Below are 57,671 nucleotides of genomic sequence, written 5' to 3' on the forward strand. Positions count from 1 at the left end.
GCGCGGCTTCGACGAACCGGCGGCCCAGGCCGCGCGACGAACCGGTGACGAACCAAACCTTGCTCATTGCGATTTCCTTCCGGTGAGCGGCGCCGAGTCAGGCGCCGCAGGACTTTGGTTGCGGGCGACGGCCTGAGTCAGGCCATGACTGCCACGGGCGGTTGCGCCGCTGGGCTTTGCTGGTTGGTGTGACGAGTGCGAAGGCCTCCGGCCACGCACAGGACGACGCCGAACGCGAGCCACGAGATCAGGACGACGGTTGCGTGCGTGGCGCCGTGGCCGTCGAAGAAGGCAGTGGACCGCAGCAGCTGACCGCCCGCGCCGGGTGGCAGCAGCTGGCCGAGCGAGCCGGACCAGCCGGGCAGCATCTGTGGTGCGGTGGCGGTGCCGGACAGCGGATTGCCGACGAGCATCATGATCGCCGTGCCGAGCCCGAATCCGGCGAATCCCAGCAGTGACTCGAGTCCGAGGATGCTCAGCGACGTGGCCGCGATGGTGAGGGCGACCGCGCCGCTGTTGGCCCAGTAGGAACCGTCGATCGACCCGAGCCAGAACTGCAGGATGGCCGTGACCGCCAGGCCACCGGTGACGGCGAACGCCAACGCGCCCGCGACGCGGCGGACGATGCCTCGGACCAGCCGGGTCAACAGCACGGCGGCGGCCAGGCCGCCCATGACCAGCGGCAACGCGCCCGCGGAGAGACCTGCGCCACGCGGATCGTCGCTCGGCAGCGGAACGAGGTCGCGGGCCGGGACAGCCACGGCTGCGGGTTGCTGGTTCAGGCCGCCCGCGATGCTGTTCAGCGCTTGGGCGACCGCGACGCTCGCGGCGGAGGCGGTGATGACCTGGGCGGCCCCGGAGCTGAGGTCGATCGCGCCGTATACCTCGCGATCGTGGATCAACTTTTCGGCCGCCGCCGTGTCGCCCACGGCGGTGATCTCGAAGGCTCCGGGAAGCCGCTGATCGAGGGTGGTGGTGACCTGCTGGACCGCGGGCGGCGGTCCCGCGACCGCGATCGGCACGTCGTGCAGCGACGACCGGGTCGACGGCCAGGCGAAGGCGGTGAGCAAGAGGCTGATGCTCATGGTGAGCAGGCCGACCGCCCCGGCGACGATCGTCCACGGGGACGGCGGGGGACTGGTCGTGGTCTGCGAGGACATGTCGTCTCCTTGGTGAGATGGCTTCATCGCCGGGTGAGCCGGGTGGCGGACTCGATCCGGGTCAGCTTGTGGGGATTGCGGACGTAATAGATGCCGCGGATGCGGGCGTTGGAGACGCTGACCGTCAGCACACCGTCGAGGTCGCCGTCCAGGCGCAAGAGCAGCGCGGGGTTGCCGTTGACGGTGGTGGGCTCGCCGGTGAGGACCGCGCCGACGCGGGACAGCCCGGCCATGAACATGCGGGCGATCTTCTCGGCCCCGGCGACCGGCTTCGGCACCGCCTGCTTGACACCGCCGCCGTCGCTCACGAGGACGACCTCCGGCGCCAGCACGTCGAGCAGACGCTGCGTGTCGCCCGTCTCCAGCGCGTGCTGCAGCGAGTCCAGGGCCGCTCTGGTCTCGCCTTCGGACACGACCTGGCGTGGGCGGCGGGCGTCGACGTGCTGGCGGGCGCGATGGGCGATCTGGCGTACGGCTGCCGTGTTCTTGCCGATCGCCGTCGCGATCTCGTCGTAGCCGAGGTCGAACACCTCGCGCAGGACGAAGACCGCCCGCTCGGTCGGCGTCAGCGTCTCCAGCACGAGCATGACCGCCATGGACATGCTCTCGGCGAGTTCGACGTCCTCGGCCACGTCCGGCGCGGTGAGCAACGGCTCGGGCAACCACGACCCGACGTACGCCTCCTTGCGCCGCTTCATGGTCCGCAGCCGGTTGAGCGACAGCCGGGTCGTGATCCGCACCAGGTACGCGCGATCGTCGCTCACCTGCGCCAGATCCACCTTGACCCAGCGCAGCCAGGTCTCCTGCAGCACGTCCTCGGCGTCGGCCGCCGACCCCAGCAGTTCGTAGGCGACGGTGAACAGCAGATTGCGGTGCGCGACGAAGGTTTCCGTCGCCGGATCGAGTGCGTGCACAGCAGGGGCCTTCCGGGTAGGTGCTCGGCCAGCGTTGTTCGCTTCGGCCTCTAGACACCACAGCCGCCCAGCGTGTGACAGGGCGTGAACGGGGTCACTAAAACGCGGACGCGGGCCACCGGGCGCCGAGCGCACGCGAGCAATTGCCTACATCTGGATGTCCCGATGTTCGGACGGTGACGCCCGCGCGGGAGGACTCTGAAGGGTGGATCGGCGGTGCCCAGTCGGGACACCGCCTGGAGGTATGGGAGTCGAAGTGTACGCACGTTCAACAACGGTGATCGCCGATCCATCGTCGATCGATCGGGCCGTCACGCTGGTACGCGATGAGATCATGCCCGCGCTCATGGCAATCGACGGCTGCATCGGGGTGTCGTGCCTGATCGAGCGGGATTCGGGCCGGTGCATCGCCACGTCGGCCTGGGAGTCCATGGAGACCATGACGGCCAGCGAAAGTCAGGTCGCTCCGCTGCGCAGTCGGCTGACGGCGTCGGTGGGGGCCGCGGGGCCGCTTGTCCAGGAATGGGAGATTCCGCTGATGCATCGGGCCCAACCGGCTCCGACCGGCGCGTACGCCCGTCTGTCGTGGCTGCAGGGCGACCCGGCGAACGCGGACGACTCGATCGAGTCGTTCCGGATGGTGCTGCCCATGCTGGACGAACTGCCCGGATTCTGCAGCGCGAGCCTGCTGGTCGACCGCGACAGCGGGCAGGCGGTGTCGACGGTGGTGTACGAGAGCTCGGCGGCGGTGGCCCGGACCCGGGAGGTCGGCCAGTCCCTGCGGAACAGGATCGCCCAGCAGGCGGGGCTCGACATCATCGAGGTGGCCGAGTTCGAACTCGCGCTGGCTCATCTGCGGGTCCCCGAATTGGTCTGACGCCATAGCGCGTCATCGGTCCGCGGCCCGGACGCAATCCTGCCGGACTGTGGCACCCAGGATTGCGTCCGGGCCACCGATTCCGGAGCGGATTTTCCAATGCGCTTTACCGGCGCGCGCTGGGACACTGCTGCGGTGGAGATCTTTCGCTGCGCGACGTGCGGGAACGAGCTCAGCGTGCCGGTTCGGCAGGTCGAGCTGCACGCAGGTCCGCACTGGTTGCTACTGGACTGCCACCACGTGAATCCTCCGCGGCTCGATCCCGGCACTTATGCGATAGATCAGGCGGCGTACGGCCGGGATCAGGTCGCCGGCACCTTCGTCCTCTCGCCCGGCGACGTACGGGGCACCCGATTCGTCCACGAACTGGTTCTCACCGGCTGCTGGTCTCTGGTGGGCTGGAGTCCGTGCGTAGCCTGCGACGAATGCGGCGCACTGGTCGCATCCCGAACCGATGATTGTGATTCCGCGCAGGAGACCCGTTTCTACCCTTCGACCGTCGTCGTGGAGCGCTGCGACGATCCATCCGGCGACGATCGAGATCCCTTCGGGCTGATGGCCGACTGGGACGAGGAGGCGCCCGACACCAGACGGGCCGGCTGGGTGCCCAAGCCGACGCGCCCACGGCCCGAGCTCGTTGCGACTCGGTGGGGCGGCCGTGGTCTGAAAGAGAGCCTCTACCGAGACGACCCGCCGGCCTGATCTTCAGAGGAGTCCGGATTCGTGGGCGAGCACGGTCGCCTCAGTTCGGCTGGCCGCCCCGAGCTTGGTGAGGATCCGGGCGATGTGGGTGGCCACCGTGTTGGGCGTGATGAACAGCTCCGACGCGATCTGCGCATTCGTCCGGCCGCGTGCGAGCACGCGTAGCACGTCCAGTTCGCGTGCGGTCAACCCGAAGTCGTTGGGGGCTTTCGGCGTACCGGAGTCGAGCCGTCCGCGTACCACTAGGTCTTCGATGCGGGCCAGGAGTGGCGCGGCCTGGAGCTGTTCGGCCAGAGCCCGCGCTTCGCGGAGCCGGGACCGTGCGCCTGGCTTGTTGTTCGTGGCCAAGGCCGCACCGGCCGCGTCGAGCAGCGCAGTCGCAGTCTCGTATGGGTTGTGCAGCTCGCGCCAGGCGGTCGCCGCCTGGTCGTAGTCGCCGAGTTTGCCGCTGCGACACGCTGCGAGCGCCAGCCGGTAGGCGGTCAGCGCGGGCGACTCGCCGGTGATCGTGTCGAGCAGGTCGGCGAGCATGACCAGCCGTGCCTCGGTCTGTTGCGCGACGACCTTGTTGCGGGGTGCCGCGGCCCGGCGCGCCCGCTGAACCTCGGCCCCGATGTGCACCATGCGGCGCAGGTCGGACTGGAACCACGCCCGTGAGCGCGTCGCCAGCGCCTCGTCCAGTACACGGTCGGCCTCGTCGGGGTCGCCGCGGTCGAGCGCCCAGCCGATGCGCAGCACGAAGATGTCCGTCTTGATCTCCGTGCCCCAGGTGATCTGGCGGCTCCACGTGGTGAGCTGCCGCAGCAGCACCTCGAAGCGGTCGAACTCGCCGCGCCACCGGGCGATGCGGGCGGCGACGATGCGCAGCGTCGCCGTGTAGAGCGGCGGTGGCTCGTCGGCCAAGGCGTCGTCCACCACTGCCAGGGCCTCGTCCCATCGGCCGAGCAGGGTCAGGAACGACGCCCGGGCCGCCGCGAGCATGCTGCCGCGCGACCGCACGTGCCCGAGCTGCTCGGCGAGCCGCTGCCCGGTCGCGGCGAGGCTCACGGCTCGCTCGTAGTCACCGGCCTGACCTGCCAGCAGCGCTTCCCACTGGAAGGTGGTCAGGAAGACATGTTCCGCGCCGACCCGCTCCGCCGCGGCTCGGGATCGCGCGAATTCCGCATGCCCACGCTCGCGGTGCCCATCCTGTCCGTCGACGGCGGCGAGCACCAGCAGCGCCGGCGCGCGAAGCGCGTCGTCGTCGAGACGCTCGGCGATGTCCCAGGCCTCGCGAGCCGCGCGCCGCGTCGAGTCCAGCTGGTACGCCCCGGCGCCGACGAAGGCCAGCGTCGACAGCAGACGGCTGCGCAGCGCGTCGGCCGTGCCCGGCGGCACCAGGTCGACGGCGCGTCGGAGGTCTTCGCTGCCGGTGCTGTCGATGCGGGCTTGAGCCTGCCCGCGGAGCCCGAGGAGGCGGGCCGTCCGTAGCGGGTCGGCAGCTTGATCGATCTCAGCGAGCGCGGCGGTGCAGTGCGCGACACCCGCGATCGACTGGCCCGCCGCGAAAGCCGCTGCGGCTGCGGTCTCCAGCACGGTCGCCCGTTCGACGTCCAGCAGGTCGGGATGCCAATGGGCCAGCACCAGCTCCAGCAGGTGCAACTGTTCGTCGTACGCGTGTTGCCGCCCAGCGCGGTCGGCTGCGTGCCACGCGACGGGTACGGCTTGGTCGGGTTCACCGGCGGCCAGCCAATGTGCCGCGAGGGTGAGATCGTCTCCGTTCCGGGCGGCCAGCGCGGTCGCGTACCGCTCGTGCCGTCGCCTGCGCTCGGCGGGCAGCATCGTCGCATACACGGTTTCCCGGATGAGGTCGTGGCGGATGGCGTACGCCGTGTCGGTGGCGGCCACCAGCCCGGCATCGACGAGATAGCCGAGGGCGGTCCGCAGGTCGGGCTCGGTCAGGCCGGACAGGCCGGTCAGGAGGCGGTCGTCGACCTCGTCCCCGGCAACGGCCAGCAGGTCCAGGACGTTTCGTGCCGGGGCGGGCAGCGTGCTGATCCGGTCGGACAACAGGGCGTGCAGATCGTCGGCGGGCACCTCGCCGGAGTTGCTCAGGGCCTCGATGAACAGCGGGTTGCCGCCGCTGCGGCGGTGGATGCGGCGTGCGCGGGCGGCGTCGGCCGGGGTGCCGTCGATCGCCTCGAGCATCGAACCGACCGCTCGTTCGTCCAGCGGTTCGAGGGCGACGCGGACGACTTCGGCCCGCCGGCCGATCTCGGCGAACAGCACCCGGCTCGGCCCGGCCGACTCCGCCCCGGTACGCATCGTGCCGATCAGGAGCACCGGGGTGTCGGCGAGGTTGCGGGCCAGGTAGGCGAACAGCTCGCGGCTGGCGGCGTCGGCCCAGTGGAGGTCTTCGACCACCAGCACGACGGGTCGCTGCCGTGCGCAGCCGACGACGACGGTGAGGACTTCTTCGAGCAGGCGGGCTGGGGCGTACCGGTCGGGGGCGGGGCCGAGTTCAGCGAGCCAGTCGCTCAGCGCCGGCGAACCGCTGGGCAGCAGTCTCCGCACTTCTGGGACGCCGAGCCGGCGCAGCAGCTGGCGTATAATCGCTACAAAGGGCACATATGGCGCGCCATCCGAGCCCAGCTCCAGGCAATGGCCGGTCAGCACCAGCGGATCGCTCGGCAATTCGGACACCGCCGCCGCGACCAGGCGTGACTTGCCGATGCCCGCCTCGCCCGAGACCAGGACCGTCACCGGCCGGGCCGCGCAGACCAGCTCGTACGCGGCACGAATCGCCGTCGCCTGGTCTGTCCGGCCAACCAGGACCGGACTGACCACGGACGCAACCATTCCCCGCCGCCCCCAAATCCGGACTCGATCTCACCAACTCTGACGACGACGCGCCCACCCCTCCCGGCGAAGACTTCACCAGGAACAACGTCGACCTTAGGAGACAATCGTGGACACCGGCAAAAGCCGCACCGTCGTCGCCAACATCTCGCTGTCGCTGGACGGACGCATCTGCGGACCGGGCGGCGAATACGACATGGGCTGGATCGTGCCGCATGCGATCAGCGACGAGGCCCGCGCCCACATGACCCGCGTGACCAGCGCGGCCACGACAGCACTGCTCGGGCGCAAGAACTTCCAGGGCTTCTCCGGATTCTGGCCCGCCGTCGCCGAGGACGCGACCGCGCACCCCGACGACCGTGCCTTCTCCCGCTGGCTCGACGCCGTGGAGAAGGTCGTCTTCTCGACCACGCTGACCGAGGTGACGTGGAACAACGCCCGGCTCGCCGACGCCGACCCGGCGACCGTCGTCAAGCGACTGCGCCAGCAAGACGGCGGCGACATCATCGTGCTGGCCAGCACCAGCGTCATCCAGCAGCTGCTCGGCGCGGGGGAGGTCGACCAGCTCAGCATCACGCTTTGCCCGGAGATCGCCGGCGGTGGCGTGCGGTTGTTCGACGACGGCCTGCCCGGCAGCTCCTGGGAGCTCATCGACACCACCGGCACCAGCAGCTCGGCGATCTGCCTGCGCTATCAGCGGAAGGCCTGAGCCATGCGCAAACTCGTCGTCTGCACGCTCATGTCGCTCGACGGATACTTCGAGGGCGAGGGCAAGAACTTCATGGTCATGCCGGCCGACCACAGCTTCGACGCGTACTGCGCCGAACGGCTGCGTACGGCCGACACGCTGCTGCTGGGCCGGGCCACCTTCGAACTGTTCCACGGCTTCTGGCCTGCGGTCGCCGACAATCCGGGGGCCAGCGCCGATCAGCGCGAGATCTCCAAACGCGACAACGAGCTCCAGAAGGTGGTCGTCTCCGACACGCTCACACTGCAGCCCGGTACGCCGTGGGTCAGCAGCACCCGCGTGGTCAGCCAGGCCCAGGCAGTCGACACCGTGCGCGACCTGAAGGCGGAGCCGGGCGGCGACATCCTCACCTTCGGCAGTAAGCACCTGTGGAACGGCCTGCTCGCTGCGGGACTCGTCGACGAACTGCACCTGATGGTCGGGCCGGCCGTGCTCGGCGGCGGTACGCCGGTCTTCGGCTCCGCGCCCGTCGCCGGGTTGCGCCGGATCGGGGTGCAGACTTTCGACGGCTCCGACAACGTCGTCCTGCGGTACGCGGTGGACGCTGAGAAGTCGTGACCCGGGGGAGCAGCTCGGGCGGCGGCCCGGTCCGCAGCCCGAGCTGCTGAGCTGTGCGTCATCGTATGCAGACGGCGACGGCCGGGTTCAGTCCGTTGCATCATGAAGGCCAGGCCTACGCGGCACGGCTCGTGGCGGCCGAGCTCGCGTGCGCGAGACGTTCGTGACACCGATCCGCGAAAGGTGCGTCACACCGTGACTGAGCTGACAGCTGCGACCATCGACCGACTCGACCCACGCGTGGCGACCCCGGCCTACGACCGCTCAGCGCTCCAGGTCGGCATCGTCCACTTCGGCGTCGGCGGGTTCCACCGCGCCCACCAGCAGGTCTACCTCGACGCGATCGCCGCCACCGGCGAAACCGGCTGGGGCGTCTGCGGCGTGGGTCTGCTGCCGCAGGACGCCGCCGCCCGCGACGCGGCCGCCGCCCAGGACGGTCTCTACACCCTCACGACCAACGCCCCCGACGGGAGCCAGGAGTCCCGCGTGATCGGCACGCTGATCCGCTACCTGTACGCCCCCGACGACCCGGCCGCTGTGCTGCACGTCCTCACCGCCGAGTCCACCCGGATCGTCACGCTGACCATCACCGAAGGCGGCTACGGCGTCGACGACGCGACCGGCGAGTTCGACCCGCACGACGAACTGACCCTCCGCGACCTGGCCGGGGCCAACCCGCCGCACAGCGCTTTCGGATACCTCACCGAGGCGTTGCGGCTGCGCCGAGACCGAGGCATCCCCCCGTTCACGGTGGTGACCTGCGACAACATTCAAGGCAACGGACACGTCGCGAAGAAGGCCGTCGTCGCGTTCGCCCGATCCCGAGACTCTCAGCTCGCCGAGTGGATCGACGCCGCAGTCAGTTTCCCCTGCTCCATGGTCGACCGGATCACCCCGGCGCCGACGGCACAGACGAGCCAGGCGGTGCACGACGCGTACGGCATCGACGACCGGTGGGCTCTGCAGTCGGAAAGCTTCATCCAGTGGGTCGTCGAGGACGACTTCCCGACCGGCCGGCCCGACCTGGCGTCGGTGGGCGTCCAGGTCGTTCCGGACGTGGAGCCGTACGAGCTGATGAAGCTGCGCCTCCTCAACGCCTCGCACCAGGCGATGTGCTACCTCGGGCTGCTCGACGGGCAGACGTGGGTCCACGACGTGAGCCAGGACCCGGTCTACGTCGCCTTCCTGCGCCGCTACATGGACGCCGAAGCGATGCCGACGCTGCAGCCGGTGCCCGGCGTCGACCTGCCGGCGTACTGCGACCAGCTGATCGAACGGTTCGCCGGTGAGGCGGTACGCGACACCCTCGAGCGCCTGGCGGTGGACGGGTCCGACCGGCTGCCCAAGTTCGTGCTTCCCGTGCTTCGCCACCAGCTCGCCGTCGGCGGGCCGATCGACTGCTCTGTCCTGGTCCTCGCCGCGTGGAGCAGGTTCCTCGAAGGCGGCCTGGGCGAGAACGCCCGCACCATCAACGACCGGCGAGCAAGCCAGCTGCTACCACTGGCGGCCCAGGAACGCACCCGTCCCGGCGCGCTGCTGGAGTTCACCCCGGTCTTCGCCGACCTGGACGGCGACCAACGGTTCGTCACCAGCTACCTCGCGGCCCGGGCGGAGCTGGCCAGTCATGGGCCGCGCGCCACGATGCAGGCCGTCCTCCAGAACCTGGCACCATGACCAAGGTCAACGCCGCTTCTACGATGGCGTGATCGCGTCAACTCCTGAAGGCAATCCCGTGGCCCCGCGGCCGCGCTGGGCTCAGCCGTCGACCACGCCTCGGTCCGGGACGCGGCGATCGCGGCCACGGCCCACGACGCCGACCGACGAGGTTGATGTCGATGACCTTGCGAAAGTGGTCGGCGGGTTCGGTGATTACGAGTCGTAATCTCCCTGATCGGCGGAATCAGGGAATTCGTCGGCGGACCTCGGCCGCGATCGCCGCGTCGGACGCGCCGTCGCCGATACTCGCGAGGCAGGCTTCGACGGCCTCGCAGATGGTGCGTGGATCCCGATGGCGAACCTCGACGACGATCTCGCCGCTGAAGTCCGGCCGGGCCACGACCAGTCCGTAGGCCCCGTCAGGGTCGCCCTCCGGATACCAGCCCAGATCGACGAGGTAGCCCTCCGGGTCGGCCTGCCAAGTGCCGTCGACGAGCGTGCAGCTGCTCAGCTGGAGCAAGTCCTCGGTGTGGTGCCAACGCTGGTCCTCGGTGAACGTGTTGTATCGCACCAGCCATCCCGCCGGTATGCGCAACGGCAGCAAAGCCGGCATGTGACTGTCCGTCCCTCCACTTTCGCGGCTGATCCTTCGACAGCCGGATGCCGGCCAGCGTAAAGCCTGGTGTCGCGGTGGGTGTACGCCCGATGTACACCGACGCATTGCCATGCGTGATCGCCGTCCCTAGGGTGCGGGCACAGATCCGTCCCTGGGGAGGCTCCCGTGTCTCGACTTCTTCGCACGTTCGCCGCCGCGCTTGTCACGATGGTGGCCGCCGCTGGTGTCATGCTGGGATTCGTTCCCAGCCCGGCGTACGCCGCGACCACGCTGTGCACCTCGACGCTTCGCTACGGCGACAGCGGAAGCTGTGTCAGCAAGCTGCAGACCCGGCTCAACGAACTCGGCCTGGACTGCGGCAACAAGCTCACGGTCGACGGCAGTTTCGGCCGGTTGACCCGCATGCGCGTGTACGCCTTCCAGGGCCGGTTCCGGCTGGCGGTCGACGGTGTCGTCGGGCCGGACACCCGGTCGGCTCTCGCGTCTGCCACCGGTGGCATGGGCGTGATCTGCGCTTCGACGGTCGCCGACCACATCCGGGCCATCTGGCCGGACGGGGTGCAGGACAAGGCGATCCGGGTGGCGCGCTGCGAGTCGGGGTTGAATCCGATCGCCGTGGGCGGGCCGAACACGAACGGGACGCTCGACTTCGGGGTCTTCCAGTTCAACGACGGCGGGACCTTGCAGGAGTACCTGCCCGGCGACACCCGGGCGGCGAAGGTCGACAGCGCATTGACCGCCGACGACAACATTCGGGCGGCGCTGCGTCTCTATCAGGCGCGAGGCTGGCAACCGTGGTCGTGCCGTGACGCCTGACGCCACGCTCACCGAGTCGCGTCGCCTGCCGCACGGTGCGTGTGCGACAGCTGACGCAGCGACGTGGTCTGGGCGTGGTAGAACCGTTGGCCATGCGGTTCCTGATGCTGGGGGCGCTGGACGTCCTGGTCAGCGGTGTGCCGATGCCGTTGGGTTCGGTGAAACAGCGGTTGCTGTTGACGGCTTTGCTGCTGTCGCCCAACGAGGTTCACCGCACCGGCGAACTGGCCGACCTTCTCTGGGGCGAGGACAAGCCCGCCTCGGCGGCGGCCAACCTGCGCACCTATGCCCACCGGCTCCGGCAGACGCTGCGGGACGAGCCGGGCGGGCCGAGCCGGTTGCACAGCCAGGGCGGCGGTTACCTGTTACGCGTCGAGCCGGGCGAACGCGACCTGGACGAGTTCGACCGTGCCGCGCAGCAGGGACGGCAGGCGCTGATCGCCGGGGATCTGCCCACGGCCGAACACTGGCTGGGGCGTGCGCTCGACCTTTGGCAGAACGGCCTGCTCGACGGGCTGGAGCTGCCTGCGGAACTGGCCCGGCGGGTGGCGTACTTGGAGGAGCAGCGGTTGCTGGTCGAGGAGGACTTCATCCAGATCCACCTCGACCGGGGGGCCGCGACGGAGATGATCGGCCGCCTCCGGCAACGGGTGGAACGGCATCCGCTGCGCGAGGGCGCGTGGCGGCAGCTCATGACTGCGCTCTACCAGTCCGGCGACGCGGTCGGAGCGGTCTCCGCGTACCTCGCGGCCCGGCGCACGCTGGCCGATCGGATGGGGCTCGATCCTCATCCGCGGCTCCAGGCGCTGTATCAGGACATCCTGCATCACAATCCGCAGCTGGCCGCGGGCGATCAGCCGTCGGTGGCCGAGCCCGGACTGGTCCTGGAACCGGCGCAGCTCCCGGCCGACGTCGCCGCCTTCACCGGCCGTGCCGGAGAGCTGCGGCAGTTGGACGATCTGCGGATTCCGTCCGGGCCGGCGGTGTACGTGATCACCGGCATGTCCGGAGTCGGGAAGACCGCGCTGGCGATTCGCTGGGCGCACCACGTCAAGGATCAGTTTCCCGACGGTCAGCTCTACATCGACCTGCGCGGGTATGCGGCCGAGCCGCCGCGGACACCGCTGGACGCGCTCACCCAGTTCCTGCGGGCGCTCGGCGTACCGTCGGTGCGCGTGCCGATGGACGCCGACGAGGCAGCCGCTCTGTTCCGGACGATGTCGGCGCACCGGCGAATGCTGATCGTGCTCGACAACGCGCGGACCGCCGATCAGGTGCGACCGTTGCTGCCGGGTGGACCCGGATGCCGGGCGGTGGTCACCAGCCGGGACCGGCTCACCGGCCTGGTCGCCCGGGAGAACGCGCGGCGGGTCAGCCTGCGACCGTTCAGCCCGGGGGAGGCGGTCGGCCTGCTGGAGTCGGTGCTGCACGGTCCGCGCCGGCATCGGCAGGACGACTTGTCCCGGCTGGCGGAGGCCTGCGGTCACCTGCCTCTGGCGTTGCGGATCGCCGCGGCGAAACTGACCGAGCATCCCGACGAGGACCTCGTCGGCTACGTGGACCAGTTGACCGCGCAGGGGCGGTTGCGTCAGCTCGCGGTGGACGACGACGGTCAGTCGTCGATGGCGGCGGCCTTCGAGGCCTCCTACCGGTCACTGCCCGTCGCCGCCCAGCGGGTTTTCCGGCTGCTGGGCGCGGCGCCAGGCGGCGACGTCACGGCGTACTCGATGGCCGCCATGGCCGGGCTCGGCCTGGCCGAGGCGGCGGGCCTGCTCGACGTGCTGGTCAACGCGCATCTGGCCGAGCCGCGGGGCCGAGATCGCTACGGCCTGCACGATCTGCTGCGCGAGTACGCGCGAGGTCTCGCGGAGACCGGGCGCGAGGTGCCCGGAGCCGTCGCCCGCCTGTGCTCCTTCTATCTGGCGACCATCAACAACGCGGCCGCCACCTTGTACGCGCACACGATCCGGCTGCCGGAGGGAGCCGGCCACACCAGTGCGGCCGCGCAGAACCTGGCCGACGCCGGGGCTGCCCGGCGTTGGCTCGACGACGAGCTGCCCAGCATCGTCGCGGTGATCGGATTCTGCGCCCAGTCCGGGCCGACCCAGATGACGTGGCTGCTCACCGATGCCTTGCGCGGATATCTGTGGATCCGGCGGCCGGTCGCCGAGTGGCTGCACGCCGCCTCGCTCGGTCTGGCGGCGGCCGAAGCGCAAGGGCAGCACGCGGCCACGGCGGCGATGCATCTGAGCCTCGGGCAGGGGTGCCGGGTGGCCGGCCGGATCGCCGACGCCGACGAGCATCTGCGCCGCGCCATTGTCGCGGCGGGGGACAGTGGCTGGGATGACGTGCAGGCGTCGGCGTCGACGCAGCTGGCCGTCGCGTACGCGGGCCGTGGCGCGAGCCGGGAGGCCGAGGATCTGCTCGAGCGGGCGTTGACGATCTACGGTCGGACCGGGCGGCGATCCAGTGAGGCCGTCGTCCTGACCAATCTCGGCACCTTGCACTTCCTGCTGGGCGATCTCAGGAAGTCGGTCGCGTTCGGACGCCGGGCGCTGGATCTGTATCGGCAGACCGGCAATCCGAGCGGGGAGGCCACGGTCTTGTGCAACCTGGGGATCGATCTGGCGTTGCTCGGCGAGACGGCGACGGCCCGCGAGCACCTCGCGGCGGGGATGCGGATCGCCGACGACCTGCAAGACCCGCTCAGCCAGGCGCTCGGCGAGCAGGGCCTTTCACTGGTCGCCGCGGAGGACGGCGACCACGAGGAAGCTTTGCGCCATGCCGACGCGGCGATCGACTTCGCGCGTCTTGCCGGAGACCCCGGTCATGCCGTGCGTTGCGCGGTCGAAGCGGCCTTGCTGCGGATGGATCTCGGCGACGCGTCTGCCGATGCCGCCGCCGAGTTGAATCGGTTGCACCACGAGGCGACCGCGGTCGGCAATTCACACGCCGCAGCCGTGGCGCTGATCGGACTCGGGCGTGCCTATCTGCGCGACGGCCGGTTCGCCGACGCCACGCGGAAGCTGCGGCAGGCCCAGGAACTGGCCCGGCAATGGCAATTCGAGCTGGTCGAGGCTGAGGCGCTCGGTGCGCTGGCGGCGGTCGCGCGGGCGGAGGGAGACCCCGGGCGAGCGCGTGAACTCACCGAGCTGGCCGCTGGACGGCTGGTGGTCTGTGGTCTGCCGCCGGATCGGCATCGCCGATTCCTCGTCGGCAGACCGTGAGGCGTCCGCGAGGCTGAGCAGCCCGCGGCAGTCGCTGCGCGCCAGGCGCCCCGGTGCGGGACGCCTGGCGCGTTCGCGTTGCGAGCCGGGTGCCGGACAGTTCAGCCAGGAACGGGACGCGGTTGAACTCACCGCCGCCGATAACAATTCGATGAAGACGAATTTTCTACGCGCGCGCCGAGATATCTACATGGGTGCATCGCATGTGGGCGATGTGATCCAGACGAGGTGTGCGCGGAGGTCCGTGATGCGTGGCGGCTACCCCGAACTGCTCAGGCGATCCCGGACGACTCGGTCGCGGCGCATACGGCTCCTTGCTCTGTCGCTGTCCGGGCTGCTGCTGTTCACCACAGCGGCCAGTGGGGTGTCGGGCATGCCCTGGCTGTCCCGGCCCGGCGCCACCGGCGTATCGCAGGACGCCGCCGCGTCGCCGCAGCAGCAATGGGCCGGCGTGAAGGGATCCGGTGACGCGTCCGGCGGCAGCGGTGGGCAGAAGAAGGTCAACCGCGTCATCCCCGCCTCGCAGCGGTCCCGCTACCCGCAGCACGAGCTGACCCGGGACCCGGTCGCCCCGGCCAACGTAGCGTCGGTCGCGACGGCTCCGGCGGTCAAAGCCCAGGGCTATCAGGCGGCCACCAGCCAGGAGCTGTCCGACCGGCGCGACGCGTACCAGCAGGTGTATGCGAATGCCGACGGGACGCAGACGACGGTCTTCTCCACCGCGCCGGTCAACTACCGCACCGCCAGCGGTGCGTGGGCGCCGATCGACTCCCGGCTCTCCGGCGACGCCGTCTCGGGCTGGCGCAACAACGCCGACGAGGTACGCATCGGATTCGCCGGCCGGGCCGACGCGCAAGCGCTGGCCGCCTTCACCGTCCCGGGTGGGCAGTCGGTCGCGTACGGGCTGTCGGGAGCGGCCGCCGTCAGCGGTGCGGCGGACGGGTCCCAGGTGACCTACCGGAACGTGTTGCCCGGCATCGACCTGGAACTCCAGTCGCTTCCGGGCGAGCTGAAGGAGACGCTGGTCCTGCGTACGCCGAACGCCGCGGGCAGTTACGACTTCCCGCTGCGGCTCGACGGGCTGTCCGCGTCGGTGCGCGACGGCGCGGTGGTGCTGGCCGACTCCGGTGGCGCCGTCCGGGCCGTGATCCCGCCGGGCTATGTCGTCGACGCGGCCGGACGTGCCGCACCGTCGGCCGCGGTTCGCTACGAGCTGCTGACGCTCGCCGGTTCGCCGGTGTTGCGGCTCGGCGTCGCCGATTCCTGGCTGCGCGATCGCGCCCGGGTCTTCCCGGTACGCGTCGACCCGACCGTCAAACTGCCGGTCGCCAGCGACCGCGCGGACTCGGCGATGTACGTCAGCGGCTCCACTTCCGCCTCCGGCTCCAGCGAACTGAGGGTCGGCACCGTCAACGGGGTCAACACCGCTTCCTACCTCAAGTTCGACGGGCTGGTGGACCGGCTGCGGTATCACACGATCTTCGGCGCACAGCTGCTGGTGGTCAACTACGACTCCGACTCGTGCTCGGCCCGCCCGGTGACGGTTCATCCCGTGACGGCGTCCTGGAGTCCGGGCACGGGCTACTCGTATCCCGGTCCGTCGGTGGGTGGTGCGCTGGCGCGTAAGTCGTTCGCGCACGGCTACGTCGCGTTCGGCGAGAACTCGTCGAAGTGCCCGGCGGCGGGGGAGGTGTTCGACCTCGGCGGCTCCGGCGCGGACCTCGTGCAACGGTGGGTCAACGGCGAGCAGGCCAACTACGGCCTTTCCCTGCGGGCGCTCACGGGGGCGTTGAGCGGCAAGCGGTTCGCCGGGCCGTCGACGGCCAACCCGCCGCGGCTGTACGTGACGCACAGTCCGTACAACGCCTCCTACAAGATCGCCAACCCGGTGCCCAACCCGCCGGTGTTGCAGAACCAGGACGGCCGGGTCAGCGTGACGGTCACCAACCGCAGCGCCGAAGCCTGGTCCGCGGGCAGCTACTACCTCGCCTATCGCGCGTACAACGCGAGGACGGGTGCGGCGGTGGGCCAGCAGCGCGCCGCGGACCTGACCGGGACGGTCGCTCGCGGGGCGAAGGTGACGCTCAGCGCGACCATCAAGCGGCTGCCGCCGGGCCGGTATTTCCTCGACTTCACCATGGTCCGCACCGGTGGGGTGGTCTTCACCGACCATCAGGTGCCGCCGGCGCGCATGGTGCTGGAAGTGATCGACATCCCGCCGGTGGTGCAGGAGCTGTATCCGCCCAACGGGTACTCGGCGCAGACGCTGTCGCCGCAGCTGTGGGCGCGGGCGGTCGACATCGACGCGCCGCCCGGCACGACGCTGAGCTACAAGTTCGAGGTCTGCCAGCAGACCTCGACCGGTGGCACGACCGGCTGCTTCGACTCGGGCTTCCAGGCCAAGACGGCCTGGACCGTGCCCGCCGGCAAGCTGTCGTGGAGCAAGACCTTCGTCTGGCGGGTCATCGTCAAGGACGGCACCAACGAGACGCCGTCGCCGCGGACGACGGTGCTCACCGCCGTCCCGCAGCCCGAGATCACCTCCCGGATCGCCGGATCGGGGGCCGCGGAGCAGGACCGCGAGTTCGACGCGCAGACCGGCAACGTCTCGACCGTCGCGATGGACGCCACGGTCAGCACGGTGGGTCCCGAGCTCAACCTGGTACGCACCTACAACAGCCTGGATCCCCGGCGCGACAGCCTGTTCGGAGCGGGTTGGTGGACCCGATACGACATGCGGGTCGTGGCCGACGGCGACGGGTCGGGCAACGTCACCGTCACCTATCCGGACGGTCAGCAGGTGCGGTTCGGCAAGAACCCCGACGGCACCTTCGCCGCCCCCACCGGCCGGACCGCGTCGCTGACCTGGAACGGCACCCTGTGGGTGCTGACCGACAAGGCGAAGATGGTCTACCAGTTCTCCGCCGCCGGTCGCCTGATGAAGATCACCGACGCGGCCCTGCGCTCGGTCGTGCTGACCTACAACACCGCCGACGGCAAGCTGGCCCGCGCCCGCGTCTCCAACAGCCAGACCAACACCCTCGGCCGGTCGATGCTGTTCACCTGGTCCGGCAACCACATCGCCACCGTCGCCACCGACCCGGTCGGCGGCATCGCACCGACGTGGACCTACACCTACAGCGGCGACCAACTCACCTCCGTGTGCGCGCCCGGCAACGCCTGCACCCGGTACGCGTACATGGCCGGGTCGCACTATCGGAGTGGGGTGCTGGACGCCAAACCGGAGTCCTACTGGCGGCTGGGTGAGGCGCAGGGGGTGGCCGCCGCCAGTGAGGTCGCGGTCAACCTGGGCAAGGACTCCGCCACCTATGCCAACGTCACGCTGGCCACGGCGGGCGCGTTGACGGGTACGCAGGAGACCGCGGCCGGCTTCAACGGAACCTCGTCCACCGTCACGCTGCCGAAGGGCGCGCTGAAGAAGTCCCGTGACGGCGCGGTCGAACTGTGGTTCAAACCGGCCGCCACCGGTGGCGGCGGGCCGCTGCTGGGCTATCAGGACAAGGACTTGAGCGCCACGTCCACCACCGGTGTGCCGCTGCTCTATGTGGGCACCGACGGCAAGCTGTACGGGCAGTTCGGCGGCCCGGCGATCGCACCGCTCGTGTCCACCGCGACCGTCAACGACGGACGCTGGCACCACGCCGTGCTGTCGGTGATGGGCGGGACCCAGACGCTGTGGCTGGACGGCGCGAAGGCCGCCGAGCGTACCGGCGCCTCGGTCGAGCATTCGCTGCTCACCTTCAACCAGGTCGGGGCGGCGTACGCCACCACGCCCACGTCCTGGCCCGGCTGGGGTTCGGCGTCGCGGCGCTACTTCGCCGGTGCGATCGACGAGGTGGCCGTCTACTCGCATCCGCTCGGTCAGGCGGCGGTCGCCGCGCACTACAGCTACGCCGCGGGCGCCAGCCAGCTGTCGTCGATCACGCTGCCCAGTGGCAAGATCGCCGCCGAGTTCGCCTACGACACGGCCGACGACCGGGTCGTCAAGCACACCGATCGGCACGGCGGCACCTGGCAGATCGGCACGCCGCTGGTCTTCGGCGGCAGCGACGACCTGCGCCGCAGTGTGCAGATCCTGGACCCGGCGAACCGTCCCTACCTGTTCGAGTACGACGGTCTGACCGGGCAGCTGCTTCGTTCGGGTTCGCCGCTGGGCTTGGAGACGCGCGAGGAGGACCTGTCCCTGCCGGTCGACCAGCCGGAGGAGCCGCCGACCGAGGTCTGCACCGCGCCCGACCCGAACGATCCGTCGTTCTGCACCGTCATCCCCGGCGACGCCGGCGGGCCGGTGTTCGTCCGGCACCCGCTGGACGGCATGGCGATCCGCACGTTCGAGTACGACGACGACGGCAACCAGACGGTGGTGACCAACGAGAACGGCGACGCCGTCCGGATGACCTACGACGGGCGGGGCAACGTCACCTCGACGCGGACCTGCCGCACGTCGACCGCCTGCTTCACCAGCTACTCGACGTATCCGGCGACGGTGACCGACCCGTTCGACCCGCGTAACGACCTGCCGACCGAGACCCGCGACGGCCGCTCCGCCAGCGGGTCCGACACCACCTACCGCACGACGTACGCGTACACGTCGTTCGGGGAGCTCGCCACCCAGGTGAACCCGGACGGCAGCACCGTGAGCCACACCTACACGACCGGTGGCGAGGCGGCGTACGGCGGTGGCACGGTGCCGGCCGGGCTGCCGCTGACCACCACCGACGCCCGGGGCAAGATCACCCGGTACGCCTACTACCAGAACGGCGACCTCTACCGCGTCACGCAGCCGTCCGGGCTGCAGACCATCTACGCCTACGACGCGCTCGGCCGGCTGGCCACCGAGACCGAGATCTCCGACACCTACCCGGCCGGCCTGGTCACCACCTACACCTACGACGCGTTGTCGCGTCCGGTGTCGACGACCGAACCGGCGACGACCGACACGGTGACCGGCCAGGCGCACCAGAAGAAGTCGACCACGACCTACGACGCCGACGGCAACGTCACCCGGGTCGAGGTCGACGACGTCGCCGGACCAGACGCGACCCGGGTGAGCACCTGGGAGTACGACGACTTCAACCACCCGGTCCGCATCGTCGACGCGGCGGGCAACGAGACCGTGAAGAACTACGACCGGTTCGGCAACGAGACGACGGTCGTCGACGCCAACGGCAACCGTTACGACTACGCGTACACCGCCCGCAACGCGCTGTCGGAGGTGCGGCTGCGCGACTACAAGGGCGACGGCGGCCCGAGCGTCGGCGACTACCTGGTGCTGCACACGTACGCCTACGACTACGCCGGGCGGCTGGCCAGCGACACCGACGCGATGGGCCGGCGGCTGGAGTACCAGTACTACGGCGACGACCTGCTGTACCGCATCGTCCTGAAGAACCTGCGCAACCCGGACGGGACGACCCGCGACTACGTGGTGGAGGAGGACGCCTACGACGGCGCCGGGAACATGACCCGGCAGACCGCCGCGAACGGCACCCAGGTCACCCAGCGGACCTTCACGAAGGTCAGCAACCTCGCCAGCGTCGTCACCGACCCCGCCGGCCAGGCGCTGACCGTCAACTACACCTATGACGCGATGGGCAACGTCACCCGCACTACCAGCACCGGCCGCCCATCCAACGTGCCGTGGATCGTGTCCACCACGACCGAGCAGACCGACTACGTCTACGACGACACGGGCAACGCCATCCGGCAGACCATCACCGCCGGGTCGGCCACCCGTGTGAGCACCAGCACCTACGACCAGCGCGGACTGCTCACCTCCACCACCGACCCGCTCGGCCGCACCACGACCTACACAAATGACGAACTGGGCCGGCGGATCAGGGCGGTCTCCCCGGCGGTGGCCGTCGAACAGGACGGCGGCACGGCCACCACGGTCACGCCGACGATCCTCACCGGGTTCAACACCTTCGACGAAGCGGTCAGCTACGCCGACGAGCGCAGCAACGTCACCCGCAACGACTACGACCAGCTCGGCCGGGTCGTCAGCAGCAGCGCGCCGTCCTACCGGGCGCCTGGTTCGCTCACGCCGGTCCAGCCGACCGTCACCGCCCGCTACGATGCGGCCGGCAACATCGTCGAGAAGACCGACGGGCTGGGGCACTCCACTCGCTACACCTACGACCAGCTGGGCCGGCTGACGGTCGTCGACGAACCGGGCGCCACCGACACCGAGCGGGCCATCACCCGGCGCACCTATACGCGTACCGGTGAACTGCTGTCGGCGACCGGGCCGACCGGTGCGCGGACCGAGGCGACCTACGACGACCTCGACCGCCAGATCACCTCGACCGTGATCGAGCGCTACCCGACGGCCCGCACGCTGACCACCCGGTACGCGTTCGACGACGCCGGCAACGTCACCTCGGTCACCTCGCCCGGCGGCAACGTCACTGTCAACGCGTACGACGCGCAGGGCCAGTTGATCCAGGTCACCGATCCGAGTGGGACCCGGATCTCCTACGGCTACGACAGCGACGGGCGCCAGGTCCGGGTCAGCGACGGGCTCGGGCGCACCGAGCGGGTGGACTTCGACCCGCTCGGCCAGGTGACCGCCGAGTCGGACGTCGCACCGGACGGCACGGTGCTGCGCAGCCAGACCTACACCTACGACGCCGTCGGCAACCAACTGTCGTCGACCAGTCCCGGCGGAATCACCACCACCTACGCGTACGACGCGCTCGACCGGCTGATCCGGCAGGTGGAACCGGTGTCCGACACGGTTTCCCTCACGACCGGCTTCGGCTACGACGCGGCCGGCAACCAGACCCGGTACACCGACGGGCGAGGCAACCACACCTTCTTCACCTACAACAGCCTGGGCCTGCTCGAGTCGCAGGTCGAGCCGGCGACCACCGCGCATCCCACCGCCGCCGACCGGACATGGACGCTGACCTACGACGTCAACGGGCAGCCTGTGCGGCTGGCGGCCCCGGGCGGGATCACCACCACGCAGATGTACGACGCCGCCGGGCGGGTCGTCGCCGAGGCCGGCACCGGGGCGGGCACGCCGCAGCAGACGTTCGGCTACGACATCGGCGGCCGGATGACCCAGGCGACGTCGGCGGCGGGCACCGACACGTTCAGCTACGACGACCGCGGCAACCTGCTCACCTCCGCCGGACGCGGGGGCACGGCCGCTTTCGGTTACGACGCCGACGGGCAGCTGATCAGCCGCACCGACGCGGCGGGGACGAGCAATTACGCGTACACGAGGGGCCGGCTGTCGTCGACCCGCGACGGCATCACAGGCGTGACGCAGAAGTACACCTACGACGCCGCCGGCTTCCTGACGAGCATCGACTACGGATCCGGCCGCGTCCGGTCGGTCACCTACGACAACCTTTCGCGGGTCGCCACCGACACCACCCGCAACGGCGCCGGCACGGCGGTCGCGTCGATCAGTTACGGCTACGACGTCGACGACCACCTGATGCGCAAGACCACCACCGGCACGGCCGGGGCGGGCGTCAACACGTACGCGTACGACAAGGCCGGCCGGCTGACGTCGTGGACCGGGCCGCAGGGCACCGTCGCCTACGCGTGGGACGCCTCCGGCAACCGCACCCGCGCCGGATCCAAGACCGCCAGCTACGACCAGCGCAACCGGCTGCTGTCGGACACCGACTACACCTACACCTACACGGCGCGTGGCACGCTCGCGTCGCGTACCAGCTCGGGCTTGACCGAGACCTACACCTTCGACGCGTTCGACCGGCTCACGACCGCCGGGAGCCAGACCTACACCTACGACGCCCTCGACCGGGTGGCCACCCGCAATGGCATCACCTTCTTGTACGCGGGCATGGGCGACGACGTCGTGGCCGACGGCTCCGAGCAGTACGCCCGAGGCCCGTCCGGCGAGGTGGTGGGCGTCGCGAAGGCCGGTGAGGAGTTGCTGGCGATCCGCGACGGCCACGGCGATGTGGTCGCCGGCATCGACCCGGACGACACAGCCCTGTCCCGGGTCGCGGACTCCAAGGCCTATGACCCGTTCGGTCAGGTGACCGCCACCGAGGGCGACACCGGGCAGCTGGGCTTCCAAGGGGACTGGACCGATCCCGATACCGGCCAGGTCGACATGGGAGCCCGCTGGTACGAGCCGGGCACCGGCGCGTTCACCTCGCGTGACACCGTCGACTACGACTCCGGCGACGCGATCCTGGCCAACCGCTACACCTACGGCGCGGGCGACCCGCTGGCCAACGCCGACCCGGACGGGAACTGGCCGTCCTGCGGCTGGTGCAAGTCGGTCGTCAACCGGGTGAAGAAGACCGCCTCCAGCGTCTGGTCGGGGGTGAAGCGCGTCGCCTCGTCCGCCTGGTCGGGCATCCGCCGCGCGGCGAGCTACGTGTGGTCCGGCGTCCGGTCGGTGGCCAGCTGGGTCGGCTCGGCGGTCCGGCGGGCGGCCAGCGCCGTCTCCTCGGCCGCCAAATGGGTCTACCACAAGGCGAAGAGTGCGGTCCGATGGGTCGGCAGCAAGGTCAGCAGTGCATACCACTGGGTGAGCCACAAGGTCTCGTACGCGTACCACCGGGTGTCCTCGACGGTCCGCAGCGTGGCGTCGTCGACGGCGGCGTGGGCTCGGCAGAAGGCCGAGCAGGCGCGCCGGGCGGTGTACGAGGCGAAGAAGCGGATCACCGAGAAGGCCCGCAACGTCATCGAGTACGCCGTCAAGCACAACCCGATCAAGGTCGTCGCGGCGGTGCTCAAACCGGTCGTGAACACCGTCAAGAAGGTGGTGTCGGCGGCAGCGCACATACCCGCCGCTGTCGTGGCCACGGTGCGTGATGTCGTGGTCGACACGGTGAAAGCCGCCAAAGCCGTCTACCAGACGGCGGTGACCGCGGCCGGTGCAGTCGTGCAGACGGTGTCCAAAGCCGCCGAGGCGGTGGCGGACTTCGCTCAGGCCGCCGCACCGTACGTCAAGACGGCGTTGAGCGTCGCCGCCGACGCGGTGGGCGTCACGGATCTCGTCGACTGCGTGACCAAGGGCGACCTGGAGGCGTGTGCCTGGACCGCCGCCACGATCGCCGGGTATGCCCTCGGCGGTGCCGGCGGCGGGGCGGTACGCGCCGCCCGCGCGGCGAGCCTGGTCGTGCGGCACGGCGACGACGTCGCCGACGTGGTCAAGACCGGCTCGAAGCTCGTCGACGACCTGACGAAGGCCGGCGACGACGTCGCGGACCTGGGTTCCTGCGCGGTCGGCAACAGCTTCGACGGCGCGACGCTGGTGCGGATGGCCGACGGCTCCACCAAGCGGATCGACGAGGTCACCGTCGGCGACAAGGTGCTGGCCACCGATCCGACGACCGGCCGCACCGGCGACTTCCCGGTCACCCACGTCATCGTCGGCGAGGGCGACAAAGACCTCGTCGAGGTCACCGTCGGCACAGGTACGGGCACCCGGCCTGACGGTGCGACCGCCGCCGTCACGGCCACCCGCGGACATCCGTTCTGGGATGCCGAGGCCCAGCGGTGGGTCGAAGCCGGCGACCTGCGACCCGACGAGGCGCTGCAAACCTCCAGCGGCGGCGTGGCCAAGACGATCACGACCCGGGAGTGGACCGAGCGCACGCGGGTCTACAACCTGACCGTCGACACCCTGCACACCTACTATGTGGTCCTCGCCGGGCTGAACCTGCTGGTGCACAACGACGGGGCCGGGGCATGCCCGATCCACCAGGCGGCGTCGTTGTCGGCCGCGCTGAAGGCCAAGAAGCCCGGCGGTAAGTGCACCTGCTTCGACGGGCCGCCGCAGGTGCTCAAACGCGAGCCGGTGCAGATGGCGACCAACAGCACGCGCAAGTCCGCGATGGACGCCGCCGAGCACATCGCCGACGAGTTCGCCCAGGACGCCACTGAGTTCTCCGCTCACGTCGGACATGGCGGCAATGCGATAGACGACCTCGTCGGCGGCCAGATCCCGATCGGGCATTCCGGCTTCGAAGTCGCCATCGTCGCCGGGATGGTCAGCGCCCGGGTGGGCATCCGAAAAGTCGGCCGCCTGATCTCCCGAGCCAGATAGCGACCAATCAGCCAAAGCGATGACCGAAGCGAGTTCAGGAGAGAAAGACTTGGCAATCGACGGACGAAGACGAGAGCTCCGCCTTCCGCGGCTGCTGACGGTGCTGGCATTGCTGCTGACCACTGTGGTCACGGTCCGACCCGGTGTGGCGGCCGCCGACGCGGCCGGCCTCGGCGGCGACTACGTGGCCATCCCCAAGGGTGTCGATGTGCTCGACACTCGCGACGGGACCGGCGGGCATACCGGCGTGGTGGGCGCCGGCGGGGTGGTGAGCTTCCCGGTGCTCGGGGTGGGCGGCATCCCCGCCTCCGGAGTGAGCGCAGTGCTGGTCCGGCTGGTCACCACCAGCGGCACCGGAAACACCACCTTCCTTCAGGTGTATCCGGACGGCACCACGCCCAATGGCGTGTCGCACTTGAACGTCAGCGGCACCGAGCAGGTTTCGAACACAGCGGTCGTGCGTCCCGGTGCCAGCGGCCGGATAGCCGTCCGCAATCAGTCCGGCAGCATGCACATCGTCATCACCGCGCAGGCGTATTTCCTTTCCACGCCAGGTGGCGGGGGCGGGTTCGTCCCCGTGTCACAGAACAAGATCGTCGACACCCGGGACGGTCTCGGCACCACCAAGGCCAAGATCGCCGCGAAGGGCACTCGCACGATCACGCTCAGCGGCGGGGTGATCCCCGCCGGGGCGAAGGCCGTGCTGGCCGATGTCGTCGCGGTCAACGTGACCGCCGCCGGATGGCTTGGCGTGGTGCCGACCGGCACGGCAGGACCGAACGTGTCGGCGCTCAACTTCGTGCCGACGGGGCATCACTCGCATGCCCTCTCGCTGCCGCTGTCCGCTTCCGGCCAAGTGACCTTCCTCAACCAAAGCTCGGCCGCGATCGACCTGGTCATCGCGCCGTACGGCTATATCACCGCGACTACCGGCGAGGGCGCCGGCTACCGCTACGTCCCGGCGACGCGGCTGTATGACAGCGGCAGCGCGCTGGCCGCCGGTGCGACGGTGGATGTGCAGGTGGTCGGCAAGCTGGGCATGCCGACTCGGGGTGTGGCCGCGGCGATCGTCAACGTCACCGTCGCGAGCCCCAGTGCTGCCGGCGCTGTCAAGGTATGGCCTTCCGGTACCACGGAACCCAACATCAGTCAGGTGCACAACCGCGCCGGCAAGACGGTGGCCTCCCTCGCGATCGTCAAGCCAGGGGCCAACGGATCGATCCGCATCAAGAACAACGCCGGCACGGCCCGGATCGTCGTCGACATCCAGGGGTACTTCGGCGATCCGATTCCATCGGCTCCGACAGAGCCGTACGCCGCGACCGTCGGCCTGCAAGCAGGTCCGGTGGCCGGCGCCGCGCTCGGCATGGTGGAGTACGCCTACACCGACAACATCGGCCGGGTCCTGATCGGCCAGCAAACCGATGTGGACAACTTTGGTTCCGTCCAGTGGACTGTCGTGTCGGGCAGCGAGGCGTTTGCCGGCCGGCCCTCCCTCGGACTGCTCTCGGACGGCAGAGCCCAAGTCGCGGTGCAGTACTCCGACTCGGACGTCTGGTCGCGAACGCAGTCGGCTTTGGGCTCGGCTACCTGGAACGCGTGGGCGGACTTCGGCGGGTCCATGGCCGCCGCGCCCGCGCTGACCCGCCTGCCGAACAACGTCATGGCGGTGTTCGCGGTGGACACCGACGGAGCGCTGTGGGTGTATCAGCAGACCGGCACCATTCCCGCTTGGAAGGCGCTGGGCAAGCAGAGTCTGGTCGGCACGCCGACGGTCGTCGCCACCCGAACCGGGGTCCGGCTGTTCGTCCGGACCGCCACCGGCACGGTGAAGACCGCCGAGTACTCCGGCAGTGTTCTGTCAGCGTGGGTGGACCTCGGCGGGACCGGTGCGACCAAACCGGCGGCGGTCGTCTACCCCGGGTACCGGATCCGGCTGTTCGCGCAGCAGGCCGACGGCACGATCGCGACCAAGTATCAGGACACGGCCGGGGTGTTCCCCGAGGCGTGGACGACGGTGGGCGGTTCTTCAGTAGCCGGTCCGCCGTCGGCCATCCTGGACCCGGTCCTCGGCCGCACCGCGGTGGTCGCCCGGGACTCCGCCGGCACCGTGCTGGTGTCGTGGGAGACGCTGCAGGGCTCGGGCGAGTTCGCCGCCTGGTCGGCGGCGATCCCCGACCTGTTCGAGCAGGCCGCGACGGATCCGACGATCGTGCCGCTGACCAACACCACCGGCCAGACCTGGGCGATCCTGTTCCGCAACATCAACAACGCCACGCGTGTCTACCAGCGGGCCAGTGCCTCCGGGCTGTCGTCGCCGGCCGCCCGGTCTGCCGGCAGCGTGGAGTTCACCGTCCACACCCTTCCCGCGCCGCCGGCCTAGGCGGATCCACCCTTTGAGCGCCCCGCCGTGCCCTACGGCGGGGCGCTCCCATCGGTAAGGAGGAAGATTGAAGGTCCAAAATGTGTTGGCCGCTGTCGGGCTGGCTCTGGTGATGGGCGTCGTCGCCGTAGGCCAACCGGGGCCGGCCGCCGCCGACGCCGCCGGCATCGGCGGCGACTTTGTTCCGTTCAGCGCCCCGGTCGTCGTCCTGGACACCCGCGACGGCACCGGTGGCTTCACCGGCAAGGTGGCCGCCGACACCACGCGCGCCTTTCCGGTGCTCGGCGTCGGTTCGATCCCGGCCAGCGGCGTCAGCGCGGTGCTGTTGAAAGTGGCCACGGTCGATCCGACCGCCGGCACGTATCTGCGGCTGTGGCCCGACGGCCAGACCGACCCCGGCATCACCATGCTGACCGTGGCCACCGGGCAGGACATGTCCAACGCCCTCACCGTGGCGCCCGGACCCTCCGGCAAGGTCGTCGTCAGCAACTCCAACGGCAGCACCCACATCGTCATCGTCGCGCAGGGCTACTTCCGCACGGCCGTCGCCGGCACCGGCGGCGGATTCATCCCGGTCACCCAGACCAGGGTGGTCGACACGCGTACCGGGGTCGGTACCTCCGACGCCAAGATCCCGGCCGGGGGATCCAGAACCATCACCCTCACCGGCAGCCTGGTCCCGGCCGGCGCCGCCGCGGTCGCCATCGGACTCTGCGTCCCCAGCGCGACCGCAGCCGGCTACCTGACGGTGCTCCCGGCCGGAGTGTCGTCCAGCCGCTCCACCCTCAACTTCGAGAAGGGCACGTCGTCGTCGTTCGCGGCGGTCAAACTCTCCTCCTCCGGTCAGGTCACCGTGACCAACCGCAGCAGTGCCGCCGTCGACCTGGTGATCACCATGGAGGGCTACTTCACCGCCTCGCCGACGACCGGCGCCGGATTCCGGCTCGCCACCGGGCGCGTCCTCGACACCCGTCAGACCGCGGCGATCCCCGCCAACGGCACCGTCGACTTCCAGGTGTCCGGCCGGCTCGGCATGCCGACCCGGGGCGTCGCGGGAGTCGTGGTCAATCTGACCGCCGTCGGGCCGACCGGCAACGGCTGGCTGCGGATGTGGCCGGTGGGCAGCTCCGAAGGCCCGGCGACGGGCCAGGCGCATTTCAACGCCGACAGCAACAGCGGCAGCCTGGTGATCGTCAAGCCCGGCACCGACGGCAAGGTACGCCTGCGTAACGGCGGCAGCACCGCCATCGACGTCGTCGCCGACGTGCAGGGCTACTTCGCCGACCCGATCCCGGTCGCGCCGGTGGAGGCGTACGCGCCGACGGTCGGCGTCCAGGCCGCCCCGGTTGCGGGAGCCTCGCTCGGAACGGTGGACTACGCCTTCACCGACAACATCGGCCGAGTCCTGATCGGACACCAGACCGACGTCGACAACTTCGGCTCCGTCCAATGGACCGTCGTGTCCGGCAACGAGGCGTTCACCGGACGGCCGGCGCTGACCAAGGCCGGCAGCGGCAAGCTCGAACTGGCCGTGCGCTACTCCGACTCCGACGTCTGGTCGCGAGGCCAGACCGCGGTGGGCGCGGCGACCTGGACCGCCTGGGCCGACCTCGGCGGCTCGATGGCAGGCCCCCCGACACTGGCCATCACCGACGGACTGACCTCGGCGCTGGCCGTCGACGCCGACGGCAAACTGTGGATGCGTACGCCGTCGGGCCTGGCGCCGGCCTGGCGCAACCTCGGCGACAAGAACCTGACCGGTACGCCGGTCGTGGCCGCCACCCGCGACGGCATCCGCATCTTCGCCGTCGACACCGACGGAGCGGTCCAGACCGCCACCTACACCGCCGGCGTCCTGTCGGCGTGGACCAGCCTCGGCGACGTCGACGCCACCGGCACTCCCACCGTCGTGGTGTCCCCGGGCTACCGGATGCGGGTCTTCGTGCGTACCGCCACCGGGGTCATCGTCACCAAGCAGCAGGACACCACCGGCGCCTTCCCGGCCGAGTGGACCACCCTGGGCGCGTACGTGTCGGCGGGCTCGCCGTCTGCGATTCTCGACCCGATCCTGGGCCGCATCGCGGTCGTCACCCGCGGCCCGGACGGCCAGATCATGCTGTCCTGGGAGACGGCGCAAGGCTCCGGGATCTTCGGCGACTGGTCGCCGGCCATCCCGGATCTGTTCGAGTCGGCGGCCACCGACCCCACCCTGGTGCCGATCACCAACACCACCGGGCAGACCTGGCTGATCCTGTTCCGCAACGCCAACAACGCCAACCGCATCTACGAACGCCAGCCGGTCAGCGGGCTGGCGGGGTTGACCAGCCGGATCGCTGGCGGCAGCGGGTTCACCGCGCACACGCTGCCCACGCCGCCGGTACGGGACCAGGTACGGGAAGCGCGATGAAGGTCTCCTTCCATCACCGGCCGCTAGCGTGCCCGGCATGGGCTACGCAACCGGCAAATGGGACCTCCTGGCGTCGAAGATTGTGAATCCACAGGGATGAAGACGCCTCTCCGGCGACCGGGGCTGACCGTCGCACTCGTCATGGCACTCGCCACGACGGTGCTCACGGCGGTCGGCCCCGCCCCCGCCCAAGCCGCCGACACGATCACCTGCGCACCGCAGGCGACGGTCTTCGCCGCCGACACCGCCGGCAGACTATGGCGGTATCCGCTCACCAATCCGGGCAATGTCAGCGCGAGCTGGTCCGCCCGCAGCCAGATCGGCAACGGCTGGCAGACCTACGGCCGCGTCCTCGGCGGACCCGGCGGACGCGTCTACGCAATCAAGTCCACCGGCCTGTTCCGCTACCGGTGGACCGGCAGCACCTGGGAGGTCGTCAACGGCAGCCCCGCGGTGAACATCAGCACCAGCTTCACGCAGTACGCCACCGCAAGCTTCCGCGACAAGATCACCGTCGACGAGCGCGGCGACTTCTTCGTCGTCGACGGCAACGGCAAGCTGCGAACCTACCGCTACAACGAAGCCACGAGCACCTGGACCTTCACCGGCCGGCTGCTGGACAGCGACTGGGGCAAGTACAACCTCATCGTCGCCGCCGGAGCCGGGGTGCTCTACGCCCGCAACGCCACCACCGGAAGCTTCTACCGGTTCCGGTACGAGGCCGACAGTCAGCGCTGGATCGAGTACAACGTCCTCGTCGGCACCGGCTGGCAGATCTTCACCAAGGGCATCTTCTCCGTCGGCGGCGACACGCTGTTCGGCATCAAGGCCGACGGGACGCTGTCCCAGTACCGGTTCCGCGAAGACACCCACACCTGGGTCATCTCCGGTCACCAGGCCGGCAGCGGCTGGCAGGGGTTCGCCAACGTCCTCGCCGTGACCGACACCTGCCGGCTCGCCGTCTCCCATGTGCCGGACCGGCCCGTCGTGTCCGTCACACGCGACGCACCGACCACGATCACGCAGGCCGCCTCGACCTCCATCGAGTTGGCCTACACCGACAACATCGGCCATCTGATGCACGGGCGGATGAGCCCGGACAACTTCAGTTCGCTCCAGCTCACTCCGATTTCGGGCAACGAGGGATTCAGCGGGCGACCGGCCCTGTCCGAGACCACCGCGAACCTCGTCCGCGTCACCGCCCGCAACCTCAGCAGCGACATCTGGACGCTGACCCAGTCCGCCGCCGGCAGTCCGGGCTGGAGCGCATGGACCGACCTCGGCGGCCGGATGGCGTCGGCACCAGCGGTGGTACGCCTGTCCAACCAGCGTGAAGTGGTCTTCGCCGTCGACGCCGGCGGCGCTCTGTGGGCGCGCTGGCAAGACCCGGTGCAGGCCGATCTGCTGGCCTGGCGCAAACTCGGCGGCACCGCACTGGCGGGCACCCCCGTGGTCGTCCCGCTGGCCGACGCCGCCGCCATGGTCTTCGTCTCCGACACCACCGGCGCGCTCCAGGCCGCTCGCTACTCGGGCGGGACGCTGCAACCGTGGACCAACCTCGGCGGCGGTTCCACCGAGCCACCGTCGGTCGTCCTGCTGCCCGGCTACCACCTGCGGCTGTTCTCCCGCGACGCCACCGGCCAGGTGGTGACGACCGCAGCCGACTCGACCGGCACGTTCAGCGGCGAATGGACTCCGGTCGGCGGCACGGCGACGACCCCGGCCGGAGCACCGAGCGCGCTGCTGAGCCCGGTCACCGGACGGATCGGCGTGTTCGTCCGCGGCACCGACGGCTACATCCACTTCGCGCCCGAGACGGCACAGGGCTCCGGCGTCTGGGGCGACTGGATTCCCGCGCAGGACATGTTCGAGACGTACGCCACCGACCCGACCGCCTTCGGATTCCGCAACGCCAACGGCGCCAACGCGGCGTACGTGGTGCGTACCGCCGCTCAGACGGTGCGGCTCTACACCGTCCAGGAACCGATGAGCCTCACGGCGTTCGGCAAGATGCACCCGTCCGCGAGCGCGGAACAGCCGTAGGCCGCTATCACGGCGAATTCTTCGGCCTCTGACGCCGGCTCAGAGGCCGAAGAACTCGGCGTACATGGGGGAGCGGAAACCGGTGAGGCGCTTCAGCTCCGTGTACGCCTCGGCCGCCAGCCGGCGCGCCTGCGAATCGACACCGGACGCGACCGCCATCGCATGAGTGGCGACCGCCCGCAGATACCGGTCGCCGATCCGCCCGGCCAGGCCGTGGGCGGCGGCGGCATCGTCGAACGCGTCGCCCCGGCCCACGCCCAGCCGAACCGCGCAGCGGGCCAGCGTCGCCTCACACTGCGTCGGCAGATCCCCGGTCGTCGCGGTCAGCTCGATCGTCTCGGCCAGCGTCCGCTGGGCCGAGACCGCGTCGCCGAGCCGGAACTCCAGCTGACCCAGCATGGCCAGCGCGGCGCCCTCCACCCCGGTCGCGTTGATCCGCCGGGCGATCTCCAGCGCCTCCCGGACCCCGGCCAGCGCCTGCCGCCGGTGGCCGGCGTCGAACCGCGCGTCCGCCATGTTGCTCAGACTGGCCGCCACATGCAGCGGTGTGCCGTGCGTACGCCGCAGCCGCAGCGCCTGGTCATGACACCGCAGCGCCTGCCGCGGGTCACCCCGCAGGTAGAACAGATTCCCCAACGCGTCCAAGCAACCCGACTGCCGCAGCTGATCGCCGAGCCGCCCGGCCAACTGCGCACCCGACCGCAGATCAGCCTCGGCGCCGACGGCGTCCCCACCCGCCTGCCGCAGCTTGGCCCGGTAGTACAAGGTCACTGCGTGCTCGGTGGTCAGGTCCAGCGCCGCCGTCATGGCCAGACTGCGCTCGATGAGCCGATGCGCCTCGGCCGGTGCGCCTCCGCGCCAGAACAACGCGTAGCTGAGCCACGCCAGGCGTACCGCGGGGCGGGTGGCCGCGCCACCGATCTCGCTGGCCCTGGTCACGGCGGCGGCGATGTTCGGCTGCTCGGCGTCCAGCCAGCCGGGCACCTCGGCGGCGTTGCCGGGCAACGGCGACCACGGCGGCGACCACGGGCCGTCCGGTGCCGGCCGGGCCGGATCCGGTGGGGAACTCGCCGGTGTCCAGCCACCGTTGAGCAGCGCCGTCGCGTGCTCCACCGCGAACGCGTACGACTCGATCAGCCGCACCAGCGCCTCCGCCCGCTCCGGCGCGCTCTCCCGCGCCCGCGCGGCCTCCCCGGCCAGGATCCGCAACAAGTCGTGCAACTCGTACCGGCCGGGCAGCCGCGGCTCCAGCAGCCGCTGATCGGCCAGCGTCTCCAGCACCTCATGCGCCTGCCGGGGCGCGACGCCGAGCAGCGCCGCGGCCGCCGCCACCGTCACCACCGCCAGCGGCACCTCGCCGATCAGGCGGAACGCGCGAGCGCACAACTGCTCATGCGGGCCGCCCTCCGACAATGGCTCATACCCCAGCCGCAAGGTCCGCCGGATCCCGACGTCGTCATAGGACAACTCGTCCAGCCGCCGGGCCGGATCGTCGAGCCGCTCCACGAACGCCTGCAACGGCCACCCCGGCCGGCTCGCCAACCGGGCCGCCGCGATCCGCAAGGCCAGCGGCAGATTTCCGCACAGCTCGGCCACCCGCCGAGCCCCGCCGGGATCGGCCGCGACCCGCTGCCCGGCCCCGGCCTGCCCGAGTAACTCGACCGCGTCCCCCGTGGCCAGCACCTCCACCGCCAGATGCCGGCCCCGGGCGAGGGTGGCCAGGTGGCGGCGGCTGGTGATCACGGCCGCCGCCGGACCGGCCGGCAACAGGTCCGCGACCTGTGCAGCGCTGTCGGCGTTGTCCAGGACCAGCAACAGCCTGCGGTGCGCGGTGTGCCGGCGGAACGCCGCGGCCGCCTCGGCCTCCTCACTGGGCACAGCAGCAGCTGGTACGCCGAGCGCCCGCAACAGCCGGGCGATCGCGTCGACCGGGCGTACGGGGATCGCGCCCGTCTTCGCCCCCCGCAAATCGAGGTAGAGCACGCCGTCCGGGAAGCGGGGCGCCAGCTGATGGGCGACGTGTACCGCCAGCGCCGACTTACCGACCCCGCCAGGCCCGTGCAGGGCGACGACCGATCCGGCGTCGCCGTGCAGATCCCGCAGAATCGCCGCAGTCTCCGCCGCCCGCCCCACGAACGGCTCCACCGTCGGGGGCAGATCGTGCACGGCCGGTCGGCTGGACACCGCCGCGACCGGATCGCGATGGTGCAGGATGTCGTCGTGCAGCCGCTGCAACCGCGGCCCCGGATCCAGCCCGGTCTGCTCGACCAGGACACGCCGCGCCGTCCGGTAGGCCTCCAGCGCACCGGGCACGTCGCCCAGCCGATACAGCCCGACCATCAGCTGCTCCCAGGCCCGTTGCCGCAGCGGGTCGTCGGCGAGCAGCGCGCGGGACAGGCGTACCGCCTCGGCGATGGCGCCGTCGCGCAGCGTCGCCTCGGCCAGATCCTCCGCCACGAGCATCCGCCGTTCCCGCAGCAAGCCGATCCGCCGGGTCAGCAGCGGCGACGGCGGTACGTCGGCCAGCGGTTCGCCGCGCCACAAGCGCGCGGCCTCGCTCAGCTCCGCCCGGGCCTGGGTCGGGTCGCCGGACGACAGGAACGCCCGGCCGCGTTCGGCGGCGGCGTCGAACCGCTCCACATCCCGTTCGTCCGGTCGCACCCGCACCAGATATCCGCCGCCCCGGGCGGCGATGCGTGGCGGCGTCCCCGGCTCCTCCAGCAGCCGCCGCAGCCGCAGCACATAGGTACGCACATTGGCGGCGGCCGACGCGGGCGGTTCCTCGCCCCACAACGCCGTCATCAGGTCAGCGGCGGTCAACGCCTCGTTGGGCCACAGCAACAGCGCGGACAGGACCGTGCGCTGCTTGGCGGACGGCAGCGGCACCGGCTGTCCGGCGGTGTTCTCGACCGTCAACGGACCGAGGAGGTTGAACCGCATCGAACCCAAAGCCTTTCGCCTGCGCCTTGTAGCATCAGCGGGTGCCGAGAGCTACCTGGGGAAGCTCGCCGGAGCCGTTGGCCGTGCTACTGCGGCGGTTACGCGAACAGCTCAACCTCACCCAGCAGCAGCTGGCCACAGCCGCTGTGGTCAGTGTGGCCGCGATCCGGGATCTGGAACAGGGGCGTACGCATACTCCACGTACAAAGACCGTCCAAGTGCTGGCAGAGTACTTCCGCCAGGCCGGGGTCGACGGGGACGCCTTGCTGGACCGGGCCACGCCGGCGATCCCCGCCGCACGCCGATCAGCCGCCGAACCGGCCGACACCGGACCGCTGACGGTGGCGGTGCTCGGCCCGCTGCGGATCACCCGGGGATCGGCCGAGGTGAAGCTCGGTTCGGACAAGCTGCGCTGCCTGCTGGCCCGGCTGGCGTTGGCCGGCGGGACGACGGTCGGCCGCGAAGAACTGATGGATCTGCTGTGGGGGCCCACCCGTCCGCCGTCGGCGACCAACCTGCTGCACGGCTACCTCGGCCGGCTACGGCGACTGTGGACCGGCGACGAAGGGGCCCCGGTCCTCGCCGCCGCCGGTCGCGGATACCGGCTCGACCTGACCGCCGACACCCTGGACCTGCTGCGATTTCGTCAGCTCGCCGAGGCCGGCGCGGCCACCGCCGCTGTCGATCCCGCCCAAGCGCTTGGGCAACTGCTCGCAGCCGCCCGGTTGTGGCGCGGCGAGACCGACGTCGAGCAGCTGCGCGACAGTCCGCTGATCGCCGCCCTGACCGAGCAGTACGCCACTGTGCTGTGCCAGGCCGCCGCGCTCGGCCGGCGCCTCGGCGACACCGACCAGGTGTTGCCGCTGCTGCGGGACCTCGCCGGCCGGCTGGAACTACACGAACCGCTGTACGCCGAACTCGTGGCGACGGCGGCGGCAGCCGGCCGGCAGGCCGAGGCGCTGGCGGCGTACGACCGCATCCGGCGGGCATTGTCCACACAGCTCGGCGTCGACCCCGGCGTCCACCTGCGACAGGCGCACGAGGACGCGCTGCGGCAGCGGACTGCGGCAGCCGCAGCCGCCGACCAGCCCGGCCCGCCGATCCGCCAAGTCCCCGCCGGTCCGACCGACCTCGTCGGCCGCGACACCGAGCTGGACCGCATCGACACGGTGCTCGCCCCGACCGGCGATCCTACGGTGCGGCTGGTCCTGATCAGCGGCCCGGCCGGGGTCGGCAAGACCGCCCTGGCGCTGACCGCGGCGCAGCGGCTGAGCTCGCGCTACCCCGACGGCCAGCTCTACGCCGACCTGCGCAGCGGCAGCAGCGAGCCGGTCGCGCCGATGGACGTGCTCGGCCGGTTCCTGCGTGCGCTCGGCGTACCGGCCCGGCGGGTGGGCGCGGACGAGGCCGAGGCGTCGGCCCTGCTGCGCAGCGTGCTCGCCGATCGCCGGATGCTGCTGGTCCTGGACAACGTCCGCGACGCGGCGGCGGTACGCATCCTGGCACCCGGTCCGGGCGGCTGCGACGTGCTCGTCACGAGCCGCCAACGGCTGCCCGACCTGCCCGCGACCACGGTCGTCGACCTGTCGACGCTGTCGGTGGCCGACTCCATCCAGCTCATGGACGCGACCGTGGGTGCAGGCCGCATGTCGGCCGACCCGGCGTCGGCCGACGAACTGGCCGTCGCCTGTGGACAATGGCCGCTGGCGCTGCGCATCGCCGCCGGCCGGCTGGCCAGCCGGCCCGCCTGGACCACTGCGGAGCTGGCCCGGCGGCTGCGGGACGCCAACCAGCGGCTGACGCAGCTGAGCGCCGGCGACTCCAGCGTCCTTGCCAGCTTCCAGCTCAGCTACCAGGATCTGAGCGAACCGGCCCGGCAGGCGTTCCGGCTGTGCGCGCTGCACCCAGGCGACGACTTCGGCGCCGCCGCAGCCGCCGAACTGCTCGGCGTCGACCCCGCCACCGCCGACGACGTGCTCGGCGAACTCCTCGACGCGAACATGCTCCTGCAATACACCGCCGAACGGTTCCGCTTCCACGACCTGCTCGGCCTCTACGCCGCCCGCCTGCTCGGCGACGAGGACCCGCAGATCGTCGACGCCGCCCGGGACCGCCTGCACCGATGGTCGCTGCGGATGGCCACCGCCGCCGTCGACCTCATCTACCCGTCCGCGATCCGGCTCGTCACCGACCGCGACGAAGGCTCCTTCCCCGACCAGGACGCCGCCGAGCGCTGGATCGACGCCGAAGCCGGCGCGCTGGTGGCCCTCGTCGAGCGTACGGCGGGGACCGAATGGCATCGGCTCAGCTGGCTGCTCGCCGAACAACTGCGCGGCTACTTCCTGGTACGCCGGCACGTCGACCGGTGGCTGCGTACCGCCGAAGCCGGACTGCGGGCCGCCACGGCCGCCGACGATCCGACCGGGCAGGCCGTCATGCTGCTGAGCCGGGGCCAGGTGCGATGGGCGCTGGGCTGGCATGCCCAAGCGCTGGCGGACTTCCGCCGGGGCGAGCAGTTCGCGCACTCCGCCGACTGGCCGCCCGCCTCGCCCTACCTGTGGCACAACATCGGCGTGATTCACGCCGAGCAGAGCCGGTTCGACGAGGCGGAGACCGCCTATCGGGAGGCGCTGCGCCGCTGCGGCGAGAAGCCGCCGCTGGCGCCGGTCCGGGCGCTGGCCCTCAACGGGCTCGGCGCCATGTACGCCGATCAGGGCCGGCTGGCCGAAGCGGCCGACTGCCTGGACGGTGCGGTGCGGATCAACGAGGCCGCCGGGCGGACCGAATCGGTCCTGTCGACCCGCGGAAACCTGGGCATGGTGCTGCGCCAGCTGGGCCGGGAACAGGAGGCCGAAGAACACCTGCTGGCCGCGCTCGAAGGCTACCGGAAACGCGCCAACCCGCACGGCGAACTGTCCAGCCTGGACGAACTCAGTCAGCTGCACGCCCAGCGCGGCGAGGCCGAGGCCGCCGTGGCCACCGCCGAGCGCGGCTACGAACTGGCGGTACTCGTGCGCGACCAGCGCGCGCAAGTGGCCCTGCTGTGTACCCTCGGCGAGGCCCACGGCGTCGGCGGCACGACGACCGAGGCGCTGCGCTGCCTCGACGAGGTCCTGACGCTGGCCACCGAACACGGCTACCCCTATTTCGCCGCACGGGCACAGGTCGCCCTGGCCGGCGTACACCTTGGTGCTGGAGCACGGGACGCGGCCGCAGCATGCGCGCGAAGCGGCCGTGACCTGGCAGCCGCGCATGATTTCCGGGTAGTGGAGGCGACCGCGCTGGCCGCGCTGGCCCGTTGCCTGGCCGGCGGTCCCTCGGGCCAGGCAGCAGCCGCGGCGGCCGTCGAGGCGTTGCGGGCCGCCGGGGCCGACGAGCTGGCCGACCGGCTCCGCGACGAGCTGACGATGGGCGTCACCGACCCGCGGTGACGCCCACCGGCTGATCAGATCCCGCAGGACGACGCGGACCAGAGCTTGATCGGATCGTTGGCGACGTGCGCGTGGTCGCCGTGGTCCGGGTAGCCGGGGCCGAGGATCTCCCGGAAGCCGTGGTACCGAGCCTCCTGGACCAGCTTGCACAGCGACGGTGTGCCGGTGAGGTCGGCGGCGTCACCGTACAGGTGGCGGCTCGTCGAAGCGCCGCCGACCGCGCTGTTGCACGAGTAGCTGCGGAAGCCGCTGCTGATGGTGATCGGTACGCTGCCGAGCGCCTTCCGTAGCGCCTGCAACTTCCACATCGTGACCAGCGCGTTGAACTTCGCCTGCGTGGCCGAGACTGCCCCGCCGGACCACGTCGAGTTGCACTTGTTCAACTCGGCGTAGCTGAAGTTGATCGGGGTGCAGTCGCTGTCCTGCAGCGCGTAAATCTTGTTGTACGTGTCCTCCCCGGCGACGCCGTCGGCGGCCAGACCGTACGCCTTCTGGAACCGGATGACCGCGGCCTCGGTCGCCGGGCCGAACTCCCCGTCGAGCGCGAGCGTCGCGTTGTAGCCGGGGTAGCCCGAGACGCGGATCTGCAACTGCCTTACGTCCTCGCCGCTGGCGCCCTCCTTCAGCACCCGCGACCAGGTGTAGCAGCTGTCGGCGTGCGCGGGGGCGCCGGCGGCGAAGACCGCCGTGATCGAGGCCGTGAGCGTCATGAAGGCCGCGAGGGCGAGACTGAGGACTCTTCTGCGCATAGACACTCCAATATGGTGAGAAGTTGCCGCACCTGACCAGCGCACATTGAAGGAGGTCATCTGAATCCTGTCAAGGAAATCGCACCGGTGCGTTGAACACCGTCGCGTGTACGCCGCGTATACGCGCGTTGTACCTGAGCGGCCGCGAAGTCCGTTAGCGTTCACCCCGCACCAGGCCGGACCAGCGCGTGGCCGGCAGTTCCGCGTCCGACAGGAGCTCGAAATCCATGGGGCGTATCGACGACTTGATCGCACGGATCGGAGCCCAGATCGACTGGGTCGCCGCCGATGTGCTCAAGGACGGCCTGTCCCCGCGGCTGGACGGACTCACCGCCACCCACGTGCAGCACCTCGCCGAGCTGGACCAGGACCTGCCGCCGCTGGTCGTACACCGCGCCACGATGCGCGTCGTGGACGGTGCCCACCGGCTCGCGGCCGCACGCAAGCGCGACCTCACCCAGCTGCCAGTCGTCTACTTCGACGGCACCGACGACGAGGCGTTCGTCCTCGCCGTACGCCTCAACGTCGTACACGGCAAAGCCCTGCGGCCACGGGACCGCTCCGCCGCCGCGCGGCGCATTCTGCAAGCCCAACCGGAATGGTCGGATCGCTGGATCGCCTCCGTCTGCGGAGTCGCGCCCCGCACGGTCGCGGCACTACGCGGAGCATCCGCCGACGACGGCCAGCGTGCGCACACCCGAGTCGGCCGAGACGGCCGCCGGCATCCGCTGTCCGCCGAGCAAGGCCGGCGTTCGGCTGCCGAGATCATGCGCGACGAGCCGGGAATCAGCCTGCGCCAGGTCGCACAGCGGGCCGGCGTCTCCGTCGGCACAGCACTCGACGTCCGGCGGCGGATGCTGACAGACGGATCCGTCGCGCCGACGCGCGTTCAGCCCACCGCCTCGCTCCGCGCGGTCCAACGATGGAGCACGCCAGACGACGCCCAACGCCGGCTGCAAGCGGTCCGTGACCACCTGGAATGGCTGACCCGCGAACCGTCGCTGCGCTACAGCGACCGGGGACGCGCCCTGCTGCGGCTGGTGTCGATGACCTTCACCTTCCTCGACAACAGCGGGCCCGTCATGAGCGCAGTGCCCGACCACTGCCGCCCCTCGCTGCAGACAGTGGCCCGATCCTGCGCCCTCAGCTGGCTCGCGCTGGCCGAACAACTCGAGGCGGCCGAAGAGGCCCAAGCAGCCGAGTCACGCCTCGGCGGAGCCGCACGCGCGGCTTGACCCGGGCCTCAGCGCCGAGGCGATACGAGCGCTGGCCGAACAGCGTGCGGCGGACGTCGTACGAACAATTTTGCCCGCGGTTGTCCAGCTGAGCGGATCCCGTTCGTCGTTGAGGTGTACCCCATGAAGGAGGAGCCTCATGAGCCTGCCCGAGATCGTTTCGCGGGACCAATGGCTGACCGCTCGCAAGACGCTGCTGATTCGGGAGAAGGAACTCACCCGGCAGCGCGATGCGCTCAACGCCGACCGGCGGCGCCTGCCGATGGTCCGCGTGGAGACCGACTACGTCTTTACCGGCCCCGACGGCGAAGTGCGGCTGGCCGACCTGTTCGGGCCGCACACCCAGCTGATAGTGCAGCACGTCATGTTCGACCCGGCCTGGGAGGACGCCTGCCCCGGCTGCACCGGCGCACTGGACGAGATCAACGCGCCGTTCCTCGACCATCTGGCGCATCGCAACACCGCGTTCGCGGCTATCTCCCGGGCGCCTTTCCCGAAGCTGGCTGCCTACCGCGAGAAGCGTGGCTGGGACTTCCTGCCTTGGTATTCGTCGGCCGGATCGAGCTTCAACTACGACTACCACGCATCCCTTGACCCCGCCGTGACGCCGGTGATGTTCAACTACCGGGACGCCGATGAGCTGCGGGCCGCGGGGATGGCCGAGTTCGCCGAGGAAGCGTCGGAAATCTCAGGCATGAGCTGCTTCCTGCGTACGCCGGACGGCATCTTCCACACCTACTCCGCGTACGCCCGAGGAACCGATCATCTCGGCGGCGCCTACGGTTTCCTCGACCTGACGGCGCTCGGCCGCCAGGAGCAGTGGGAGGAGCCGAAGGGCCGTTCGGCCGCCGTCTTCGCCAACGCACCCTTCTTCACCGAGGAGAACTCGGCGAAGACGTGCGACTGCGGTTGCTGAGCGCGCCGTGCCGCAGCTGACGCCGACCGGGGTCGCACTCCTGGCGGGTGCGACCCTCGGCGGGGCCGCCTTGGCCCGTTCAACCCGGTTCCCCGCCCGGTGGCTACACGGTGCCGCCGGGATCGTGCTGAGCCTGCTGGTTCTCGATCTGGCCGCCGCGATCTGGTCGATCGCCGGCCTCATCTCCGCCATTGCCGGGTACATCCTGGCCGCCATACTCGGTTCGCTGTCGTACGGCTCCGCTGCCGCCGCGATCGCCGTACACCGATTTGTCGAGGGCGCGATGCTGGCCGCGGTCATCTCACCCGCCGCCATCGCCGGATTCGCCGCCCACGCGCTGGCCGAGGGCTTCGCGGCGGCCGTCTCGCTACGGGCGGCCCCGCGCCGGGCATTTGTGTGGTGGGTGGCCATCGCCTGCATCGCCCCCGTATGCGGAACACTGGCGATGCCGCCCACGCTGCGGCCGGTTCTGACCGCCGTGGCGGCGGGAGCCATCGCACGAGCCGCCTGGAGCAGCGCACGTGAAGCTCTGGCTCGACCGGCACACTCGCCGAGTTAGCGCAGCAACGCGGACACGGAACGGTTCCAGGTCGACACGTTGGCCGAGCCGCAACGTCGCCGCTCACCCTTGAGCGCAGAGCACGGCACCGGGGCAGCGGGCGCGCGAGCGCCGAAGCCGCTCACCGCCAGAGTCCCGGCTTCGTCACGTCACCAGCATTGAGATTCCAGCGATGTCGATGACGTGTCGCGGGCAAGATCGACCACCCGGAACGTCGATCGCCATGGAGTCCCGCATCGCCGTACTCCGCGATGGCGGCGACCGGGCGCTGAACGTCGCGGCCGGCCGGGATGCCGACCGTCGTGCTGGGCAGTTCGGCAGAGAAAGCCAGGCGAACAATCCGTCGTGTGTGTCGGATCCGGGGCGAGTCGTTCGTGGTAAAGGATGAAGGCTGACCACGCTCGGAAGGAAATGTCATGACTGCGCTCTACACCTGGGACGTCTTTTCCACGCTCGACGGCTACGGCTCGTTCACCGAGGGCGCCGACTGGGGTGGCTACTGGAGCAAGCAGGGCCCTGAGCTGCTCGCACACCGCGCCGCGCTGTTCGACACCGAGCAACGGATGGTGTTCGGGGCCACCACCTTCCGGCAGACGGCGGCGATCATGACCTCGGGCATCGACCCCAATGCGCTCGACGAGTGGAACGTGCGGACGATGCGTACGCCCGCGACGGTCATCTCCTCCACGCTGACCGACACGCTCGGCTGGCCCGACGCCACGATCGTCAGCGGCGACGCCGTCGAGATCGTCACACGACTCAAGGAGGAGTCGGACGTGCCGCTGCGCTCGCAGGCGAGCCTGTCGCTGAACTGGGCGCTGATGGCGGCCGGCTTGGTCGACCGCCTGCAGGTGACCATCTTCCCTGTCATCTCCGGGCGGACGGGGGCGAGCCCGATCCTGGGCGGGGCCGGCGACTTCGACCTCGAGCTGCTCGAGAGCCGGACGCTCGACGGCCACACCCAGGAACTCGTCTATCGCCCCACCGTCCACTGACGGCTCCTGCGCAGCGCCGAGAATCTCGGCCCGGTGAATCCGACGCGCTGCGCGACACGCTCAGGCCGGCAGCCGGGGCGCGGCGCGCTGGAAGACGACCCCGCTCGCGGCGGAGCCGGCTCCTACGAGATCGAGTGGTTCGACGTCATCAATCGCGAAACGATCGCGAGTGAGGTGCGGCAGGTCGAGTCGGACGGCGCGGTCGAGTTCTCCTCACCGTTTCCGTCCGGCCCCGTGGCGGTTTAGAGGAACCGCGTCCCGGCGTAATCCTGGAGGAGTGAAATGGGCAAGGTAGTCGCCGACATCTCCATGTCGCTGGACGGATACGTCACCGCCCGCGGCGTGGACCAGGAACACGGCCTCGGCGTCGGCGGCGAGGCGATCCACGCGTGGGTGCTCGACGAGCCCCGTTCGCCGATCGACGAAGCGGTGCTGGCGCGCAGCTTCGAGCAGACCGGCGCCGTGGTGATGGGGCGGCGACTGTACGACATCGTCGACGGCCCGAACGGCTGGAACGACGAGGTCGGATATGGACACGACCAGGACCAGTCGGCGGCACCTCCCTGCTACGTCGTCACGCACGAGCCGCCCGCGCACGTGCGACTGGCTAACCGGTTCCGGTTCGTGACTCAGGGAGTGGCGGCCGCCGTCGACCAGGCTCGGGCGGCTGCGGGGGACAAGGACGTCGTCGTCATGGGCGGCGCGAACGTCATTGATCAATGTCTGGCCGGGTGGCTCGTTGACGAGCTGCGCATTCATCTCTCGCCACTGCTGCTCGGCGGCGGTACGCGACTGTTCGATCTCGTCGGACCGACGACATTGCGCCAGCTTGAAGTCGTCGAATCACCCCGGGCGACGCATCTTGCGTACCAGGTCGTCCGTGACCAGGGCCAAGGCTGTCCGGTAGCGGATTCGTGATGACCCACGACGACCTCGCCGCCCACGCGCACATGCTGCTGAGACGAACCGCGCCGTGGTTAGTGCCCAGATCACGAAGACGGCCAACGCTATGAGCAGCGTCGCCCACAGGGGAGTACGGGATGTAGAAGATGTTGGCGATGGCGGAAACCACGGCAAGTGCGATGCCGATGCCTCGCGCCCAGCCCGCCCTAGTGATCGCCGCGAGGCCCTGGAAGAACTGCATGGTACCCCAGCAAGATCATCATCACCGCAGCGAAGACCAGGCCGCCTTCGGACCAGGCTTGCTTGGCCGACGACATCCCTGTCATCGCTTGACCTCCTGCATCCAGCGCAGGGTGTGCGACCCACGCTCTGCAAGAACTGACATTTCATCACTTGAGGGAAGGGGGCCGGGTGGCGTGGTCCATTTTGGGAGTTCCGCCACGATGGCCGATCAGGGCGAGCATCCGACCCGCGACCGGCGCTGATCTGCCGGCCTACCGGCTGACCACGTCTTCGGCGACCTCCTCGACTCCGATCGCACGACCGATCGCGCTGCATCTCCAGCCCAGTCCCGCACCTGAGGCCGTGGGAACGCGACCGGGTACATCAGGGCCCTTACGCCGCATCCGGCGGACAACTGGCCGCAGCCCGAGCGCCACCGCCTGGCTGCCCTCGCCCCGTTGACGGCGACGGCGGGTCAGGCATCTGCGCGTTGACGGCCGCGATCGGGATCGCAGGCACGTCGTTGGGCACCGCCCAGCAGGTTCTGTTGATCCTCCTTCGCGCTCGCATGCCGGACCCCTTGTACCAGTTGACGGTTGGACATCCCATCGATGACAGATCCCGAGCCCGCGTTCCGAATCCAGCCGGGGCGAATCACTCGATTAGCCTATGATCCCCTGTATTGGATCACAATTCGCAATTCACCCAAGCTGGGGCGAGGTTGACAATGAGCGAAGGAGATCGGAGCCCGGCACTCGGAGGGTCGCCCGAGCCGAAATCGCGGATCACGAAATGGCTGATCTTCGTAGGCGCCGTCGTCATGCTCGCAGGCCTGCTGTTCGGCTACGACCAAGGCGTCATCGGCGGTGCGCTGAGCGGGATCGAGAAGACGTTCAACCCCAGCACCGCCGTCGTCGAGATCATCACGAGCTGGGTGACGCTGGGTGCGCTGTTCGGTGCGCTCGTGGCCGGAACCATGGCCGAGCGGCTCGGCCGCCGCATGACCGTCATCTGGGCCGCGGTGCTGTTCACCGCCGGCGCGCTCATCGAATCCCTGGCGCCCTCCACCACGGTCATGGTCGTCGGGCGGCTGGTGGTGGGCTTCGGCGTGGGCATCGCGTCGCTGGCCGCACCGCTGTACGCGGCGGAGATGGCGCCCACCCGGCTGCGTGGCCGGTTCGTATCGATGTACCAGCTGGCGATCACATTCGGCATTCTCTTCGCCGACATCGTTGATGAACTTCTCTCTTCCGGCACGCAGTGGCGAATCATGCTGGGAATCTCCGTGGTGCCCGGCATCTTGCTGGTCCTGGCCATGGTCCCGCTGCCCGACTCGATGGTCTGGTACACGAAGGTCGGTCAACTGGACAAGGCGGCCAACGCCATCCGCAAGGTGCGTCCGGACGAGGACGTGGGAGCAGACCTGCGCGACATCAGGGACAGCCTGAGCGGCGCACAGGCATCCTGGCGCGAGGTGTTCTCGTCGCGCTGGCGCGCGCCACTCGTACTGGGTGTCGGCCTTGCGATCTTCCAGCAGTTCACCGGCATCAACGCGGTGATCTACTACTCGGACAAGATCTTCGCAGCGGCCGGGTTCAGCACGCCGCAACAGCAGACGGCCGCGACGACCTGGTGCATCGGCGTGGTGAACGTGCTGGCCACCTTCATCGCGGTGGCGTACGTGGACCGGCTTGGCCGCCGTCCGCTGATCTTCGCCGGTCTCATCGGCATGGGCCTGTCCCTGCTGGCGTTGAGCCTGTCGTTCCGCCACCTGGCCCGCATCGCCACCGCCAGCTCCCCGGGCACGAACAATCCCAGCGACGCGGGCGTCTTCACCTTGGTCGCGATGATCGTCTTCATCGCGAGCTTCGCGTTCTCCCTTGGCCCGGTCGTGTGGACGGTGATCAACGAGATCTACCCGACCGCAGTACGCGGGAGGGGTGTCGCGATCGCGACGGCGGCGAACTGGGGAGCAGCCTGGTTCGTGACCCGGTTCTTCCTGACCCTGGTGGACTGGGTCGGGGAATCGGGCGCGTTCCTCATCTTCGCAATCGTGTGCGCGATCACCTACGTCTTCGTGTGGAAACTCCAGCCTGAAACGAAGGGCCGAACCCTCGAACAGATCCAGCAGATCTGGACGACGAAGGCGGCCGCACACCACAAGGCCAGGTCCTGACGCGCGAAGCTGTCGGCTGGTTGCGGGTACGACCGTCGCATCTTCGCGTCGTACCTGGTCAGTCGGCCGGCATGATCCGAGGCCGGGTAGAGGGGCGCGCCGGCGGCGCCCGCGAGCTGAAGCCGGCCGTGCCGGCCAACCGGCTGCGATCGGCCCATTCACCGCCGGCTTGCGTAAATGGTGCTCCAAACCCAGCCGAATCCGAACGGATACCCGCTGCTCACAGGTCAATGCGACCCTCCCAGCTACGCAGCGAGAAGGGACCGACGGCACGTAGCGAGCTATTACGGGATTCCGAGATCGACTTCGAACCCGCTCTGGTCGGAGATCTGCAGGCCGGTACCGGTTCGTCGCAGGACGTCGCGGATGTGGGCGACGTCGCTCGGTGCGGCGCTGACCAGCCGCATCCGGCGGCTTTGGAACACGGCGAGCTTCAGCCGGGTCAGGCGTCCGTCGGTGATGTCGAGCTCGGGAAAGAACGCCACGCGTAAGTCGTCGCGATACGCCCCGTAACCGCCGATCCCTTCATAGTCGTCGATGAAGTCGCCGCAACCGTACAAGATCAGCTTTCCTTGATAGACATCGACGCGGCGCAGGTGATGCGAGGAGTGACCGTGGATGACGTCGACGCCGGCGTCGATCAGCTCGTGCGCGAGGTGGATGTGATGACGTGGAATGTCATCGCCCCAGTTGCTGCCCCAGTGCACCGACAGCACGACGAGGTCGCCGGGCTGGCGAATCCGCGCCACGGGCTCGATCAGCCGTTCGACGTCGGCCCGGCCGGCCGACTCCGGTAGGTACGCCAGGCCAGGCCGATGGGAGTCGGCGGCCCAGGTGCTCGGAACTCCGCTGCTGGGCATGGCGGCGGACAGCACCAGTAACCGCCCGCCGGTGAACGGTATGACTACCGGTGACCACGCGGCATCGGCGGTCGGTCCCGCACCGGCGGCGGCGATTCCCGCGTCGCGCAGCGCCGCGAGAGTGTCTACCAGGCCAGCCGTCCCGAAGTCGAGGATGTGGTTGTTGGCCAGTACGCAAAGGTCGATTCGGGCAGCCGTCAGGCACGCCGCATTCCCGGGATGCATCCGGTACAGAACCTCCTTGCCGAGGGCCGGCACGCCGTCTGCGGTGATCGCGGTCTCGAGGTTGACGATGCGGACGGCCGGCTCGGACTGATCAATCACCGGCAGTGCGTCACCCCACAGCCACTCCGGCGGCACGGGCCTCGGGATGGGGCCATTGACCAACTCGGCGATGCGGACGTAGTCCCGCGCGTCAGCGATCATGGGTTCCCACAGCTGCGGGTCACCCGGCGACGGCAAGATCTGATCAACACCGCGCCCCGTCATCACATCCCCGCACAAGAACACGGTGATGCGTCCAGGCATGGTTTTGGCGTACCCGAGTGCCATAGCAGCAAACCGGCGCCGAGCGACCGTGACTTCTCGCCCGACCCGGCCGTCACCGCGTGACGCGAGTTTACGAAAATCCTGCTTCAGAGCGGGTGGCTCACCTCCACCTACCCTTCCCCAGTGACCGCCCACGCCGTCGTGACAGCGGCTGTCGCATCCATGAGCTGCCGGCAATTGGGCTTGGCCCGCTCGATGCGAGGCCGCATCGTCCGGGCGAACTTGGCCTCGAACCACAGCTTCCGGGCGGCTTTGACCTCGTGGCGGCTCGACACACAAGGTCCTAACCCGAAGGCCGTAGGCGTTTCAGGTGCCCAGCCCCGCTTGCCTGGCCTTGACGATCGCCTCGGCCCGGTCGGTGACGGCGAGCTTGGCGAAGATGTTGCTGATGTTGTTACGGACGGTTTTCTCGCTCAGCAGCAGCGTCTGGGCGATGGCCGCGTTCGATTTGCCGCCCGCGATGAGTTCGAGGATGTCGCGTTCGCGTGACGACAGCGCCGGGAACGGATGGTGGGTACGCAGGTCGGGTTGCAGGAAGGCCGCGAGCCGCCCGGCGATCGCCGCACCGAAGAGGGCTTCGCCTGCCGCGACCGCCACGATGGCCCGGATGATTTCGGCGGGCGCCGCCCCTTTGAGGACGTATCCGCGCGCTCCTGCGCGTAACGCGGCGAACAAGGAGGTGTCGTCTTCGAGCATCGTGAGCATCAGGACCCCGACCGACGGCAGCTCGGCGACGATCTGGCGGGTGGCCTCGACACCGCTGGTGCCGGGCATCCGGATGTCCATCAGCACGACATCGGGCTCATGCTCGCGGCACAACCGCAACGCCTGTTCGCCGTCGGCGGCCTCGGCGACGAACGCCAGTTGCTCGGTCTCCTCCACGAGGGTACGCAGACCGTGCCGGAAGACGGGATGGTCGTCGGCGACGACGACCCGGATCGGCTGGTTCATCGCGGCTCCAACGGAAGTGTGGCGCGCACGAGTGTGCCACGCGGCTCACGGGGACTGATGTGGCACGACCCGCCGAGTTCGGTGGCGCGTTCGCGCATCGAGGTGATTCCGACCCCTGCCCGATAGGCGTCAGGCAGCCCCACGCCGTCGTCGGCGATCTCGATCTGCAGACTGTGGTCGACGGTGGCGAGGTGGACGACGGTGTGGGCGGCTTGGGCGTGCCGGACGGTATTCGTCATGGCTTCCAGTGCGATGCGGTAAGCGGCGACTTCGACGGCGGCCGACAACTGAAGCTCGTCGGCCGGCCCGCATACCTCGATGGAACCGAGTGTGCTCGCCTGTTCGGTCAGCGCGCCGACGAGGCCGAGTTCGTCGAGGGCGGGCGGGCGCAGGCCGTAGACCAGGCGGCGCACGTCGGCGACGGCCGCCTGGGTCTGCTGGGTCAGCGTGTCCAGCTGTTCGGCGGCCACGGCGTCGCCGGCCAGCCGTCCGCGTACGCGATGCAGACCGAGCACTACTCCCGCCAGCGCCGGGCCGAGCCCGTCGTGCAGATCGCGGCGCAGCCGGCGGCGCTCTTCCTCCGCGGCTCCGACGATGCGTTCCCGGGAACGCTGAAGATCGCGTTCGAGTCGTACGGCGTGCCCGGCCGCCGCGACCTGCCCCAGCAGGCCGCCGATCAGACGCCGTTCGGCCGTCGTGAACGCCTCGTCGGATTCGGCGATCAGGTCGCCGATGGTCTCCCCAGCGAACACCAGCGGGAAGGTTTCGCGTACGCCGCCGCCTGGCCGGCCGTCGGATGCCATCGTCGCCCCGTTTACGCGTACCTCCACGAAGGACAGTCGAAGCGCGGACCGGATGCTGGCCGTGACATCGGCGAGCAGGTCGCCGGAGGCGGCGACCTCGAGCGCTTCGCCGAGCCGGACGAGCGCCTGGTAGGGATCGTCGCGATAACCGTAGACGAGCCGGTTGACGACGCGTTGCAGGAAGTCCCGCAGCGGCAGCGCCACGAGCAGCGCCGCGGCGATCGCCGCCGCGGAGCCGACGCCTCCAGGGGCCAGCGCCCGCATCAATGCCGCCACCAGCAGATAGAAGCCGGTGACCAGCCCGGTGAGCAGGCCGTACAGCAGTGCGCTGTGCACGACGCGGCGGCCGTCGAACATGCCGTACCGGCGAATCGCGACCCACGCTGTGATGGCCAGCGCCAGCACCCCGAGCATCTGGGCGGGCAGGGCGGCGATGTCGGTCGCGCCGGCGGCCGTGACGACGACGCACCCCCACCAGGAGGCCGCGACCGTCCATGCCGCAGGGGCGACCATGCGCAGCGCGGCCGCCTGGGCCGGATCGGCGGCCCGCCGCCGGCGCCGGTGGACCGTCCAGGCGGCCAGCGTCGACAGCGGCGGGATCAGCAGGATCGTGCCGACCGAGGCATCGGCGATCTGCCCGGCCCCGCCGGAAAGCGCCGCCGGATTGGCCAGCTGTGGATAGTCCAGCAGGCCAGGGGCGAACGTCAGCCCGAAGGTCAAGGCGATCGCCTGCAAGATCGCCACCGCGAGAACCGGCCGCCACCGCCGCGACGGCAGCCGCCCGTCCGGAAACAGCAACAAGCCGATCACTGGTGGCAGGCCCAGCGCGATGACCCACGGCCACCCGTCCCACCAGCCCGCCCAGCCGACCGTGCCGGTGGCGGCGAACTCCGCCTCCGCCACGAGGTAGGCCGCACACGCACCCGGCAACGCGATGCCGCTGGCCAGCAGCAGCCAGCCGACGAGATTGCGCCGGTCGGCGCGAGCCATCGCCGCGCCGACCAACGGCACCGACACATACGCCACGACCGACAGCGGCATGACGATCGACCAGAACGTGACCGGTTGGCTCACCGCGACCAGACCGCAGTAGACGATCATGACCGAGGCGACGCCCACACCACCGGTCGCCAGCCGATCTACCCACGTCCCGCGCATGGTCGGATTCTCGGGTCAGGCGGCCACCGGTGTCACCACCGGCTGGGCCACATTCTGAGTCCGGCCGGCGCGCAGTAGGGCCACCGCGCAGGCGGTGAAGGCGACCAGCTGCAGCGCGTATGCGCCGATCGCTAGTGCGAGGACTGCGCTGGCCTCGCCGACGACCGACAGCACCGGCGCGGTGATCACCGACACGCCGACCCAGACCGGCACCGTGCGGGCGCGAATCAGCGCGATGCCGAGCAGGATCAATCCGATCAAGTTACCGAGCACCCCGAGAACGGTGGCGACCACGACGACGCCGGACGACTCGTACGCCGACACCACCTCGACCGCGCCGGCCTGATCCTTCGCCTGCGACGCGGCGTAGAGGAGCACGTCGTTGGCGAGGAGATACCCGACGCCGAGAACGCCGACGAACGCCACCACGGTGCCGGCCGCGGCCAGCCGGAACCGGCGCGATCCGGCCAGCTCACCGAGGAACAACACCGCCGGGATGATCGCCAGGGCGAGCAGGTCCAGCCACAGGCCGAGCTGCATCCGGCCACCGTGCCCGGCGATGGCCGAGACTTGGTCGGCTGCGCTGCCGCCGGAGATGTGGGCCGGGGCAACCGCGAATTGAGCGAGCTGACCGAACGCGGTGGCCACCAGCGCCCCGGCCCCGGCCGCCGCGCGTGTCTTTGAAAACTTCACCAGTCCTCCTTGAAACTGCCAGCTTTTGCGACAGGTTTCACTGTCGGATCCGGACTCGTCCCGCTTCCAGGGGCGGCAGTCCCGGCCCGCCGGGCAGGCGGTGGCGTGCAGCCGTTTGCCCGTCCTTCATCCCGGAGACGGCGGACGTCAGATAATCATGGGGAAGACGTCAGCGGGCCGGCGTCCATCGTCAGTACGCCGGGCTTTGTGACGTGCGCAGATCGAGAAACAAGATCGGATTCAGATGTCATCGAACGCGGAACGAAGCGGTCGCGCGAACATCGGCGTGGTCGGCCTGGCGGTCATGGGTTCGAACCTCGCGCGTAATCTCGCCTCGCGCGCGGGCAACACGGTCGCGGTATACAACCGCACCTATGCCCGTACGGAGGAGCTGCTGAGCGAGCACGGCGATGCCAGGTTCGTCGCCGCGGAGACGATCGACGAGTTCGTCGCCTCGCTCAGCAAGCCGCGGACGGCGATCATCATGGTCCAGGCCGGAGCCGGGACCGATGCCGTGATCGAGCAGTTGGCTGAACGGTTCGAACCAGGCGACATCATCGTCGACGGCGGCAACGCGAACTTCCACGACACCATCCGCCGCGAACGCGACTTGCGTGAGCGGGGCCTGAACTTCGTCGGCACCGGGATCTCCGGCGGTGAGGAAGGCGCACTCCACGGGCCGTCGATCATGCCCGGTGGATCGGCCGAGGCCTGGCAGACGCTCGGGCCGATCTTGAAGAGCATCGCGGCCGTGGCCGAGGGCGAGCCGTGCGTGACCCATGTCGGCACCGACGGTGCGGGCCACTTCGTCAAGATGGTCCACAACGGCATCGAGTACGCCGACATGCAGCTCATCGCCGAGGCGTACGACCTGCTGCGGCGAGTGGGCGGATACTCCGTCGAGCAGCTCGTCGACATCTTCCGTGACTGGAACTCCGGCGACCTGGAGTCCTACCTCATCGAGATCACGGCCGAAGTCCTGGGCCACATCGACGCGGAAACCGGCAAGCCGCTCGTCGACGTCATCCTTGATCAAGCCGGCTCCAAGGGCACCGGAGCATGGACTGTCCAGAACGCGGTCGGCCTCGGAGTTCCGGTTTCCGGCATCGGCGAGGCGGTCTTCGCGCGGGCGGTGTCCTCCAAGCCGGAGCAGCGTAGCGCTGTCCAGGCGGTTGTTCGCGGCTCGGCCTTCGCGGCCCGCCCACAGGCACCCGCCGTACCGGACACCTTCGTCGATGATGTCCGCGCGGCCTTGTACGCGTCCAAGGTCATCGCGTACGCCCAGGGCTTCGACCTGATCGTGGCGGGAGCGGGGGAGTTCGGCTGGAACATCGACCTCGGCGCGCTCGCCAAGATCTGGCGGGCCGGCTGCATCATCCGCGCCCGATTCCTCAACCGGATCGTCGACGCGTACGCCAAGAAGCCCGACCTTGAGACGCTGCTGGTCGACCCGTACTTCGCCGACGCGATCGCGGAGGGCGAGGCCGCCTGGCGGCGTATCGTCGGCATCGCCGCAGCGTCGGCAGTTCCCACGCCCGGTTTCTCCTCCGCGCTGGCCTACTTCGACTCGCTGGCCTCCGACCGGTTGCCGGCCGCCCTCATCCAAGGGCAGCGTGACTTTTTCGGTGCCCACACCTACCAGCGGGTTGACAAGGACGGAACCTTCCACACCCAATGGTCAGAGGACCGGCGCGAGGTCTCATCCGGGTCGTCGTCTCACTGACGCCCGGTCCGGGCGGCTGGCGGGTCTTCGTCCATTGCGCTAATTCTTGAGCTCGCGGCGGCCAACGGCGTGCCCAGAACTGCAGATCGCACGGTGGCGCACGGCTGTTCGTCGTCTCGTCAGCATGGCCGATCGGCCGGTCAGCGGCCTCCCGCTGAGCAAACTGCTCGGCAACCCGATCCGCGAGAGGTCGCTGAGCCTGCTCCAAGCGGTCACCGCGTTCCTGCCCGCCGAGCAAGCACACGCCTCCGGCGTCCTGGCTGCTGGAGTCAGCGGGCGGCCGGGTGTCTGCGCGGTCGGGTGATTCGCCAGGGCCACTGGTAGCCGCCGATGGCGTAGAGCCGTGCGGCGTCGGGGTGGCAGCGGTCGATCTCCAGGACGCGTTCGTCGGACAGGCTGTGCTGCTGCCAGGAGATGACCGCGATGTCGCCGTGGAAGGCCACGGTCGGGGACTCACCGGGCATGGTGGCCGGGTGGCTGTTCAGCTCGTCGAGGTCGGTGATCCTTTCGGTGTCGGTAGGTCCCCGCTGCGACCGACAGGGCTGCCGGGGGTCGTCGAAGTCGCGAGGATCCAGACGGCGACGAGGACGCCTTCCCCGGCCGGATGGAGCTCACCGGCGTCTCGATTCCAGCTGACGCGGTTGCCTAACCTGTGTGGACCGACCCCATTCATGCGCGGCGTCCGCGAGCAGCTCCTGCGGGCGGGCATTCGGGCCGCCGCCATCCATTACGAGTCCTTTGGACCGGACCTCGGCCTGTCCTGACCGCCAACCACTGATGGTCATGGCCGCCGGACGATCCGGGCATGGCCGTCAGGCGGCTGGATCCGGCCGACTCCATGCACGGCCGGGTCTCCCATCGACTGACTGGCCATCATGCATGCATGCTGGCACGCGCGAGCCGCTCAGGGGACCACGGCGACGGTGCGGCCCTTGCGGGCCTGCCAGATCGCCACTACCAGCGCGCCGAGACCGAACACCACCGCGGCGAACCAGACCAGGCTGCCAAGGATCGGAATGAGGGCCACGACCCGCAGGATCGCCCAGCCGAGCAGGAACGTGGCCGCCCACGGCGTCGGTTTCCGCAGGATCGCCCGGCCCAGGATCCAGGCGCTCACGCAGTATCCCAGCGCGTAGATCAGCCCCAGCGCCGTCAACACGCCGAAACCCAGTGGGATCCCCACGACGGTGAGAAGCGCGAAGATCGCGAGGATCGGCAGGCCGAACGAGACCAGCAGGCCCCAGAGGATGGACGGGCCGAGCTGGGCGCCCGCCGCCGCGATTCCCGTGGTGCCGCGCCCGATCAGCCACAGCATGAGTAGCCCGACCACCAGGGTCGAGACCGACACGGCCAGCCAGAAGACAAAGCGGCCGATCCAGCCGAGCCAGTCCCAGCGAGGGTCGGTCTCCACCCGCCGGGTCTGCCCGCCGATGGTCGCTCCCGGCACGACCACCGGCGCGTCGCGGGAGGCCACGTCTCCGGTGACGACGGCGCCGCTGCGTAACGTGACTTGGCCGTTGAAGACGACCACGTCGCCGTTGACCCGTCCGGAGATGACGACCGGGGCGTCGAAAGCAACCAAAGACCCGTCCACGGTGCCGTCCACGGTCGAGGAACCGTGGAAGACGACCAGGTCGCCGACTCGCTGGTCAGTCAGCACGTCGGCACGGCCGGAGAGGACTACGAACGCCTCGGGACCTCCGTCGCCCCGAGCCCACGCGGGCGTTGCGAGCGCGAGTAGCGCGATCGATAGCAGACCGATGGTGAAGACGCGGCGCATAAGACCACCCCCGATGGCGTCCATCCCGGAATCGCAGTGTTCAGTCGGTCCTGCAGGTGCCTACTTACCCCGTCAGACGGCCTCCACACAGGTCAGCCCCGTGATCCCGCCGCGATTGCCGAGTCCGAATGCGGCGCCGTAGATAGGATGGGCCCGGACGTATCAACGACCGCCCGGGCCAAGGCGCGGTCCCGCCGGAGGGTTCCATGACCACCGAACCCGACTTGATCGAACTGCTATTCGAGCTCTGGACCGTGCCGCCGGATCTGCGGACCGACCCGGTGGCCGACTTCGGGACCGCGTACGCCGATCCGGTCCTGATCAACGGTGTGCCCATGGCTCTCGCCGATCTCGTGGAACGCGCCCGCCTGCTGCACCATGCGTTCGAGGAGCACTCCATCGAGATCATGGACCGCACTGAACAGCCGGGGAAGGTGGCTGTCGCTTTCCGCCACACCGCCCGGCACACGGGCACCTGGCGGACTCCGATCGGCGAGATCGCACCGACCGGCCGTACGGTCAGCGGCTTGGGGATCGATCTGCTGACCGTCGTGGACGGAAGGATCGCCATGATCTGGGTACTGGCCGATGAACTCCAGCGAATCATGCAGGTCCGCGAAATCTAGGCCGGCTCCCGGCCGGGTGCTCGCCGCATCGCCCGCCTCGTGGCGGCCGGAGCCACTCGACGGAACTGATCGTAAGACCCGGCGGCGGACGGCCTCCAGCTGCTGGATGGAGGAGGCGTGGGCGAATTTGTACGATCGCTGCCCACCAGGGGTCCAGCCGAAAGCCGTCCACCAGCCACGACGCGACCAACAAAGCGGCTGCGGTCGCCACCAGACCGAGCAGCGCATCGTGCACATCTGCTGCCTTGCCGCGCACCGGGCCCGGCGGCTGTGGTCCGGCGCGCGTCCATCTTCCCAGCCTATGGACCGCCATGAAGGGCTGTGTCTGAAATACCCGGGTCAGTCCGCCGGCAGAGCCAGCCACGGACAGCCGAGAGCCTGTCATACGAATGCGCCCCGAGCCGCACTGTCCCGTGGGGACAGCCGGCCCGGGGCGCGGCGCTATTTGGAGGTCAGTACCACTTCACTTCGAGCAGGACCGTGCCTTGCACGTAAAACTTGCTGGGCCCGGCGAGCAGCGCGCCGAAGGACACCTTGTAGTTCGGCCCGAGGTCGAGCAATGTGTCCGGGTCGATGCGCCGAGTGGTCCCGTTCGTGGCGTAGATCTTGCCGTCGCCGGGCTCCCAGGCCATGTTGACCGCCCGTGGCTGGAAGTTCGTCACCGTCGGCCAGTTGTACGCGAAGTACTGCTGGCTGCGCAGGAGACTGCCGTCGGCGGGGTTCACTTCGAACGCCGTTCCATAGGTCATGCCGAACAGGCGGCCCTGCCCGTCGAAGGCCAGCCCGCTGACGCCCTGTTCACTGGGCAGGGGAGTCGACGACCACAGCACGTCACCACTGGTGGCGTCCATGGCGAAGACCTGACCGGGCGACTTGGTGGAGTCGAAGTTGCAGCATCCCAGCGAGCCGCCGTAGAGGATGCCGTCACGGTAGGTCAGGGCCGAGATCTGGTTGGAGCCGGTCACGAGCCCGTCGGTCCACGTACGCAGTGATCCGGTCACTGGATCGTAGAGCGTGACCGCGCCGTGGTTCTGGCTGTTCTTGGGCGAGGTTCCGATCGCGACGTACGGGCCGGCGCTGGTGACCGTCCAGGGACGTTCCTGCCCGGAACTCTTCAGATCGAACAGGAACTTCGGGTTGCTGTCGGAGAACGGCTGCGCTGGGTCGAACTCCCAGAGCTGCGCGTTGGGGTAGACCCCGAAGTACATCTTCCCGTTGTGCGCAGCCATGCCCTCGATCTGGTGGTGGAACGGATACTCCGCCCAGGTGGTCGTGGCCGGGTCGTACACGGCCAGGCCGCCCTGGAAGTAACCGCCGGCGTAGATGCGCCCATCCGGTCCGGCCGCCAGCGATCTCGGCGCCGTCTGCGTACCCTTCAGACCGGCGACCGGCCCGAACGTTCCGGTCCCCGTGACGGTGTCGAACCGCCACACCTCCGACAACGATGTGCCGCCAATGATGGCCTCGTGCCCGGTGGCGGGATCGATCATGCGGCCCATCGCCTTGCCTGCGCCCAGACCACCTTTGTCCGACTGCTCCGGTCCGCCGCGGAAACCCGTGCCGGTCAGCTGCTTGCGCTTGGGGTCGTACCGCTTCAGTTCGCCGTCGGCCACCAGGTACACCCGGCCCAGCTGGTCGGCTGAGGTGAGGGTCTGACCGGCGTACCCGGCGATCTTGTCGTGCCAGGTCAGCGTCTTCAGGTCGAGCACCCAGCCCTCGGACGCCGTCGTGCCGCCCGCGAACAGGACGTAGAGATATCCGGCCTCATCTTCCATCTGGTACGCGTACTTGTCGGTGGCCATACCGGGCGGGGGTGCGATCGCCAGTCGCCGACCGGAGTTCGGGTCGACCTGCCACAGTCCGGTGGTCTGACCCAGTCCGGCGTAGATCTTGCCCTCGGCGTACTCGACCGACCGGACGTAGCCGAACTGCGCGCCAAAGTCGCCGTAGTCGCGGTAGGTCCTGGTCTCGGCGGACCAGCCGAACAGGCGTCCGCCGGGCAGCGGCGCCGGCCCGAAGAACTCGCTGGTTCCGATGTAGAAGTTGCCTTGGTTGTCGGTGTCGCCTTCCCAGGTGAAGCTCGTCCGCGGGCTGGGCCGGCCCAGGTCTTCCAGCTGGGTCGCCTGCCAGGGCAGCCGGTATACGTGACCGAAGCCGTAGGAGCTGACGAAGACCGTCCCGCGCTTGTCGATCGACACGCCCCAGGCGCCGGCAGCCCCGGTGTCCTTCGGGTCTTCGGTCGAGGCAGGGTTCGGCACGTAGAGGTCCAGCATGCGCAGGACCTTCCCAGCGAAGGGGTCGATCTCGGCGAGGTAACCGGGCTTACCGCTGACGGCCAGATATGTGCGCACGCTGCCGTCGGGCATGACGGCGGTCTCGCCTCCGACGGAGGTGGTGGAGTAGAGCGGGATGTTGCCGCGGTTCCACCATTGTGGGGTTGTCGTGTCGGCCGCGGCGACGGTCGCAGGCCCGGTGATCGAGGTGGCCACCAGTACCACGGCGGCGGCGACGGCGGCCAAAGCCGGGCGGCGGGCCGACCGCCAAAGGGTTGGACGGGGGATGGGCACTACTGACTCCGATCGTCAAACGGTAGACGTCAGGCGACGAACATGGCGGTGAGGGACTGATGGTTGGCCTCGACGATGATCGACTCGGCTCCCGTGTTGGCGGTCACCCGGGTCGAGGCCTGAAAGTCGCGGGAGGTACACGCTGCACTCACCGGAACGCTGGTATGCCACGTATTGATCTTGAAGTGGTGGACGGTGTTGGTCACCGTCACCCCGGCCAGGTCGCCGTTGGTGGTCGTGACGCACACCGAGCCGTTGCTGTTGAGCTGATTCACGACGAGCTGAGTGCCGACGTAGGCGTACCCGCCGGTCAACCGGCCGCCGGCGCACAGCGGTTCGGGCGATGATCCGTAGCAGGTGGTGACGTTGACGTCGCCGATGGCTTGGATGCTCGTCACCCCGGCCGGGGCGGTGAACGTGACCGAGGCTGCGTAGTAGCCGGTGTCGACCCGCGTACGCGTCGGTTGATAGGTCTGGGCCGAAGCGGCTAGTACGCCAAACACGTCCTCGACGTAGGTCGAGCTCTCGACCCTGATCGACTCCGGATCGGAGCTGCCCGAATGGTCAATGAAGATCGCCTTGAGAGCGCAGGTCAGGTTGCCTGAGCTGGGTGCGGTGATCATCCCCCGGGTGAGGATCGTGGTCGATGCCCCGGCCAGCACGTTCTGCCCCGACACCAGCCGGTCGACCAGGGTCGACGAGCCGGCCTGGGTGCAATAGACCAGATGCGATGTCTCGGTGACGACGCTGGCCTGGGACACGATGAGCTTGCTGCTCAGGTACTTCGTCGTTCCGGCCGGCACGACGATGCCGGCGTCGAGGTC

The 57,671-nt window shown here is 69.7% G+C and carries 37 protein-coding genes (2 of these 37 cut by a window edge); 22 read left to right on the forward strand and 15 right to left on the reverse strand.

The genetic code is table 11. The annotated features are described in order from the left end of the window. From AB0H43_RS25935 to AB0H43_RS25945, 3 genes are all read right to left on the reverse strand, one after another. On the reverse strand, positions 1 to 67 hold the 5' end (the start) of the coding sequence (locus tag AB0H43_RS25935; RefSeq protein WP_360003257.1) for an SDR family NAD(P)-dependent oxidoreductase. 776 nt of this gene lie to the left of the window's left edge; only the first 67 of its 843 coding nucleotides appear in the window; it begins with the start codon at positions 65 to 67; its stop codon lies off the left edge, out of view. A 70-nt stretch (positions 68 to 137) separates the two neighbouring features. Next, the gene (locus tag AB0H43_RS25940; RefSeq protein WP_360003259.1) at positions 138 to 1,160 is read right to left on the reverse strand and encodes a hypothetical protein; all 1,023 of its coding nucleotides are present in this window, start codon (positions 1,158 to 1,160) and stop codon (positions 138 to 140) included. 23 nt (positions 1,161 to 1,183) lie between these two features. After that, positions 1,184 to 2,074, reverse strand: a complete 891-nt coding sequence (locus tag AB0H43_RS25945; protein ID WP_360003261.1) for an RNA polymerase sigma-70 factor — start codon at positions 2,072 to 2,074, stop codon at positions 1,184 to 1,186. Between the two features lie 277 nt (positions 2,075 to 2,351). Between AB0H43_RS25945 and AB0H43_RS25950 the strand changes: the two genes are divergently transcribed. Together AB0H43_RS25950 and AB0H43_RS25955 are read left to right on the forward strand one after the other, a co-directional pair. Then, on the forward strand, positions 2,352 to 2,951 hold the full coding sequence (locus tag AB0H43_RS25950; RefSeq protein WP_360003263.1) for a hypothetical protein: 600 nt from the start codon (positions 2,352 to 2,354) through the stop codon (positions 2,949 to 2,951). A 99-nt stretch (positions 2,952 to 3,050) separates the two neighbouring features. After that, positions 3,051 to 3,653, forward strand: coding sequence for a hypothetical protein (locus AB0H43_RS25955; protein WP_360003266.1), 603 nt, complete (start codon positions 3,051 to 3,053; stop codon positions 3,651 to 3,653). Positions 3,654 to 3,656: 3 nt separating this feature from the next. On the opposite strand, the gene AB0H43_RS25960 is transcribed toward AB0H43_RS25955, so the two are convergent. Continuing rightward, complete coding sequence (locus tag AB0H43_RS25960; protein ID WP_360003267.1) at positions 3,657 to 6,479, reverse strand: AAA family ATPase; 2,823 nt, start codon at positions 6,477 to 6,479, stop codon at positions 3,657 to 3,659. A 121-nt stretch (positions 6,480 to 6,600) separates the two neighbouring features. Between AB0H43_RS25960 and AB0H43_RS25965 the strand changes: the two genes are divergently transcribed. From AB0H43_RS25965 to AB0H43_RS25975, 3 genes are all read left to right on the forward strand, one after another. Then, a complete protein-coding gene (locus AB0H43_RS25965; protein WP_360003269.1) occupies positions 6,601 to 7,200 on the forward strand; it encodes a dihydrofolate reductase family protein in 600 nt (199 codons plus the stop codon). A 3-nt stretch (positions 7,201 to 7,203) separates the two neighbouring features. Further along, positions 7,204 to 7,797, forward strand: coding sequence for a dihydrofolate reductase family protein (locus AB0H43_RS25970; protein ID WP_360003271.1), 594 nt, complete (start codon positions 7,204 to 7,206; stop codon positions 7,795 to 7,797). Positions 7,798 to 7,992: 195 nt separating this feature from the next. Beyond that, entirely contained in the window at positions 7,993 to 9,471 is a 1,479-nt protein-coding gene (locus AB0H43_RS25975; protein WP_360003273.1) for a mannitol dehydrogenase family protein, read from the forward strand. Positions 9,472 to 9,697: 226 nt separating this feature from the next. Here the strand turns inward: AB0H43_RS25975 and AB0H43_RS25980 are convergent, their stop codons facing one another. Next, positions 9,698 to 10,066: a hypothetical protein gene (locus AB0H43_RS25980; protein ID WP_360003275.1), complete on the reverse strand. Its 369-nt coding sequence runs from the start codon at positions 10,064 to 10,066 to the stop codon at positions 9,698 to 9,700. 168 nt (positions 10,067 to 10,234) lie between these two features. Here AB0H43_RS25980 and AB0H43_RS25985 point away from each other — a divergent pair, with 168 nt between their 5' ends. The 6 genes from AB0H43_RS25985 (at position 10,235) to AB0H43_RS26010 (ending at position 31,011) form a co-directional block, all read left to right on the forward strand. Then, on the forward strand, positions 10,235 to 10,885 hold the full coding sequence (locus tag AB0H43_RS25985; protein WP_360003278.1) for a peptidoglycan-binding protein: 651 nt from the start codon (positions 10,235 to 10,237) through the stop codon (positions 10,883 to 10,885). 74 nt (positions 10,886 to 10,959) lie between these two features. After that, positions 10,960 to 14,112 carry a BTAD domain-containing putative transcriptional regulator gene (locus AB0H43_RS25990; protein WP_360003280.1) on the forward strand — a complete coding sequence of 1,051 codons (3,153 nt, stop codon included), beginning with the start codon at positions 10,960 to 10,962 and terminating at the stop codon, positions 14,110 to 14,112. A 247-nt stretch (positions 14,113 to 14,359) separates the two neighbouring features. Then, positions 14,360 to 24,178: a polymorphic toxin-type HINT domain-containing protein gene (locus tag AB0H43_RS25995; RefSeq protein ID WP_360003283.1), complete on the forward strand. Its 9,819-nt coding sequence runs from the start codon at positions 14,360 to 14,362 to the stop codon at positions 24,176 to 24,178. A gap of 100 nt (positions 24,179 to 24,278) precedes the next feature. After that, positions 24,279 to 26,561 (forward strand): hypothetical protein, encoded by a 2,283-nt coding sequence (locus AB0H43_RS26000; protein WP_360003285.1) that lies wholly within the window; start codon positions 24,279 to 24,281, stop codon positions 26,559 to 26,561. Positions 26,562 to 26,643: 82 nt separating this feature from the next. Next, positions 26,644 to 28,968, forward strand: coding sequence for a hypothetical protein (locus AB0H43_RS26005; RefSeq protein ID WP_360003287.1), 2,325 nt, complete (start codon positions 26,644 to 26,646; stop codon positions 28,966 to 28,968). 96 nt (positions 28,969 to 29,064) lie between these two features. Then, positions 29,065 to 31,011 (forward strand): tachylectin-related carbohydrate-binding protein, encoded by a 1,947-nt coding sequence (locus AB0H43_RS26010; RefSeq protein WP_360003289.1) that lies wholly within the window; start codon positions 29,065 to 29,067, stop codon positions 31,009 to 31,011. Positions 31,012 to 31,050: 39 nt separating this feature from the next. Here AB0H43_RS26010 and AB0H43_RS26015 read toward each other — a convergent pair whose 3' ends face one another. Continuing rightward, positions 31,051 to 33,951, reverse strand: coding sequence for a BTAD domain-containing putative transcriptional regulator (locus AB0H43_RS26015; RefSeq protein WP_360003292.1), 2,901 nt, complete (start codon positions 33,949 to 33,951; stop codon positions 31,051 to 31,053). Between the two features lie 41 nt (positions 33,952 to 33,992). Here AB0H43_RS26015 and AB0H43_RS26020 point away from each other — a divergent pair, with 41 nt between their 5' ends. After that, the gene (locus tag AB0H43_RS26020; protein WP_360003293.1) at positions 33,993 to 37,382 is read left to right on the forward strand and encodes a BTAD domain-containing putative transcriptional regulator; all 3,390 of its coding nucleotides are present in this window, start codon (positions 33,993 to 33,995) and stop codon (positions 37,380 to 37,382) included. 14 nt (positions 37,383 to 37,396) lie between these two features. Here AB0H43_RS26020 and AB0H43_RS26025 read toward each other — a convergent pair whose 3' ends face one another. Next, complete coding sequence (locus AB0H43_RS26025; protein ID WP_360003295.1) at positions 37,397 to 38,131, reverse strand: D-Ala-D-Ala carboxypeptidase family metallohydrolase; 735 nt, start codon at positions 38,129 to 38,131, stop codon at positions 37,397 to 37,399. A gap of 227 nt (positions 38,132 to 38,358) precedes the next feature. Here AB0H43_RS26025 and AB0H43_RS26030 point away from each other — a divergent pair, with 227 nt between their 5' ends. The 7 genes from AB0H43_RS26030 (at position 38,359) to AB0H43_RS26060 (ending at position 45,137) form a co-directional block, all read left to right on the forward strand. Then, positions 38,359 to 39,366: a ParB N-terminal domain-containing protein gene (locus AB0H43_RS26030; protein ID WP_360003298.1), complete on the forward strand. Its 1,008-nt coding sequence runs from the start codon at positions 38,359 to 38,361 to the stop codon at positions 39,364 to 39,366. 139 nt (positions 39,367 to 39,505) lie between these two features. Further along, entirely contained in the window at positions 39,506 to 40,282 is a 777-nt protein-coding gene (locus tag AB0H43_RS26035; protein WP_360003300.1) for a DUF899 domain-containing protein, read from the forward strand. A 7-nt stretch (positions 40,283 to 40,289) separates the two neighbouring features. Beyond that, positions 40,290 to 40,841: a hypothetical protein gene (locus AB0H43_RS26040; protein WP_360003302.1), complete on the forward strand. Its 552-nt coding sequence runs from the start codon at positions 40,290 to 40,292 to the stop codon at positions 40,839 to 40,841. Positions 40,842 to 41,257: 416 nt separating this feature from the next. Further along, on the forward strand, positions 41,258 to 41,836 hold the full coding sequence (locus tag AB0H43_RS26045) for a dihydrofolate reductase family protein (RefSeq protein WP_360003304.1): 579 nt from the start codon (positions 41,258 to 41,260) through the stop codon (positions 41,834 to 41,836). A 33-nt stretch (positions 41,837 to 41,869) separates the two neighbouring features. After that, a complete protein-coding gene (locus AB0H43_RS26050) occupies positions 41,870 to 42,082 on the forward strand; it encodes a hypothetical protein (protein ID WP_360003307.1) in 213 nt (70 codons plus the stop codon). Positions 42,083 to 42,118: 36 nt separating this feature from the next. Beyond that, positions 42,119 to 42,754: a dihydrofolate reductase family protein gene (locus AB0H43_RS26055; protein ID WP_360003309.1), complete on the forward strand. Its 636-nt coding sequence runs from the start codon at positions 42,119 to 42,121 to the stop codon at positions 42,752 to 42,754. 934 nt (positions 42,755 to 43,688) lie between these two features. Then, positions 43,689 to 45,137 (forward strand): sugar porter family MFS transporter, encoded by a 1,449-nt coding sequence (locus tag AB0H43_RS26060; RefSeq protein ID WP_360003312.1) that lies wholly within the window; start codon positions 43,689 to 43,691, stop codon positions 45,135 to 45,137. Between the two features lie 284 nt (positions 45,138 to 45,421). On the opposite strand, the gene AB0H43_RS26065 is transcribed toward AB0H43_RS26060, so the two are convergent. From AB0H43_RS26065 to AB0H43_RS26080, 4 genes are all read right to left on the reverse strand, one after another. After that, positions 45,422 to 46,525 carry a CapA family protein gene (locus AB0H43_RS26065; RefSeq protein WP_360003314.1) on the reverse strand — a complete coding sequence of 368 codons (1,104 nt, stop codon included), beginning with the start codon at positions 46,523 to 46,525 and terminating at the stop codon, positions 45,422 to 45,424. A gap of 327 nt (positions 46,526 to 46,852) precedes the next feature. Then, positions 46,853 to 47,497, reverse strand: a complete 645-nt coding sequence (locus AB0H43_RS26070; protein ID WP_360003316.1) for a response regulator transcription factor — start codon at positions 47,495 to 47,497, stop codon at positions 46,853 to 46,855. After that, on the reverse strand, positions 47,494 to 49,458 hold the full coding sequence (locus AB0H43_RS26075; protein WP_360003318.1) for a sensor histidine kinase: 1,965 nt from the start codon (positions 49,456 to 49,458) through the stop codon (positions 47,494 to 47,496). The genes AB0H43_RS26070 and AB0H43_RS26075 overlap by 4 nt, the downstream gene beginning before the upstream one ends. 15 nt (positions 49,459 to 49,473) lie before the next feature. Continuing rightward, positions 49,474 to 50,151, reverse strand: a complete 678-nt coding sequence (locus AB0H43_RS26080; RefSeq protein ID WP_360003320.1) for a hypothetical protein — start codon at positions 50,149 to 50,151, stop codon at positions 49,474 to 49,476. 244 nt (positions 50,152 to 50,395) lie between these two features. Between AB0H43_RS26080 and gndA the strand changes: the two genes are divergently transcribed. Together gndA and AB0H43_RS26090 are read left to right on the forward strand one after the other, a co-directional pair. Beyond that, positions 50,396 to 51,874 (forward strand): NADP-dependent phosphogluconate dehydrogenase, encoded by a 1,479-nt coding sequence (gene gndA, locus AB0H43_RS26085; RefSeq protein ID WP_360003322.1) that lies wholly within the window; start codon positions 50,396 to 50,398, stop codon positions 51,872 to 51,874. A gap of 124 nt (positions 51,875 to 51,998) precedes the next feature. After that, positions 51,999 to 52,178, forward strand: coding sequence for a hypothetical protein (locus tag AB0H43_RS26090; protein ID WP_360003325.1), 180 nt, complete (start codon positions 51,999 to 52,001; stop codon positions 52,176 to 52,178). Here the strand turns inward: AB0H43_RS26090 and AB0H43_RS26095 are convergent. Both AB0H43_RS26095 and AB0H43_RS26100 read right to left on the reverse strand, forming a co-directional pair. Next, entirely contained in the window at positions 52,144 to 52,338 is a 195-nt protein-coding gene (locus AB0H43_RS26095) for a hypothetical protein (protein WP_360003327.1), read from the reverse strand. The two genes, AB0H43_RS26090 and AB0H43_RS26095, sit on opposite strands and share 35 nt — an antisense overlap. A 440-nt stretch (positions 52,339 to 52,778) precedes the next feature. Continuing rightward, the gene (locus AB0H43_RS26100) at positions 52,779 to 53,654 is read right to left on the reverse strand and encodes a polymer-forming cytoskeletal protein (RefSeq protein ID WP_360003329.1); all 876 of its coding nucleotides are present in this window, start codon (positions 53,652 to 53,654) and stop codon (positions 52,779 to 52,781) included. Positions 53,655 to 53,860: 206 nt separating this feature from the next. Here AB0H43_RS26100 and AB0H43_RS26105 point away from each other — a divergent pair, with 206 nt between their 5' ends. Next, positions 53,861 to 54,280 carry an ester cyclase gene (locus AB0H43_RS26105; protein ID WP_360003331.1) on the forward strand — a complete coding sequence of 140 codons (420 nt, stop codon included), beginning with the start codon at positions 53,861 to 53,863 and terminating at the stop codon, positions 54,278 to 54,280. Between the two features lie 452 nt (positions 54,281 to 54,732). Here AB0H43_RS26105 and AB0H43_RS26110 read toward each other — a convergent pair whose 3' ends face one another. Both AB0H43_RS26110 and AB0H43_RS26115 read right to left on the reverse strand, forming a co-directional pair. Further along, positions 54,733 to 56,847 carry a hypothetical protein gene (locus tag AB0H43_RS26110; protein WP_360003333.1) on the reverse strand — a complete coding sequence of 705 codons (2,115 nt, stop codon included), beginning with the start codon at positions 56,845 to 56,847 and terminating at the stop codon, positions 54,733 to 54,735. Positions 56,848 to 56,876: 29 nt separating this feature from the next. Continuing rightward, positions 56,877 to 57,671: the 3' portion of a hypothetical protein gene (locus tag AB0H43_RS26115; RefSeq protein ID WP_360003338.1), read on the reverse strand. It continues 210 nt past the right edge of the window; the window shows 795 of its 1,005 coding nt (coding positions 211-1,005); its start codon lies beyond the right edge, outside the window — the gene reads right to left on this strand; its stop codon occupies positions 56,877 to 56,879.

Origin of the sequence: Hamadaea sp. NPDC050747, from assembly GCF_040654195.1 — a bacterium.
Taxonomy (GTDB): Bacteria; Actinomycetota; Actinomycetes; order Mycobacteriales; family Micromonosporaceae; genus Hamadaea.

Coding starts and splice junctions, on each gene's coding strand:
- AB0H43_RS26045 (WP_360003304.1), top strand. CDS start 41,258: ATGACTGCGCTCTACACCTGGGACGTCTTTTCCACGCTCGACGGCTAC.
- AB0H43_RS26095 (WP_360003327.1), bottom strand. CDS start 52,338: ATGCCCGGTGAGTCCCCGACCGTGGCCTTCCACGGCGACATCGCGGTC.
- AB0H43_RS25940 (WP_360003259.1), bottom strand. CDS start 1,160: ATGTCCTCGCAGACCACGACCAGTCCCCCGCCGTCCCCGTGGACGATC.
- AB0H43_RS25995 (WP_360003283.1), top strand. CDS start 14,360: ATGCGTGGCGGCTACCCCGAACTGCTCAGGCGATCCCGGACGACTCGG.
- AB0H43_RS26070 (WP_360003316.1), bottom strand. CDS start 47,497: ATGAACCAGCCGATCCGGGTCGTCGTCGCCGACGACCATCCCGTCTTC.
- AB0H43_RS26025 (WP_360003295.1), bottom strand. CDS start 38,131: ATGCGCAGAAGAGTCCTCAGTCTCGCCCTCGCGGCCTTCATGACGCTC.
- gndA (WP_360003322.1), top strand. CDS start 50,396: ATGTCATCGAACGCGGAACGAAGCGGTCGCGCGAACATCGGCGTGGTC.
- AB0H43_RS26010 (WP_360003289.1), top strand. CDS start 29,065: ATGAAGACGCCTCTCCGGCGACCGGGGCTGACCGTCGCACTCGTCATG.
- AB0H43_RS25970 (WP_360003271.1), top strand. CDS start 7,204: ATGCGCAAACTCGTCGTCTGCACGCTCATGTCGCTCGACGGATACTTC.
- AB0H43_RS26030 (WP_360003298.1), top strand. CDS start 38,359: ATGGGGCGTATCGACGACTTGATCGCACGGATCGGAGCCCAGATCGAC.
- AB0H43_RS25955 (WP_360003266.1), top strand. CDS start 3,051: ATGCGCTTTACCGGCGCGCGCTGGGACACTGCTGCGGTGGAGATCTTT.
- AB0H43_RS26090 (WP_360003325.1), top strand. CDS start 51,999: ATGGCCGATCGGCCGGTCAGCGGCCTCCCGCTGAGCAAACTGCTCGGC.
- AB0H43_RS25980 (WP_360003275.1), bottom strand. CDS start 10,066: ATGCCGGCTTTGCTGCCGTTGCGCATACCGGCGGGATGGCTGGTGCGA.
- AB0H43_RS26100 (WP_360003329.1), bottom strand. CDS start 53,654: ATGCGCCGCGTCTTCACCATCGGTCTGCTATCGATCGCGCTACTCGCG.
- AB0H43_RS26060 (WP_360003312.1), top strand. CDS start 43,689: ATGAGCGAAGGAGATCGGAGCCCGGCACTCGGAGGGTCGCCCGAGCCG.
- AB0H43_RS26055 (WP_360003309.1), top strand. CDS start 42,119: ATGGGCAAGGTAGTCGCCGACATCTCCATGTCGCTGGACGGATACGTC.
- AB0H43_RS26035 (WP_360003300.1), top strand. CDS start 39,506: ATGAGCCTGCCCGAGATCGTTTCGCGGGACCAATGGCTGACCGCTCGC.
- AB0H43_RS26105 (WP_360003331.1), top strand. CDS start 53,861: ATGACCACCGAACCCGACTTGATCGAACTGCTATTCGAGCTCTGGACC.
- AB0H43_RS26015 (WP_360003292.1), bottom strand. CDS start 33,951: ATGCGGTTCAACCTCCTCGGTCCGTTGACGGTCGAGAACACCGCCGGA.
- AB0H43_RS26075 (WP_360003318.1), bottom strand. CDS start 49,458: ATGCGCGGGACGTGGGTAGATCGGCTGGCGACCGGTGGTGTGGGCGTC.
- AB0H43_RS26065 (WP_360003314.1), bottom strand. CDS start 46,525: ATGCCTGGACGCATCACCGTGTTCTTGTGCGGGGATGTGATGACGGGG.